35 protein-coding genes and 5 tRNA genes (1 of these 40 running past the window's edge) are annotated in these 56,240 nt (G+C 64.0%); 11 read left to right on the forward strand and 29 right to left on the reverse strand.

The window, feature by feature from the left end; genetic code table 11:
- Together lplT and thiD are read left to right on the forward strand one after the other, a co-directional pair.
- Positions 1 to 509, forward strand: the 3' portion of a protein-coding gene (lplT, locus tag PQQ96_RS00965) for a lysophospholipid transporter LplT (protein WP_408287535.1). 799 nt of this gene lie to the left of the window's left edge; only the last 509 of its 1,308 coding nucleotides appear in the window; its start codon lies beyond the left edge, outside the window; it ends in the stop codon at positions 507 to 509.
- A 68-nt stretch (positions 510 to 577) separates the two neighbouring features.
- Positions 578 to 1,384, forward strand: coding sequence for a bifunctional hydroxymethylpyrimidine kinase/phosphomethylpyrimidine kinase (thiD, locus tag PQQ96_RS00970; protein ID WP_408287537.1), 807 nt, complete (start codon positions 578 to 580; stop codon positions 1,382 to 1,384).
- Positions 1,385 to 1,529: 145 nt separating this feature from the next.
- Here thiD and PQQ96_RS00975 read toward each other — a convergent pair whose 3' ends face one another.
- The 4 genes from PQQ96_RS00975 to tsaB are packed head-to-tail and all read right to left on the reverse strand — an operon-like array spanning position 1,530 to position 5,050.
- The gene (locus tag PQQ96_RS00975) at positions 1,530 to 2,579 is read right to left on the reverse strand and encodes a DUF1853 family protein (RefSeq protein WP_408287540.1); all 1,050 of its coding nucleotides are present in this window, start codon (positions 2,577 to 2,579) and stop codon (positions 1,530 to 1,532) included.
- Positions 2,576 to 3,748, reverse strand: coding sequence for a uracil-DNA glycosylase (locus PQQ96_RS00980; protein ID WP_408287542.1), 1,173 nt, complete (start codon positions 3,746 to 3,748; stop codon positions 2,576 to 2,578). The genes PQQ96_RS00975 and PQQ96_RS00980 overlap by 4 nt, the downstream gene beginning before the upstream one ends.
- Positions 3,735 to 4,229, reverse strand: coding sequence for a ribosomal protein S18-alanine N-acetyltransferase (gene rimI / locus PQQ96_RS00985; protein ID WP_063496558.1), 495 nt, complete (start codon positions 4,227 to 4,229; stop codon positions 3,735 to 3,737). Before rimI ends, PQQ96_RS00980 begins: the two co-directional genes overlap by 14 nt.
- Positions 4,226 to 5,050 (reverse strand): tRNA (adenosine(37)-N6)-threonylcarbamoyltransferase complex dimerization subunit type 1 TsaB, encoded by an 825-nt coding sequence (tsaB, locus tag PQQ96_RS00990; RefSeq protein ID WP_408287545.1) that lies wholly within the window; start codon positions 5,048 to 5,050, stop codon positions 4,226 to 4,228. The genes rimI and tsaB overlap by 4 nt, the downstream gene beginning before the upstream one ends.
- A 162-nt stretch (positions 5,051 to 5,212) precedes the next feature.
- On the opposite strand from tsaB, the gene PQQ96_RS00995 reads away from it, so the two are divergent.
- The 3 genes from PQQ96_RS00995 (at position 5,213) to aceA (ending at position 9,490) form a co-directional block, all read left to right on the forward strand.
- Positions 5,213 to 5,482 carry an acyl-CoA-binding protein gene (locus PQQ96_RS00995; protein ID WP_408287631.1) on the forward strand — a complete coding sequence of 90 codons (270 nt, stop codon included), beginning with the start codon at positions 5,213 to 5,215 and terminating at the stop codon, positions 5,480 to 5,482.
- 554 nt (positions 5,483 to 6,036) lie between these two features.
- Positions 6,037 to 7,683, forward strand: a complete 1,647-nt coding sequence (locus tag PQQ96_RS01000) for a DEAD/DEAH box helicase (protein ID WP_408287547.1) — start codon at positions 6,037 to 6,039, stop codon at positions 7,681 to 7,683.
- A gap of 502 nt (positions 7,684 to 8,185) precedes the next feature.
- Positions 8,186 to 9,490 carry an isocitrate lyase gene (gene aceA / locus PQQ96_RS01005; protein ID WP_408287549.1) on the forward strand — a complete coding sequence of 435 codons (1,305 nt, stop codon included), beginning with the start codon at positions 8,186 to 8,188 and terminating at the stop codon, positions 9,488 to 9,490.
- 297 nt (positions 9,491 to 9,787) lie between these two features.
- Here the strand turns inward: aceA and PQQ96_RS01010 are convergent, their stop codons facing one another.
- A complete protein-coding gene (locus PQQ96_RS01010; RefSeq protein WP_063496563.1) occupies positions 9,788 to 10,222 on the reverse strand; it encodes a universal stress protein in 435 nt (144 codons plus the stop codon).
- A 226-nt stretch (positions 10,223 to 10,448) separates the two neighbouring features.
- Positions 10,449 to 11,351, reverse strand: coding sequence for a LysR family transcriptional regulator (locus PQQ96_RS01015; protein ID WP_408287552.1), 903 nt, complete (start codon positions 11,349 to 11,351; stop codon positions 10,449 to 10,451).
- A 178-nt stretch (positions 11,352 to 11,529) separates the two neighbouring features.
- Between PQQ96_RS01015 and PQQ96_RS01020 the strand changes: the two genes are divergently transcribed.
- Both PQQ96_RS01020 and aceB read left to right on the forward strand, forming a co-directional pair.
- On the forward strand, positions 11,530 to 12,381 hold the full coding sequence (locus tag PQQ96_RS01020; RefSeq protein ID WP_408287555.1) for a (S)-2-haloacid dehalogenase: 852 nt from the start codon (positions 11,530 to 11,532) through the stop codon (positions 12,379 to 12,381).
- A gap of 83 nt (positions 12,382 to 12,464) precedes the next feature.
- On the forward strand, positions 12,465 to 14,075 hold the full coding sequence (gene aceB / locus PQQ96_RS01025; protein WP_408287557.1) for a malate synthase A: 1,611 nt from the start codon (positions 12,465 to 12,467) through the stop codon (positions 14,073 to 14,075).
- 270 nt (positions 14,076 to 14,345) lie between these two features.
- On the opposite strand, the gene PQQ96_RS01030 is transcribed toward aceB, so the two are convergent.
- Both PQQ96_RS01030 and rraA read right to left on the reverse strand, forming a co-directional pair.
- Entirely contained in the window at positions 14,346 to 14,747 is a 402-nt protein-coding gene (locus tag PQQ96_RS01030; protein WP_408287560.1) for a gamma-glutamylcyclotransferase family protein, read from the reverse strand.
- Positions 14,748 to 14,802: 55 nt separating this feature from the next.
- The gene (gene rraA, locus PQQ96_RS01035; protein WP_408287563.1) at positions 14,803 to 15,297 is read right to left on the reverse strand and encodes a ribonuclease E activity regulator RraA; all 495 of its coding nucleotides are present in this window, start codon (positions 15,295 to 15,297) and stop codon (positions 14,803 to 14,805) included.
- A gap of 277 nt (positions 15,298 to 15,574) precedes the next feature.
- Between rraA and PQQ96_RS01040 the strand changes: the two genes are divergently transcribed.
- Complete coding sequence (locus PQQ96_RS01040) at positions 15,575 to 16,444, forward strand: AraC family transcriptional regulator (protein ID WP_408287566.1); 870 nt, start codon at positions 15,575 to 15,577, stop codon at positions 16,442 to 16,444.
- Between the two features lie 47 nt (positions 16,445 to 16,491).
- Here PQQ96_RS01040 and PQQ96_RS01045 read toward each other — a convergent pair whose 3' ends face one another.
- The 7 genes from PQQ96_RS01045 to gltX all read right to left on the reverse strand — a co-directional run bounded on the left by PQQ96_RS01045 (position 16,492) and on the right by gltX (position 19,414).
- Positions 16,492 to 16,956, reverse strand: coding sequence for a GNAT family N-acetyltransferase (locus PQQ96_RS01045; protein WP_408287568.1), 465 nt, complete (start codon positions 16,954 to 16,956; stop codon positions 16,492 to 16,494).
- Between the two features lie 154 nt (positions 16,957 to 17,110).
- Positions 17,111 to 17,187 (reverse strand) — tRNA-Asp (locus PQQ96_RS01050).
- A gap of 82 nt (positions 17,188 to 17,269) precedes the next feature.
- Positions 17,270 to 17,345, reverse strand: a tRNA-Glu gene (locus PQQ96_RS01055).
- Between the two features lie 61 nt (positions 17,346 to 17,406).
- Positions 17,407 to 17,483, reverse strand: a tRNA-Asp gene (locus PQQ96_RS01060).
- 82 nt (positions 17,484 to 17,565) lie between these two features.
- Positions 17,566 to 17,641: transfer RNA gene (locus tag PQQ96_RS01065), tRNA-Glu, on the reverse strand.
- Positions 17,642 to 17,806: 165 nt separating this feature from the next.
- A tRNA-Ala gene (locus tag PQQ96_RS01070) sits at positions 17,807 to 17,882 on the reverse strand.
- A 122-nt stretch (positions 17,883 to 18,004) separates the two neighbouring features.
- Positions 18,005 to 19,414 (reverse strand): glutamate--tRNA ligase, encoded by a 1,410-nt coding sequence (gene gltX / locus PQQ96_RS01075; RefSeq protein ID WP_408287571.1) that lies wholly within the window; start codon positions 19,412 to 19,414, stop codon positions 18,005 to 18,007.
- A 390-nt stretch (positions 19,415 to 19,804) separates the two neighbouring features.
- On the opposite strand from gltX, the gene PQQ96_RS01080 reads away from it, so the two are divergent.
- Positions 19,805 to 20,791 (forward strand): patatin-like phospholipase family protein, encoded by a 987-nt coding sequence (locus tag PQQ96_RS01080; RefSeq protein ID WP_408287633.1) that lies wholly within the window; start codon positions 19,805 to 19,807, stop codon positions 20,789 to 20,791.
- A 183-nt stretch (positions 20,792 to 20,974) separates the two neighbouring features.
- Here PQQ96_RS01080 and PQQ96_RS01085 read toward each other — a convergent pair whose 3' ends face one another.
- The 5 genes from PQQ96_RS01085 to PQQ96_RS01105 all read right to left on the reverse strand — a co-directional run bounded on the left by PQQ96_RS01085 (position 20,975) and on the right by PQQ96_RS01105 (position 27,550).
- Entirely contained in the window at positions 20,975 to 21,640 is a 666-nt protein-coding gene (locus tag PQQ96_RS01085; protein ID WP_408209915.1) for a C40 family peptidase, read from the reverse strand.
- A 137-nt stretch (positions 21,641 to 21,777) separates the two neighbouring features.
- Positions 21,778 to 23,412: an ABC transporter ATP-binding protein gene (locus PQQ96_RS01090; RefSeq protein WP_408287574.1), complete on the reverse strand. Its 1,635-nt coding sequence runs from the start codon at positions 23,410 to 23,412 to the stop codon at positions 21,778 to 21,780.
- Positions 23,409 to 24,515 carry an ABC transporter permease gene (locus tag PQQ96_RS01095; RefSeq protein ID WP_408287576.1) on the reverse strand — a complete coding sequence of 369 codons (1,107 nt, stop codon included), beginning with the start codon at positions 24,513 to 24,515 and terminating at the stop codon, positions 23,409 to 23,411. Before PQQ96_RS01095 ends, PQQ96_RS01090 begins: the two co-directional genes overlap by 4 nt.
- The gene (locus PQQ96_RS01100; protein ID WP_408287579.1) at positions 24,515 to 25,552 is read right to left on the reverse strand and encodes a microcin C ABC transporter permease YejB; all 1,038 of its coding nucleotides are present in this window, start codon (positions 25,550 to 25,552) and stop codon (positions 24,515 to 24,517) included. Before PQQ96_RS01100 ends, PQQ96_RS01095 begins: the two co-directional genes overlap by 1 nt.
- A gap of 42 nt (positions 25,553 to 25,594) precedes the next feature.
- The gene (locus tag PQQ96_RS01105; protein WP_408287582.1) at positions 25,595 to 27,550 is read right to left on the reverse strand and encodes an extracellular solute-binding protein; all 1,956 of its coding nucleotides are present in this window, start codon (positions 27,548 to 27,550) and stop codon (positions 25,595 to 25,597) included.
- 32 nt (positions 27,551 to 27,582) lie between these two features.
- Here PQQ96_RS01105 and PQQ96_RS01110 point away from each other — a divergent pair, with 32 nt between their 5' ends.
- Complete coding sequence (locus PQQ96_RS01110; protein ID WP_408287584.1) at positions 27,583 to 27,807, forward strand: SDR family oxidoreductase; 225 nt, start codon at positions 27,583 to 27,585, stop codon at positions 27,805 to 27,807.
- A 128-nt stretch (positions 27,808 to 27,935) separates the two neighbouring features.
- Here PQQ96_RS01110 and PQQ96_RS01115 read toward each other — a convergent pair whose 3' ends face one another.
- From PQQ96_RS01115 to PQQ96_RS01145, 7 genes are all read right to left on the reverse strand, one after another.
- Positions 27,936 to 28,283 carry a hypothetical protein gene (locus PQQ96_RS01115; RefSeq protein ID WP_408287585.1) on the reverse strand — a complete coding sequence of 116 codons (348 nt, stop codon included), beginning with the start codon at positions 28,281 to 28,283 and terminating at the stop codon, positions 27,936 to 27,938.
- 329 nt (positions 28,284 to 28,612) lie between these two features.
- Entirely contained in the window at positions 28,613 to 30,712 is a 2,100-nt protein-coding gene (gene fhuB / locus PQQ96_RS01120) for a Fe(3+)-hydroxamate ABC transporter permease FhuB (RefSeq protein WP_408287588.1), read from the reverse strand.
- Positions 30,702 to 31,664, reverse strand: a complete 963-nt coding sequence (locus tag PQQ96_RS01125) for an ABC transporter substrate-binding protein (protein ID WP_408287590.1) — start codon at positions 31,662 to 31,664, stop codon at positions 30,702 to 30,704. The genes fhuB and PQQ96_RS01125 overlap by 11 nt, the downstream gene beginning before the upstream one ends.
- The gene (locus tag PQQ96_RS01130; RefSeq protein WP_408287592.1) at positions 31,661 to 32,473 is read right to left on the reverse strand and encodes an ABC transporter ATP-binding protein; all 813 of its coding nucleotides are present in this window, start codon (positions 32,471 to 32,473) and stop codon (positions 31,661 to 31,663) included. The genes PQQ96_RS01125 and PQQ96_RS01130 overlap by 4 nt, the downstream gene beginning before the upstream one ends.
- A 52-nt stretch (positions 32,474 to 32,525) precedes the next feature.
- Complete coding sequence (locus PQQ96_RS01135; protein ID WP_408287594.1) at positions 32,526 to 34,214, reverse strand: cyclic peptide export ABC transporter; 1,689 nt, start codon at positions 34,212 to 34,214, stop codon at positions 32,526 to 32,528.
- A gap of 33 nt (positions 34,215 to 34,247) precedes the next feature.
- Entirely contained in the window at positions 34,248 to 36,725 is a 2,478-nt protein-coding gene (locus PQQ96_RS01140; RefSeq protein ID WP_459252135.1) for a penicillin acylase family protein, read from the reverse strand.
- A gap of 98 nt (positions 36,726 to 36,823) precedes the next feature.
- Entirely contained in the window at positions 36,824 to 38,971 is a 2,148-nt protein-coding gene (locus PQQ96_RS01145) for a TonB-dependent siderophore receptor (protein WP_408287599.1), read from the reverse strand.
- Positions 38,972 to 39,194: 223 nt separating this feature from the next.
- Between PQQ96_RS01145 and PQQ96_RS01150 the strand changes: the two genes are divergently transcribed.
- The gene (locus PQQ96_RS01150) at positions 39,195 to 39,980 is read left to right on the forward strand and encodes an AraC family transcriptional regulator (protein ID WP_408287601.1); all 786 of its coding nucleotides are present in this window, start codon (positions 39,195 to 39,197) and stop codon (positions 39,978 to 39,980) included.
- Positions 39,981 to 40,051: 71 nt separating this feature from the next.
- Here the strand turns inward: PQQ96_RS01150 and PQQ96_RS01155 are convergent, their stop codons facing one another.
- Positions 40,052 to 45,937, reverse strand: a complete 5,886-nt coding sequence (locus tag PQQ96_RS01155; protein WP_408287603.1) for a non-ribosomal peptide synthetase — start codon at positions 45,935 to 45,937, stop codon at positions 40,052 to 40,054.
- Positions 45,938 to 45,964: 27 nt separating this feature from the next.
- The coding region (locus tag PQQ96_RS01160) for a non-ribosomal peptide synthetase (protein ID WP_408287605.1) at positions 45,965 to 56,240 on the reverse strand (10,276 nt) is incomplete at its 5' end.

The raw sequence follows: 56,240 nt of genomic DNA on the forward strand, positions 1-56,240 counted from the left end.
CAGTTGGCGTGGCGGCCGGCGCGATTTTCGCCGCCTCGCGCGTGCCATTGAAGAAGTCGCTGACGGTCCTTCCGGTCGGCATCATGATGGGCATCGCCGTGATGCTGATGGCCTTTTACACACGCAGCCTGTTCCCCACGCATTGGGGCATCTATTTCGGCCGCTTGCATGTGCCGGGCTATCTGATCGTTGCGTATATCTTCCTGATGATCGTCGGCGGCCTGTCGGGCTTTTTCGTCGTACCGATGAATGCGCTGCTCCAGCATCGCGGCCACGTGCTGCTGTCGGCCGGTCACTCCATTGCTGTGCAAAACTTCAACGAAAACCTCTCAGTGCTCGTGATGCTGTGCCTGTACGCTGTGCTGGTCTGGCTCGACGTGCCGGTCACCGCGGTGATCGTGCTGTTCGGCACCTTCGTCTGCGTGATGATGTGGTTCGTGATGCGACGCCACCAGGCAAATCAGCGCGCGTTCGACTCGGTCGCGCTGATCGGCGAAGTCAAGCACTGACCCTCGGCGGGCACTGCGCTTAGTTCCCACGCTTACTGCCCGCGCCTTCCCCCTTTCCTCGCTTTGCCATGACTCAACCCATTCCCAATGTGCTGACGATCGCCGGTTCCGATTCCGGCGGCGGCGCCGGCATTCAGGCCGATCTGAAGGCCTTCTCGGCGCTCGGCGCTTATGGCGCAAGCGTGATCACGGCGCTTACCGCGCAGAACACGCGCGGCGTCACGGCAATTCATGCGCCGGAGCCCGCCTTCATTACCGCGCAACTCGATGCGGTGTTCGACGACATCCGTATCGACGCCGTGAAGATTGGCATGCTGGCCAATGCGTCAATCGCGCGCGCGGTCGCCGATGCGCTGCGGCGGTACAAGCCGAAGCACATCGTGCTCGACACGGTGATGATTTCGAAGAGCAATCACGCTCTGCTGCTGCCCGATGCGGTCGCGGCCGTCCGTGACGAATTGCTGCCGCTGGCCGATCTGCTGACGCCGAATTTGCCGGAAGCGGCGGCCTTGCTAGGCGTGCAGGCTGCCACCGATGAAGCCGGCATGGTCGAACAAGGCGAAGCGCTGCGCGCGCTTGGCGCGCGGGCGGTGCTGATGAAAGGTGGCCATTTGAGCGCGGCGGACAGTCCCGACTGGCTGGTGCAGGACAGCGGCACGCTGCGCCTGGGCGGCCCGCGCGTACCGGTGAAGAATACGCATGGGACGGGCTGCACGCTGTCATCGGCGATTGCGGCGCTGATTCCGCAGCGCGACGATCTGGCGAGCGCCGTCGCCGACGCCAAGCTGTATCTGACCGGTGCGTTGCAAGCGAGCGATCGGCTGGATGTTGGCAGCGGCGTCGGGCCGGTGCATCATTTTTACCGGTGGTGGTGAGGGGCTGAGACAGAGGCGCGCATGGCTATGCCACGCGGTGCCGCAGGCCATTCGATTCAGCCGCCGGGTTCAACGTCAATCTGGCCGGAAGTCAGCGGCCACACATTGGGTAGCCCAGCGCCGACCTCGCCCACCACACATCCTGCTACTGCCGCGCGTAGATCTGCGCCTGTTCTGGCCAATCGTCCGGCACGATGAAGCCGCGCGAAAGTTCTACAAAATTGCCCACGCCGTCACTAGCGAACGCCGCGACCATCGTTGGTCCACGCTGATGTGAGGTTTGTTCAGCAAGCATCCGCTGATCGACGAAAGCAAACCCGGCGGCTTCCGCTTCACCCTTTTGATGCCGCCTCGGCGCAAGCCATTCCAACCGGGGCAGCACGCGCCACATTTGCGCATGCGCCGCGGCAAAGTCAGGCCACTCGCTGCGGGTCACCCACCAGCCAAGTCCATGCGACGGATCGAGCTCGACAGGATCGGCAGGCGTCTCGCCCGCGCGATAGAACAACCAGCCTTTGATAAACATCTGCGGCGTCCACGGTCCGGCATAGCCGACCGTTGCGAACTCCTCGCGCGCGCTCAACGGCAGTTGATGATTCAGCACATGCGCCAGCTTCAGATCGAAGCGGTCTTTCAGATTCGGGCCGACGTAATCAGCCAACTGCGCCGCCAAGCGCGCCGCCGGCTGCGTGGCCGACTGCGTGGCCGACTGCGCGCGACTTTCGCCCGCATGCAGATAACACTTCACCGCCAGCTCCCAATGAAGGCGCGCGCCCTGCTGCGTCTGCACGAGAAAATCGCATTCACCGAGCGTCACGCCCGCGCGCCGCAAGGGCACGCCGGCCGCAACCAGCCGCGCCGCCGGTCCATGTTGCAGGAACCATCCGAGCAGCCGTTCAGCGTAGCGGCCAAGACGCGTGATACGCGTTGCGGTGAGATCGCGCTGCAAGTCGGCCGGATCAGCGTCCAGCGCGCGTAACCAGTCGACGGTTGCATCCGCTTCCTGCGGCGAATCGAAAGGACTGGCGAGCGCGCCCACCGGTGATTGCGCGCGCAACAAATTGGCGCTCAGCAGCATCCACGCGAGATCTCGCACGGCTGGTTCATGCAATGTGTCGAGCAGCGTCTCGAGGACCGCGGCGGATGTGCCGGGCGCAACGACGAGGCGCGCCGCCGGCCCACTTGCGCCGGTCACTTTGCCGCGTTGGACGGCATGCCGCCCGCCGCGAGCCACGTGTCGCGCGCGAGACACAGGTCTGCCCAGGCCTTCGCCTTGTCCGGCAGGCTGCGCAGCAGATACGCCGGGTGATAGGTGACGATGACCGGTACCCCTTCGTATTCATGCACGCGGCCGCGCAGCGACGAAATGCTCGCGTCGGTCTTGAGCAGGCTTTGCGCGGCGAAGCGGCCCAGCGCGACGATCAGCTTCGGCTTGACCAGCGCGACCTGCCGTTGCAGATAAGGCTCGCAACGCGCGACTTCGTCCGGCTCAGGATTGCGGTTGCCTGGCGGGCGGCACTTGATCACGTTCGCGATATAGACGTTGCTGTCGCGCGCGAGCGTCAGCGAACGCAGCATATTGTCGAGCAGCTTGCCGGCCTGGCCGACGAATGGCTCGCCCAGGCGGTCTTCGTTCTCGCCCGGTGCTTCACCGATCAGCATCCAGTCGGCGTTGCGATCGCCGACGCCAAATACCGTGTTCGTGCGCTTCTCGCACAGCCGGCAGCGTTCGCAGGCGGCGACTCGCTCGCTCAACGCGTCCCAGTCGAGGGTCTGGATCGATGAGGGCTCCGGGGCCTCGCCGCGCGCTTCGGTGGGCGCGTGGATCGGCTGATCGTCGAACCATGCGAAATCGTCGTCGGGCGGTGCATCGAACGCCGGCGGCTCAGGGGCGCGCGACTGCTGGGAAGGCGCGCGCGCTTCAACCGGCACTTGCATCCGTCCCTGCTGCCCCTGCAGTTGCGCTGGCGGCGCACGCAGGTCGCCCTGTTCATGCTCCTGTATGGACCGCGACGAATCGTTCGCACGCGCCGGGGACTCGCGATCAAACCGATCACGCGCCTCGGTCGGCGACGCCTGATCCGCGCGAACCGGCGCGCGTTGCTCGTCTTTTGCTTGCGCGGAATCGGCTTGCTGGGCTTCGCTGGCGCGCATCGCAGGCCGACGAGCGTCCTGGGCCAGCGCGGACGGCGACGGCTCACGCGCCGCTACACGCGGATCGTCAAGACGCGCCTCCTGATTCGCTAACCCACCAGCGCCCTGCTCGGCCGCGGCTTCGCCTGCCGACTCCTGCGCCGCCATCCCGCGACGCACCCAAAGCGGCGCAAGCCCGAACTCTTCCAGTACCGATTCATGCAGCGCCATCTGCGCCCTCCGTGGCAAACGAGAAACGCATCACGATGGCGTCCTCCCGGCTGCGATGCCGCGCCGGATAATAGTTTTTGCGCCGGCCAATCGACGCAAAGCCGAAGCGCTCGTAAAGCCGGATAGCCCGATGATTCGACGGCCGCACTTCGAGCAGCAGGCCTTCGAGTTTTTCGGCGCGCGTAATGCGCACCGCTTCACGCAGCAGCGCGAGCCCGGCACCGGCGCCTTGCGCGGCGGGCGTCACGCACAAATTGAGCAGATGCATTTCATCGACCACCGGCATCAGCACGCAATAACCAATCAGCGCGCCCGTTACGTGCCGCATGCAAATGCCGAAATAGCCGTTGCGCAGCGAGTCGCCGAAATTGCCGCGGCTCCAGGGGAATTCATAGGCGATCTTTTCGATCGCCGCGACCTCGTCCAGATCGGCTTCGGTCATCGGCGACATATAGCGGTCCGCCAGCAACACCCCGCTCATTGCCGGCCCTCGCCTTGATGCGCGTCTTGCGCCAATCTGGAGGCAGCTTGTTCGGCCTTGGCGGCTTTTTCAGCTTTCTCGGCTACCCGCTCGGCCGTGGTCTGCGCGACCTTGTCGCGAATGTATTCCGGCGCGGCCTGATCGGCGGGTACGGTGCGGCCGGCGCGAAACGCGCGCAGCGCCGCGTGCGCGAGCGGCACCGCATGCGGCAGCGCTTCGCCGTCGACGGTTCGCGCTGCCGCGACGGCGGGCAGCCGCGCGCCAAAAGCGGCAGCAGCATTGCCGGCCAGCGTGAAGGGGACGTCGGGCAAAACGAGCCGCTCCGGTGCGTCGAGCGATGCCGGCTGAAGCGTGCGCCATTCGCCCACGGCGGCGTCCCATGCGTAGTCGGCCCAGTAGATCTCGTCCATCCGGGCGTCAAGCGCGGCGAGCACACGAGTCGCCGACGGATCGCGCAGCCGTGCGCTTTCCGCGCAGGCCAGCAGCGTGCTGACCGGCACGACCGGCAGGTCGAGCCCGAACGCGAGGCCTTGAGCGACACCCGTTGCCGTGCGAAGACCGGTAAATGATCCGGGACCGGACCCGAAGGCGATGGCGTGGCAGTCCGCCAGTGTCAGGCCGGCTTCGTCGAACAGTTCGCGAATCGCGGGCAGCAGGCGCGTGCTGGAGACTGCGCCGGTTTGCTCGTGGCGTATCCAGATCCGGGGTTCAGCGTCGCCTGGGTTCGCTGTCTGGCTCGCCGCGCCGCCGACGGCGGACAGGAGCGCTACCGAGCAGAATTCGGTCGAGGTATCGAGGGCAAGAAGCACAGTTTGAGTCATGAACCGTATTGTAATCGGCACGGCGCATGCGGATGCGGTTTTGGGTTTGCCCGCCGGGCGGCAATGATTGTTTGGAATAAGCCCTCGGCCCCGCGGCAGCATGCAGTTGTTATGATCGTCAGCCCAGCCAGAACCAACCCCGCCAGCCGGGCAAAAACCACCATGACAGACATCAACGCGCAATTCATCCAGGCCCAGGAAGATGCAAAGCAACTGCCCGAGCGTCCGGGCAACCTTACCCTGCTGCGCCTCTACGCCCTCTACAAGCAGGCCGTCGACGGCGACGTCCACGGCGACAAACCCGGCTTCACCGATATCGTCGGCAAATACAAGTACGATGCATGGGCCGCGCTCAAAGGCACCGCTCAGGACGCCGCGAAGCAGCAATACGTCGAATTGATCGAAGCCCTCAAGAGCGGCGCCGCTGCCTGAATCTGACCCCGTAGCGAAATCCGTCGTCGAAACGGCAGGCCGGGAACCTCGGCCTGGCTTGGCCGCGGCAAGGCAGTTTGCTCAGGTAGCCCACCAGGCGGCCCTTTGGGGAGCCACATGGCCACCCCCGTGGGGAAGCGCCTTAAGCCCATTCCGGCAGCCGAATGAAAGTTTTCCGCCAGGAAACTTCTTAACGGTGGCGCAGTGCAACAAAACCCTATACAATGCTGCCTGCGCTTCACTGCTTTGCCCGGCTTTCCTCTAGCGGCCTTTGCGGCGCAGCGCCTCGTAGCGTTTAGCTCCAATCCAGTTTAGAACCTGTCCCCTCCTGCCTAGCCCCCTACGGGCGATCATGTCCCAGGCTGGCGGCACGCCGTTTTGGCATGTCGCATCCGATACAGCTTCTAACGAAAAGCTCGCCTTCATTGTCGCGAGCTGCCCCCGTTTTTCGATTTGCTCGCTGCTTCTTTGCTCGCTGAATCCGACGACTTGGGTATGCCGATTGGCGCCGACGTTTTAATTCCGTGTGTACCAAGGATTTACCAAGGATTCTCATGACTTCGAGCAATACCCCCAGCAGCCCGTTGAACGCCATCGCCGATCAAGCCCTCGGTTTCGCCGACGCTCCCGCACAAGCCGCAGCCATCGCTGCCGCTCCGGAAGCTGTCGCCGCAGAAGCCGCAGCGCCGACCGGCCCGTCGTTCGCGTCGCTCGGTCTGTCCGCGGATGTCGTCTCCGCCCTGACCGCAGCTGGTTATCAAAACCCGACTCCGGTTCAGCAACGCGCAATCCCGGCTGGCATCGCCGGCCGCGATCTGATGGTGTCGAGCCCGACCGGTTCGGGCAAGACCGCCGCGTTCATGCTGCCCGCGATCGAACGTTTCTCGCAACTGCAAAAAGCACAAGCCAGCCAGCCGCGTGAGCCGCGTCCGGCTGACGGTGCCCGCACGCGCCGTCCGCAACCGGTTGCCCGTCCGACCATGCTGGTTCTGACGCCGACCCGCGAACTCGCGATGCAGGTCACCACCGCCGCTGCCACGTATGGCAAGCACCTCAAGCGTCTGCGCACCGTCAGCATTCTGGGCGGCGTCGCTTATGGTCAACAACTGATGCTGCTGGCAAAGAACCCGGAAATCCTGGTTGCTACGCCGGGCCGTCTGATCGATCACCTGGAACGCGGCCGTATCGATCTGTCGCAACTGCAGATCCTCGTGCTCGACGAAGCCGACCGCATGCTCGACATGGGCTTCATCGAAGACATCGAAACGATCGTCGCTGCTACGCCGGCTACGCGTCAAACGATGCTGTTCTCGGCCACGCTCGACGGCAAGATCGGTTCGCTGACCGGCCGCCTGCTGAAGGATCCGGAACGCATCGAGATCGTTCAACGCCTCGAACAACGCACCAACATCGCGCAAACCGTCCACTATGTTGACGACCGCGATCACAAGGATCGTCTGCTCGACCATCTGCTGCGCGACGAAGGCCTCGATCAGGCTATCGTCTTCACGGCAACCAAGATGGACGCTGACCAACTGGCTGGCCGTCTGGCCGACGCCGGTTTCGAATCGGCTGCTCTGCACGGCGATCTGCCGCAAGGCGCGCGTAACCGCACGATCAAGGCCCTGCGCGAGCGTCGTGTGCGCGTGCTGGTCGCGACGGACGTCGCCGCTCGCGGTATCGACATCCCGGGCATCACGCACGTGTTCAACTACGATCTGCCGAAGTTCGCTGAAGACTACGTGCACCGTATCGGCCGTACCGGCCGTGCTGGCCGCTCGGGTATCGCAGTGAGCCTCGTGCACCACGCTGAACAAGGCGCGCTCAAGCGTATCGAGCGTTTCGTGCGCACGCCGCTGCCGGTCAACGTCGTCGCAGGCTTCGAGCCGCGCAAGTCGGCTCCGTCGGGCAACGGCGGCCGTCCTGGCTTTGGCGGCCGTGGCCGTCCGGGCGGTGGCAATGGCGGCGGTGGCCGTCGCTTCGGTAGCGGCAGCGGTGCTGGCAAGCCGGCCGGTAACGGCGGCGGCGCTCGCAGCGGTAGCGGCAATGGCGGCTGGGCCGGCAAGTCAGCTGGCGGCGGTTCGCGTGAAGGTGGCTTCGGCGGTGGTTCGCGTGAAGGCGGTTTCGGCGGCGGTTCGCGTGACGGCGGCTACGGCGCACGCCGCAGCGACGGCCCGCGTACGGCGCGTCGCGGCAGCTAAGCAAGCGACTGCAGTCCTCAGGCAAACGCTATTTACGTGGCTCGTTCAGTACGTAAGGCGGCCTGAAAAGACCCGGACGGCCTTGGCGCCGTTCGTCAGTCAAAAGAAACCGGTGCTCAGGCGCCGGTTTTTTTTCGTCCGTGCTTTGGGCGCCGCTCGAATTCCATAATGTGAAAAAATTTTCTGCGTCGTAAAAAATCGTGCTGCGCGGCACAAGATACTCTATTGCAAGATGGAAAAAATCGTTTCTTAATGTGGAATGTTAATCACAAACAATTGATTTTAAACGTAAATTTATATTTCAAAAACGCTTCTTCGTGACTGTTGCGCCGCCATCGACTTGCCTAGACTCTTATACAAGACTTCACGAGACGAAACGCCTAAAAGCGCCAGCCGCTTCGACGAAGACGGCAAGTTTCTTGTATGAGACCAGAGTCAGTGCTTTGCACCCACGCTGGTCGACAGAGTCAACTATCCATGACAGGCAACCAGGGAGCACATCATGTCGCGCGAACAACAAGCCAGGCAACTCCAGCAACAATGGGAAACCGATCCGCGCTGGAAGGGCGTGAAGCGTACGTACACCGCTGAAGACGTGATCCGTCTGCGCGGCTCGGTGCAAGTGGAGCACACGCTCGCCAAGCGCGGCGCGGAAAAGCTGTGGGAAAGCGTGAACAACGAGCCGTTCGTCAACTCGCTCGGCGCGCTGACCGGCAACCAGGCGATGCAACAGGTGAAGGCCGGCCTGAAGGCGATCTACCTGTCGGGCTGGCAAGTGGCGGGCGATGCGAACGTCGCCGGCGAAATGTATCCGGACCAGTCGCTGTATCCGGCGAACTCTGTGCCGCTGGTGGTGAAGCGCATCAACAACACGCTGACCCGCGCTGACCAGATCCAATGGTCGGAAGGCAAGAATCCGGGCGACGAAGGCTATATCGACTACTTCGCACCGATCGTGGCCGACGCGGAAGCCGGTTTCGGCGGCGTGCTGAACGCGTTCGAACTGATGAAGGCGATGATCGAAGCCGGCGCGGCAGGCGTGCACTTCGAAGACCAACTCGCTTCGGTGAAGAAGTGCGGCCACATGGGCGGCAAGGTGCTCGTGCCGACCCGCGAAAACATCGCCAAGCTGACCGCCGCGCGTCTGGCCGCCGACGTCTCCGGCACGTCGACCGTGCTGCTGGCTCGCACCGATGCTGAGGCCGCCGACCTGATCACCTCGGACGTGGATGACAACGACAAGCCGTTCCTGACGGGCGAACGCACGGTGGAAGGTTTCTACCGTACGAAGCCGGGTCTGCAGCAAGCGATCTCGCGTGGCCTCGCCTACGCGCCGTACGCCGACATGATCTGGTGCGAAACCGGCAAGCCGGACCTCGAGTTCGCGAAGCAATTCGCCGACGCGATCCACAAGGAATTCCCGGACCAACTGCTGTCGTACAACTGCTCGCCGTCGTTCAACTGGAAGAAGAACCTGGACGACGCAACCATCGCCAAGTTCCAGCGCGAACTCGGCGCAATGGGCTACAAGTTCCAGTTCATCACGCTGGCTGGCTTCCACGCGCTGAACTACTCGATGTTCAACCTGGCGCACGGCTATGCCCGCAACCAGATGACCGCCTTCGTCGAAATGCAGCAGGCTGAATTCGCGGCGGCTGAAAAGGGCTTTACCGCGGTCAAGCACCAGCGCGAAGTCGGCACCGGTTACTTCGACGCCGTGACGCAAACGGTCGAGCGTGACGCTTCGACGACCGCGCTGCACGGTTCGACGGAAGACGAACAGTTTTTCGACAAGAAGGTTGCTTAAGTCATCCGTCATCCCGCGGTCTGATCGCGAGAACGGCAAGGCAGACGAGAAAGCGGCCCCGTTCGAGGGCCGCCGTCAGGGAGGAGCAAAGCCATCAGGGTTGAAGTACGCCGGTCAGCCCTGATGGCTGGAGTCTGGGAGCGTGCGCAGCAGCAACCATCTTGCATGGGACCTGAGTCAGTGCGGACAAAGCCAGCACAACGCATTGTGCGGCGAGCATAGGACGCGCCGGCCTCATCGCCGGTGCGTTTTTTTATATGCCGTACCTGCCCGCGATGGGCATCGCGAGCATGCACTTCAGCGATACACGATCACCGGGATCTTCGTATGCGTCAGGACCCGCTGCGTCTCGCTGCCGATCAGCAGGCTGCCGAGACCGCGCCGTCCATGCGACGCCATGAAAATCACGTCGCAGCCGCCCTGCTCGGCCGCTTCGATGATGCCGAGATACGGCGCCGGATGCACGCTGGTGCGGCTGTCGAACGCGACACCGACACGGCGCGCGGCCAGCTCCACCTCCCGCAGATGCACGTGCGCTTCACGCTCGCTGCGCTGCAGAAACTCGACCGGTGGTTCGATCACCACGTCGGAGAACGGCGAGTACGGATATTGCGGCAGACACGCGTAAGCGGTGACGCGAGCGCCGACGGCCTGCGCGAGATCGATGGCGCCGTCTATTGCTTTGCGTGACAGGTCTGAACCATCGGTCGGAACCAGGATGTGCCTGAACATGGTGCCCTCCGTCGCCGGCTGCGCGCAGCGCGGCACCAGCGTCCCACAATCGGCCAAGAAGCCGCTTCAATCGATTGTAGTTCGCAGAAAAGCGCTCAAGCCCGTCGTGCGGGTCTGTCCGCATATCGGAAACCCGCTGCATGGAGCTTCGCGACGGCCGCGCAAGGCGGCATAAAGACCATCGCGCCAGGTCGCTGCGCCTCCTCAAGCCGCACCTCCGCCACGCTCAGCCCCAGTAGTCAGGATGGCCGTACGTATGTTTGAGAAAGTCCAGAAACAGCCGAACGCGCAGCGGCAAATGCCGCCGCTGCGGAAAAACCGCATGGATGCCGATCGGCGGCGCGGCGAAGTCGTCGAGCACGCTGACCAGCCGGCCAGCCGCGATATCCGAGCCGACCTCCCACCACGAGCGCCACGCGAGCCCATAACCTTCGAGGCACCACTCGTGCAGCACGGCGCCGTCCGAGCATTCCATGGTGCCGGACACCTTGATCGACACGACCTTGTCGCCCTGCTGGAACACCCAGCCGCGCTGCTGATTGGCGCTCGCGCCGAGCGCGAGACAGTTGTGGTGCGCGAGATCGGCCAGCGAGTGCGGCGAGCCTCGCCGGCTCAGATACGACGGCGACGCCACGCACACGCGGCGGTTCTCACCCAGCTTGAGCGACACCAGCGACGAATCCGGCAATTCGCCCAGGCGCACAGCGCAGTCGAACCCCTCGTTGACGAGGTCGACCAGCCGGTCAGACAAGTCGAGCGTAATGGACACATCCGGATGCGCGACGGTAAAGGCCGGCACCAGCGGCGCAACATGCCGGCGTCCGAACCCGGCCGGCGCCGACAGCCGCAAATGGCCGCTCGCCTTCACACCGCCCGCCGATACGCTGGCCTCGGCGTTCTGCATGTCGTGGATGACGCGCTGGCAATCTTCGAGAAACGCCGAGCCTTCGAAGGTCAACGTGATCTTGCGCGTGGTGCGCACCAGCAATTTGACGCCGAGGCGCTCTTCGAGGGCGTCGATACGGCGGCCGATGATGGCGGGCGCGACGCCTTCGGCGAGCGCTGCGGCGGACAGGCTGCCTTTGGCCGCGACGGTAACAAAAGTCTCGATCTGCTTGAAACGGTCCATGAGCTGGCGGAACCGCGGCGCCCCTAAGGAAGTCCCCTTCGAGGGTTACGCGGGAAAGTGGTCGGTGCGCGTCAGATTAGGTGGATGAAAGTAAAAGATCAAGTGATGTTTAGCCTCTTTTTTAGCGTAGAGCATCACTAATACAATTCGTCCTGACCTCTGATAGGAGTGCACGGCAATGTCGGCCACAACGACACCCTTCCCTAAAGCAGTGATTTTCGACGCATACGGCACGCTTTTCGACGTGCATTCGGTGATCGCTGCTGCGGAGCAGATGTTCCCCGGCCACGGTGACGCGCTCTCGCAGTTGTGGCGTCAAAAACAGATCGAATACACACAGCTGCGTACGCTCGCAGCGCCGGCCAGCGCGCCCGGCGCGCATTACCGGCCGTTCTGGGACATCACCCTCGACGCCTTGCGCTTCGCCGCCAGGAAACTGCACCTCACGCTGGACCGTGCGGCAGAGAAGCGTCTGATGGACGAATATGCCTGCCTGTCCGCTTTTCCCGATGCCGTGCCCGCGCTACGCCAGTTGCGCGACGTGCCTTCGGCCTCGTCTGCTTCCGCTTCTGCGTCTGCATCCGCGAGCGGCAAACCCGGCTCACGGCCCGGTCTTGCGATCCTCTCGAACGGTAATCCGCAAATGCTCGACGTCGCCGTGAAAAGCGCCGGCATGACGGGCCTGTTCGACCATGTTCTATCCGTCGACACAGTACGCGCCTACAAACCCTCGCCCGCGGCCTACGCGCTCGGCACGCACGCCTTCAAGGCCGAGCCGCGCGAGATCGTCTTCGTGTCGTCGAACGGCTGGGACGTGGCAGGCGCGAGCTGGTTCGGCTTCACGACTTTCTGGCTTAACCGGCAAAACGCACCAGCCGAAGAACTGGGCGTCACGCCGCATAGTACGGGCGGAGGCATGAACGATCTGCTCGCTTTTCTGAAGTCCCTCGCGTCGCCTGACCGCACTAGCGGCACGGGCAGCACCGGCAATCCCGGTGGCAACCGCACGCGCCACAGCCCTGGCGCATGACCGCTACCACCGGAATCCCATGACGCAATTCAACTTCATTTCAACATTTGCACCTTTGCAATCTGACCGACCAAGGAGAAACCATGGCCAATCCGCTGTCATCGCAATCATCGTTGTCGCTGCCGCAAGGCATGGAAATCACGGCTGAGATCAAGCCGGGCTATGAAGCGATTCTCACCCGCGAAGCGCTCGAGCTCGTCGCCGCGCTGCATCGCACGTTCGAACCGCGCCGTCAGCAACTGTTGCAGGCTCGGGCGGAACGCACGAAACGGCTCGACGCCGGCGAGCGTCCCGACTTCCTCGCTGAAACGAAAAGCGTGCGCGAAGGCGACTGGAAGATCGCGCCGCTGCCGCAGGATCTGCAGTGCCGCCGCGTGGAAATCACCGGCCCGGTCGAGCGCAAGATGATCATCAACGCGCTGAATTCGGGCGCGGATTCGTACATGACCGATTTCGAAGATTCGAATGCGCCAAGCTGGGACAACCAGATTACCGGCCACATCAATCTGAAGGACGCGGTACGCCGCACGATTTCGCTCGAACAGAACGGCAAGTCGTACACGCTGAACGACAAGATCGCCACGCTGATCGTGCGTCCGCGCGGCTGGCATCTGGACGAAAAGCATGTGACGGTGGACGGCAAGCGGGTCTGCGGCGGTATCTTCGACTTCGCGCTCTTCATGGTTCACAACGCGAAGGAACAGGTCGCGCGCGGCACGGCGCCCTACTTCTATCTGCCGAAGATGGAGAGCCATCTGGAAGCGCGCCTGTGGAACGAGATCTTCGTCGCCGCACAGGAAGCCGTCGGCGTGCCGCGCGGCACGATTCGCGCGACGGTGTTGATCGAAACGATCGTCGCCGCGTTCGAAATGGACGAGATCCTGTACGAGCTGCGCGAACACAGTTCAGGTCTGAACGCCGGCCGCTGGGACTACATCTTCTCGGCCATCAAGAAGTTCAAGAACGACCGCGATTTCTGCCTCGCCGACCGCTCGCAGATCACGATGACCTCGCCGTTCATGCGTGCCTACGCGCTGCTGTTGCTGAAGACCTGCCATCGCCGCAACGCGCCGGCAATCGGCGGCATGAGCGCACTGATCCCAATCAAGAACGATCCGGCGGCGAACGACAAAGCAATGGGCGGTGTGCGCTCCGACAAGGCACGCGATGCGGGCGATGGTTACGATGGTGGCTGGGTCGCGCATCCGGGCCTCGTGCCGATCGCGATGGAAGAATTCGTCAAGGTGCTCGGCGACAAACCGAATCAGATCGCTAAGCAGCGCGACGACGTGCTCGTCACCGCGGCCGACCTGATGGACTTCCGCCCGGAAGCGTCGATCACCGAAGCCGGCTTGCGCAACAACATCAACGTCGGTATTCACTACCTGGGTTCGTGGCTTGCGGGCAACGGCTGTGTGCCGATTCACAACCTGATGGAAGACGCCGCCACCGCGGAGATCTCGCGCTCGCAAGTGTGGCAATGGCTGCGCTCGCCGAAGGGCAAGCTCGACGACGGTCGCAAGGTCACGGAGGAGCTGGTGCGCGAGATGTCGGCGCAAGAGCTCGACAAGGTGAAGCAGGCAGTTGGCGGCGATACGAAGCCGTACGATCGCGCCGCACAAATCTTCGAAGACATGTCGACGTCGGAGCAGTTCACCGACTTCCTGACGCTGCCGCTGTACGAAGAAATCTGAGGCATCTGAACGGCCTCAGGCATCAGCCTCATGTGGCGGCCTCATGTAGCAGCCTCATGTAACAGCAATAACGACGTCGTACCAGGTCCGCTTTCACCAGCCACGCAAGATGAAAGAGCGGCCTGGGTCGCAAGGCTGACCGACCGGACGGCCCGACAGGCGCATGCCTGCCGGGCCGTTTTTTTGTGCTAGCGATGTGCTCGTGCCGCGTTCGTTATGCTCGCGTCAGTGCTGGCAGTCCGCTTCGCCGTGAGCGAGCTATGCCGCCCCTCAGCGCGTGCTGCGATACTCGACCCAATCGCCCGATCTGATTTCCGGGAGGCCCCTCACCGCATTGGGCGCGACGGGATAGAAACGGCAGTTCACGACGTTGCCGTCTACCTTCACCATCACTTCTCGAGCGAGGAAACGATCTTCGACACCGGGATACACCGCTTCGATTTCGTCGAGCACCGCAACCAGTTCATCGTCGATTTCGTAGACGTCGCCCGTGACGTCCACGCCTGCTTCGTCGACCACCAGGCCCGGATACAAGCCGAAGTCGAATAGATGGCCACGCACCGTGGCCGTGCCCAGCAGATTCGGCGCGGCGATCTCGTTGCGCGCCGCAGCATCTCTGAGGTCGTTCACTTCACCGGCACGCAACGTGCCGTAGACAAAGACGGTCTGCATCGTTGTTCGCTCTCCTTGAGTGTGGGTCTGGCTTGCCTCGGCTGATGCCGGGGGTTCAGTTTAGCGACGCGCTCGCCACCAGCACGCCGTCGATGTCCGCATAGATCCATTCACCTGGCCGTATCAGCGCGCCCGGCAATTGCACCGGCACGTCGCGCTCGCCCGTGCCGAGCTTCTGGCCACGCCGTGGACAGGTCGCCAGCGCCGCCACACCGACGTTGACTTCATTGAGCTCCAGCGTATCGCGCACGCAGCCGTGCAGCACGATGCCCGCCCAGCCATTCTGTTCGGCGATTTGCGCGAGGTTGCCGCCCACCAGCGCGCAGCGCAGACTGCCACCGCCATCGACCACCAGCACCCGGCCCGCGCCCTTCTCCTCGAGCGTGGCGCGCACGAGTGCGTTGTCTTCGAACACCTTTAGCGTGACCGCCTCGCCGCTGAAACACTCGGCGCGACTGAAGAGATGAAACACCGGCTCGAGCACCCGCAGCGTGCCGAGCGCCAGTTGGTCCTCGTGTGCATCGCACAAATCAGCGGTTGCAAAGCTCATGGGGTTCTCCTCGGGATCCGTGCAATCTGGACATTATGCAACGTTGACTCCGACGTAACACCTACAATGAGAAGCCCGCGGTGGTTTTGGGTCCGGGCCTTCGAGTTTGCGCCTGCGGGTCTGTGCCTGCGGGTCTGCGCCTTCGAGTCCGTGCCTGCAGATCCGCGCTCTCGGGGTCCGCGCTTGAGCGCTCGATGTTTGAGCGCCCCGTGCTCGTGAGTTCCGTGTTCACAGGCTCCGCGTTTTTTGAGCTCCATCCATTGGATCGATCTTCAACATGAATTCGTCCACCGACCCCGTCCTGGCGAGCCATGTCCACTTCGCAGACATCCCGCCGGAATTCCAGCCGACGCAAACGCATCCCATCCGCGTGCGCTCGCGGCCAATGCCTTCGGGCTGGCGTATCGCGCGACACACGCACGCGTGGGCACAGGTAGCCTATGCATCGCGCGGCGTGCTGCGGGTTGCGACGGCCGGCACGACGTGGATGGTGCCGCCATCCCGCGCGATCTGGGTACCACCGCACGTTACGCACGAAGTCGTCGCGGTCGAAGATGCGTTTCTGCGCACGCTCTACATTACCGAAAGCACCGTCCCGGCCGGACTGGATACACCGCGCGTGGTCGAAGTATCGGATCTGCTGCGCGAAGTTATCGCCGCGCTCGATACGCCAGGCATCTCAGCGACACGCGAACAACTGCTGGGCGCCCTCGCGCTCGACGAACTGACGCGTTCGGAGCCACTGCCGCTGTCCGTGCCGATGCCCAACGAGAAGCGCTTGCGTGCGCTGTGCGAGGCCGTGATCGCGGACCCGACGCACGGCGATTCGCTTGAACAATGGGCATCGAGCGTAGGTGCGAGTACGCGCACGATTGCGCGGCTGTTTCGTCAGGAGTTGGGCGTGAGTTTTTCGCAATGGCGTCAGCAGGCCATTCTCGCGCGCGCGATTCCGCTGCTAAGCCAGGGGCGGCCGCTTTCACATGTCGCGCAGGAGTTGGGTTATCAGAGCCAGAGTGCGTTCTCGGCGATGTTCAGGCGTGCATTTGGCGAAAGTCCACGCGCGTTCATCGAGCGTGGCTCTGAACATCGCGTGGCGAGCGGGGATCGCGGCAATGCAGAGACTGACGAAGAGACCGCGCAAAAGTGACGACGTAACGGTGACGGCATAACGCACACGCGCTAGCCTGCGACGCGTCAGACGCGCCGCGCCAGATGACGGATCGCGCCGAGTTGCGCCAGACGCGGCCCGGTCAGCTTGTATCCCTTGCGCTGATACAGCCGCGCGGCAGGATTGTCGACGAACACGCGCAACTGCAACTCGCGCAGCCCGCGCTCACGCGCCCACTGATGCGACATATCGAGCAGATACGTGCCGGCGCCGAGCCGCCGATGCCCTTCGGCAATCTGCACATCGCGGATATGCAGCGAATCGCCTTCTTGCGTGATGCGCAGCACACCGATCGGCTCGCCGTCCACTTCGAGAATGAAATTCTCCGACTCGCGCCAACTGCCGAGAAACAGATCGCCACGCCAGACCAGATGGTGCCGGCGATAGTAGCCACCCATGTTATTGCGAGTCAGCGCCTCAGCGAACTCGAAATCGTCCATGCTGGCGCTGCGCAGATAAAACGGTGACGGTGCTTCGGTTGGATCGAACATGGTGGAACGACGAAGATGAATCGGGTCAACGGTAAAACAGGCCGCGCACGCTGGCAATGGCTGTTTGTCCCGAGCATACCCGGACGATACCCGGGCAGACCCGGCTGCAGAAATAAAAAAAGCCCACTTCTTTCGAAGTGGGCTTCTTAAAATCTGGCGGAGCGGACGGGACTCGAACCCGCGACCCCCGGCGTGACAGGCCGGTATTCTAACCAACTGAACTACCGCTCCAGATTTTTCCAACGTGGCTTGTGAGCTTTGCTCATTCGCCTACTGCACCGCTCATATTTCTTACCGAGCGACGCCGATGTTCTGGCGTCCCCTAGGGGATTCGAACCCCTGTACTCACCGTGAAAGGGTGATGTCCTAGGCCTCTAGACGAAGGGGACAACGTACTGCTTACACCTTTAACGAAAAAGCCCGTTCAGGTTTGTATGAACGGGCTTTGTCTGGCGGAGTGGACGGGACTCGAACCCGCGACCCCCGGCGTGACAGGCCGGTATTCTAACCAACTGAACTACCACTCCAGTTTGCCTATCATGACTTGCGAGCGTTGGTTTTTTCTCTGCAAGCTGCGCTGCCTTACTACTTCCAAGCGACGCTGATATTTGGCGTCCCCTAGGGGATTCGAACCCCTGTACTCACCGTGAAAGGGTGATGTCCTAGGCCTCTAGACGAAGGGGACATAATCTTTTCAGATCTGTCTTTATCTTGCTGCTAACTTGCCTCAACTTCAGGCTAACTTCGCTTCGTCAGCAGCAAAGACCAATATTCTAACTACGTTACAACCGTTTGTGAAGTCTTTTTTGCTACAAGCTCCAGACTTCGGAACCACTTCACTCTGCTCTGATGGTGGAGGTAAGCGGGATCGAACCGCTGACCTCTTGCATGCCATGCAAGCGCTCTCCCAGCTGAGCTATACCCCCCTTGCAGAACAGAAACGAGATTCTAGAGGCCAATTTGCGCTTTGTAAATACCCTTTGAGCAATTGCATGCGACTTTTTTCGCAAGTCGCATGCAAACCCTCTCAAGGCGAGCGCGAATGCGCTCAGGCCAACGCTTTTTCGATACGGCTCACGACGACATCGCGCCCGAACAGCATCAGCACGCTGTCAATCGACGGCGTATGCGTGGTGCCCGCCACCAACAGGCGAACCGGCATGGCCAGTTGCGGCATCTTCAGCTTGTGCGCCCCGAGCGTGGCCTTCAAGGCTGCAGCGATCGCTTCCTTGGTCCACTCCACCGTCTTGAGCGTTGCGCCCAGATCGGCAAGCGCCGGACGTACGACATCCGTGACGTGCTGTGCGAGCGCATCGGCTTCCGGTGCCGGCACGCGATAGAACATCGCCGCGTTTTCGGCGATTTCCTTCACCGTCGACGCACGGTCCTTCAGCAAGCCCACCACCGACGCCAGATCAGCGCCTTGCGCAATCGCGGCTTCGTCGATATCCAACTCAGCGAAGAACGGCTTTGCAAGCTCCGCGAGGCGCGCGTTGTCCGCTTCCTTGATGTAGTGCGCGTTGAGCCAGTTCAGCTTGTCGTGATCGTACTGAGCCGGCGACTTGCCCAGATGCTCCAGATCGAACCATTCGACGAACTGCTCACGCGTGAAGATTTCCGCGTCGCCATGCGACCAGCCCAGACGCGCCAGATAGTTGACCACTGCTTCCGGCAGAAAGCCGGCGTCGCGATAACCCATCACGCTCATCGCGCCGTGACGCTTGCTCATCTTCTCGCCCTGCTCGTTCAGCACGGTCGGCAAATGGGCATACACCGGCGGCTCGGCGCCGAGCGCACGCAGAATGTTGATCTGACGCGGCGTGTTGTTCACGTGATCGTCGCCGCGAATCACGTGCGTGATGCGCATGTCGAGATCGTCCACGACGACACAGAAGTTGTAGGTCGGCGTGCCATCCGGGCGCGCGATCACGAGGTCGTCGAGTTCTTCGTTCGAGATTTCGATGCGGCCTTTCACGGCGTCGTCCCATGCGACCAAACCGGAGAGCGGATTGCGGAAGCGCAGCACGGGCTGCACGCCGGCCGGCGGCTCCGGCAAGACCTTGCCGGTTTCCGGACGCCACGTGCCGTCATAGCGCGGCTTTTCGCCGGCCTCGCGTTGGCGTTCGCGCAGTGCGTCCAGCTCTTCCGTCGACATGTAGCACGGGTACACGAGCCCCGCGTCCTGCATCTGCTTGAGCACTTCGCGATAACGGTCCATGCGCTGCATCTGGTAGAACGGGCCTTCGTCGATATCGAGGCCGAGCCATTCCATGCCTTCGAGAATGGCATCTACAGATTCGGTACTGGAACGCTCGACGTCGGTGTCCTCGATCCGCAGCACGAAGGTCCCTTTCATCTTGCGCGCGAACGCCCACGGATAAAGCGCGGAGCGAATGTTGCCGAGGTGGATGAAGCCGGTGGGACTCGGTGCGAAACGGGTACGGACAGAGGTGGTCATTAGCGATTACTCGGAAGACAGGCGCCGGCGCCGTGGCAGACATCGCCAGTGAAGCGCGGCAGCGGACCGCGCCCGTGAGGCAGAAAACGCCTTGCACGAACACGAAGGAAATAAATGCGAGAGCCGAATTATACCTTCCGAACCCGTCTTGCCTGCCCTCGTCCAGATGGCCAATGGCAGCACGCAAGACACTCGCGAAGCGCGCTCCAGGACGCCCCATGGTTTCGTCTGCAACGTTTCATTACCGGGCCGGCGCGCGTCCGGCGCTTTGATTTATGATGTGCGCGCGCTGCGGGTCGGGATAGAACCACAGCGCATGGAATCGCCACCGGCGGTTCTGTCCGTTTGACTATCCGCCTGATCGCGGCACAGGTTGCGCCGCTTGTACCGATTACGCCGATTGCGCCGCCCCTGCCGTTGCTGGAGAACCCGTTGAAACCGTCATCCCCTCGCCTCGCCCGTCGCAACTTCTCATTGGCGGCCGCCTCCGCGGTGCTGGCCGCCTGCACCACGACCGGCGCCAGCAAGCCCGATAGCACACCGGTTGCTGCCACGCCCACCACGCCACCGCTCGACAAACCGCAGCGCTCGATCCGCGTCGGGCTCGCGCTAGGCGGCGGCGCCGCTCGCGGCTTCGCGCATATTGGCGTGATCAAGGCGCTCGAGGCGCGCAATATCCAGGTCGACCTGGTGGCCGGCACCAGCGCCGGTTCGGTCGTCGGTGCGCTGTACGCCTCGGGGATGAACGGTTTTGCGTTGAACAAGCTCGCGCTGAACATGGACGAAGCGTCCATCAGCGACTGGGCCATGCCGTTTCGCACGCGCGGCTTTCTGCAGGGCGTCGCGCTGCAAAACTACCTGAATACGACGCTCAACAACCGTCCGATCGAGAAGATGGCCAAGCCGCTCGGCGTGGTCGCCACCGATCTGCGGACCGGCCAGCCGATCCTGTTCCAGCGCGGCAATACCGGCATTGCGGTGCGCGCGTCATGCAGCGTGCCGTCGATTTTCGAGCCGGTGAAGATGGGCGGGCACGAATATGTGGACGGCGGCCTGGTGAGTCCGGTGCCCGCCTCGTTTGCGCGCAAGATGGGCGCGGATTTCGTGATCGCGGTGGACATCTCGCAGCGCCCGGAAAGCGGCCTCACGGCCAGCTCGTTCGACGTACTGATGCAGACTTTCACGATCATGGGCCAGACGATCAAGACCTATGAGCTCGACAAATACGCCGACGTCGTGATCCGGCCGAATCTGGCCGCCATGAGCGGCAGCGATTTCTCGCAGCGCAACGCAGCGATCCTGGCCGGAGAGGAAGCGGTGGCGAAAATGATGCCGGAGTTGCAACGCAAGCTGGCCGCAAGCCGCGCTGCGGTTTAACCCGCCTGGGTCGCGCCGGTTATACCGACCGGCGCGCTTCAGTTGCCGTCACACCGCGCCTACACAGCCCACGGCACGGCGCGGAAGATTTACCGACAATCGGCACGCGCCCCAACGCAAAAAGCCCGCTTCGGACGAAGCAGGCTTTTTTCACACCCAAACCGCGGGTGCGGGCCGAATCAGTTACTGATTACCGCCGATCGAGGCATTCACGCGCTTGCGCAGATCGTCACCTTCCTGATAGGACGTCTCGATCCGGCGTGCACCCGTGAACCGCTTTTCCCAATAGCCGCTATCCAGATCGTCGACGCGGATCGTGCTGCCCGTGGAAGGCGAATGCACGAACTTGTTGTCGCCAATGTAGATACCGACGTGCGAGAACGTACGGCGCATGGTGTTGAAGAACACCAGATCGCCCGGCTTCAGGTCGCTGACGCGAACCTTCTCGCCCACGCGGCTCATTTCCTCAGCGCGGCGCGGCAGCGCCATACCGAGCGTGTCCTGGAACACGTAGCGCACAAAGCCGCTGCAATCGAGCCCCGAATCGGGCGTATTACCACCCCAACGGTAACGAACGCCGATCATGTTCAGCGCGCCGACCACCACGTCGCCCGCTTTTCCGGCCATGCCGGAAAGGAACGATTTGGCGCCGCCGTCGCTGTCGGGAGCGGCCGATTGCGAATTGAGGGGGGACAAAGAATTCGACCCGCTGGGGGTCGAATATGAGGCATTCTGATTAAAACTGCTTACTTCGTCGGCGAACGCGCCGGGAGCTGCTGCCATCAAGACGCCAATGAACATCCCGGCGACGACGCGCGTGCAAGCCTGGGTTAGGTTTCTGTGCTGCATTGGTCGGTATTTTTTGCCTAAAAATCAGTGGGCTACGGAAAAAAGTTTGGTCGATACTAGCCAGTAAGTATTCACGTGTCAAAACAAATAGAAAAATACAATCGAGACAGGCACCCAATTGGTGAAAGAGTGCAAAATCAGTGGTCAAGCGCCGCTTTCAGCAGCTTTCGAGTGTAAGGGTGCGCCGGTGTCGCAAAAATCTGCTCAACGTCGCCGCTTTCGACGATTGAACCGTTTTGCATGACCGCGACACGATGCGCCATCGCCCCGATCACGGCCAGATCGTGGCTGATGAACACGAAGCCGAGGTTGTACTTCTGTTGCAACCCGGCGAGCAGTTTCAGCACCTGCTGCTGGATCGACACGTCGAGCGCGCTGGTCGGTTCGTCGAGGATCAGGATGCGTGGCTCCAGCACCAGGGCACGCGCAATCGCAATCCGCTGACGCTGGCCGCCGGAGAACTCGTGCGGATAGCGATACAGCACCGTGCGGTCGAGACCCACTTCGCGCAGCACCGACACCACCTTGTCGCGCCGCGCCTCCGGGCTCATTTGCGGCCGATGCAGCGCGAGCCCTTCGCCGACGATCCGCTCGATGGTTTGGCGCGGCGAAAGCGAACTGAACGGATCCTGAAAGACGACTTGCATATTCGAGCGTAAGGCGGTCTGCTCAGCGCCGCGATAGCTGCCGAGCGCCCTGCCCTGAAACTCGATCTCGCCGTGCGCGGTGCGTTGCAGACCGAGCAAGGCCATCGCGAGCGTCGATTTGCCCGACCCCGATTCGCCGACGATCCCGAGCGTCTCACCCTGACGCACCGACACGCTTGCATCCGCCACCGCGTGGAAGCGCCCCGAGCGAAACCAGCCGCTCAGGCCCGGCAGTTTTGTTTTGAAATCGACCGAGACATCGCGCGCCTCGAGCAGCACCGGTGAGATCGGCAATACCGGGACCACGGTGCGCTGCGGGCGGCTCGCCAGCAGACGCTGCGTGTAAGGATGCTGCGGCGACTCGAACACCTGCTCGACCGGGCCGCTTTCCACCAGCACGCCCTGCTCCATCACCGCGATACGTTGCGCAAAGTGCCGCACCAGATTCAGGTCGTGCGTGATCAGCAGCACTGCCATGCCGCGTTTCTCGGCTTCGTCGCGTTGCAGTTCCAGCAGCAGATCGACGATCTGCGCGCGGATCGTCACATCGAGCGCCGTGGTCGGCTCATCGGCCAGCAACAGGCGTGGGCGGCACGCAAGCGCCATCGCGATCATCGCGCGTTGCCGCTGACCGCCGGAGAGCTGATGCGGATAACTGTTCACGCGTTTGCCGGGCTCGGCAATGCCCGTGCGCCCCAGCAACGCCACCGCGCGCTTACGCGCCTCGTTCGCCGTGACGCCGTCATGCACGACGATCGTCTCCGCAATCTGGTCACCGACCGTATAGAGCGGATTGAGGGCCGTCATCGGCTCCTGGAAGATCATCGCGATGTCGGAGCCGCGCATGCCGCGCATCTCACGCTCGCTTTTAGCGAGCAGATCCTGGCCGTCGAAACGGACCGAGCCACTGACCTGCGCGTCGCTCAACAGACGCAGGATCGACAGTGCGGTCACGCTCTTGCCCGAGCCCGATTCGCCGACCAGCGCGACCCGCTCGCCGCGTTGAATCGCGAGCGTCACGTCGTTCACCGCGACCGTATCGCCGAAGGTCACGTGCAGACGATCGAGTTCCAGCAGCGGCGGCGCCACACCCTGTTTTGCGTCGTTCTCCACGATGGCGCTCACTGGTTGCCTCCCGCGCGCATGGCATCGGAGATGCGGGTGTCCAGCGCGTTGCGCAGCGCATCGCCCATGAACGTCAGCAGTAACAGCATCGCGACCAGCACGCCGAAAGTGGACAACGAAATCCACCATGCGTCGAGATTGGCTTTACCTTGCGCCAGCAATTCGCCGAGGCTTGGTGTTGGTGATGGCACGCCGAGGCCCAGAAAGTCGAGGCTGGTAAGCGCGAGAATCGCGCCGCTCATGCGAAACGGCAGAAACGTGATCACGGGCGTCAGACTGTTGGGCAACACGTGCCGCCACATGATCTGCCAGTTCGATAGCCCCATTGCCCGCGCCGCACGCACATAGTCCTGGTGACGGTTGCGCAGAAACTCCGCGCGCACGTAATCGGACAAGCCGATCCAGCCGAACAGCGAGAGCAGCACGATCAGCAGAATGAACCCCGGCTCGAAGATCGACGAAAATATGATCAGGAGGTAAAGCTCCGGCATGGCACTCCAGATTTCGATCAGGCGCTGCCCGATGATATCGATGCGCCCTCCGAAGTAACCCTGCACCGCGCCCGCGGCAATCCCAAGCACGGTGCCAATCAGGGTCAGCACCAGCCCGAACTCCACTGACACGCGAAAACCGTATAAAAGACGCGCAAACAGATCGCGACCACGGTCGTCGGTGCCGAGCCAGTTATCGCGCGACGGCGGCGCCGGGTTCGGCTCCTTCGAGAAATAATTCAGCGTGTCGTAGTAGTAATGGTTCGGCGGATACACCGCGAAGTTACCCGGCGTGTCGAAACGATGCTTGACATACGGGTCGAGATAATCGGCGGGCGTCGGGAAGTCGCCGCCGAAGGTAGTCTCCGCGTAGGTCTTGAACATCGGAAAATACAACTGCCCTTCGTAGCGCACCACGAGCGGCTTGTCGTTCGACCACAGCGGCCCGGCGAGGCTCGCCGCAAACGCGACGACAAAGATGATCAGACTCCAGTAGCCAAGGCGCTGCTGGCGAAAACGCTGCCAGACGCGACGCGCAGGCGTTGGCGAGACGAACGCGCGAACCGGTTCGGTGCGCGCCGCCGCATCGGCTGAAAGGCGGGCTCGATTCATCAACGCTCCAGTTGTTCGAATTGGATGCGGGGATCGACCCACACATAGCAAAGATCGGAAATCAGCTTCGTCGCAAGACCGATCAGCGTGAACAGATACAGCGTGCCGAGCACGACGGGGTAGTCGCGCCGCACCACCGATTCGTACGACAGCAGGCCGAGTCCGTCGAGCGAAAACAGCGTCTCGATCAGCAGGCTGCCGGTGAAGAACGCACCGATGAACGCCGCCGGAAAACCGACGATCAACGGCAGCAATGCGTTGCGAAACACGTGTTTCCACAGCACGCGCCTTTCCGACAAACCTTTGGCGCGCGCGGTCAGCACGTATTGCTTGCGGATTTCGTCGAGGAAGGCGTTCTTCGTCAGCATTGTGACGACAGCGAAACTGCCCACTACCGAGGCCGTGATCGGCAACGTGATATGCCACAGGTAGTCGACGATCTTACCGCCGAGACTCAACTGCGCCCAGTTGTCCGAGGTGAGATTACGGAGCGGGAAGAGTTGCAGGAAACTGCCGCCGCCAAACAGGACCAGCAACAGCACGCCCAGCACAAAGCCCGGAATCGCGTAGCCAATCAACACGACGAGGCTCGTCGCGATATCGAAGCGCGAGCCGTTACGCACCGCTTTGGCTATGCCCAGAGGCACCGATATCAGGTAGGTCAGAAAGAACGTCCATAAGCCGATGCTGATCGACACCGGCAACTTCGAAACGATCAGCGACCACACGCTTTGATGGCGGAAATAGCTTTGACCCAGGTCGAACGTCGAGAAGCGTTTTAGCATCAGGACGTAGCGTTCGAGCGGCGGTTTGTCGAAGCCATACAGCACTTTCAGTTGCGCGATCTGCTGCGCGTCGACGCCGTTATGCGCGCGCAGACCGAACGGCGCGCCGTTCTCCGCGCCTTTGCGCAGTTCGTGCTGCATCTGTTCGACCGGGCCACCCGGGACGAACTGGATCACGACGAAGGTCAGCGTCAACACGCCGAGCAAGGTCGGGATCATCAACAGCAGGCGTTTGAGGATGTAGCTCCACATGGCGTCGTTTCCGGTGCGAAGGCGTTGAGTGAATGGACGCGTTTAGTGCGACTGTGCTGGCGGCTGTTGCGGCTCGGCATACCACCACATCGACGTGATCCAGCCTTCCGCGCCATAGTACAGAGGCAAGGTCTTCGGCCACGCAAGGCCGCGTTTGAACGCCACCCGGTGCGTCGCGCTGTACCAGTGCGGTACCACATAGTAGCCATGCATCAGCAAGCGGTCGAGTGCGTGCGTCGCGTCCACCAGTTGCTCGCGCGTCTGCGCTTGCACGAGCGCGCGCAGCACCGCGTCGACCACGGGCGACTTCAGCCCGATCACGTTGTCGGAACCCTGCGTATCGGCGGCTTTACTACCGAAGCGGTCGATCTGTTCGGTGCCCGGCACCTGCACATCGGGCATGCGGATCGTCGTGGTGTCGAAATCGAAATTGTCGAGGCGCTTTTGATACACCGCGAAATCGGACACACGAAACGTCGCCTTGATGCCCAGCTTTTGCAGATTGCGGATGTACGTCGCGACGATCGGCGACATCGCTGCTTCGGAACTGGAGTCGTCGAGAATTTCGAATTCGAACGGCTCGCCCTTGGCGTTACGCAACGCGTTGTCGCGATAGGTCCACCCGTCCTGCTGCAACAAGGCGCGCGCCTGCAGCAGATTGGCTCGCAGCGAATCCGGCGGATCCGTGTCCGGCTGCTTTGGCGGCGGACCGAATACAGCCGGATCGAGTTGTGCGCGCCATGGATTGAGCAGCGCAAGCTCACCAGGCGATGGCAGGCCCTTCGCCTGCAAATCCGTATTGGCGAAGAAACTGTCGATGCGCGTGTACTGATTGAAGAACAACTGACGGTTCAACCACTGAAAATCGAGCGCGAGATCGAGCGCCTTGCGCACTCGCACGTCCTGGAACAACGGCCGGCGCAGGTTGAGCATGAAGCCCTGCATGCCCGTGCCGTTATGCTGCGGAAATTCGCGCTTGATCAACTCCCCACTATCGAACTTCTTGCCGACGTCACGCCGCACCCAATTACGCGCGACGTATTCGACCATCGCATCGTATTCGCCGGCCTTGAACGCCTCCAGCCGCGCGACGTTATCCGAATACAGCTTGTAGACAATGCGATCGAAGTTATTCGTACCGACGCGCACCGGCAACGCCGCGCCCCAGTAATTCGGATCGCGCCGATAGGTGATTGTGCGGCCGTTGTCGTACTGATCGATCAGATAGGGTCCGCTGGCGATCGGCTTTTCGAATGCCAACTGGTCGAACGGAATGCGGCTGCCGTCCGGCTTCATCCCCCACTTGTGCGAGAACACAGGCATGCTGCCCACGAGCAGCGGCAACTCGCGATTGCGTTGATGAAACTCGAAACGGATCGTTTGCGGATCGACCACCACCGCGCGCGTGATCTCGCCGAAGATCGACGCGAATTGCGGCGCGGCTTGCGGGCTTTTCAGCGTGTCGAGCGAGAACTTGACGTCGTCCGCGGTGACCCGGTCGCCGTTCGAAAAGCGTGCACGCGGATTGATGTGGAAGGTCGTCGACAGCCCGTCCGGGGCGATATTGATGTCGTCGGCGAGCAGGCCATAGGCGGACGCCACTTCGTCGCTGCTGCCGATGGTCAGGCTTTCGAACATCAGGTCGACGCCCGGCGCGGGGTTACCGCGCAATGTGAACGGATTGAATTTATCGAAACTGGTGAGCCGGCTCGGATTGGCCAGCACCAGCGTGCCGCCTTTGGGCGCATCCGGGTTGACGTAGTCGAAGTACTTGAAATCGGGCGGATATTTCGGCTCGCCGTATTGGGCGATCGCATAGACCGCATGGGCCTCGGGTGCCGCGAGCAAGCCGGCCAGGGCGGACACACCGCACAGCGCGACAGCGCACACTGACCGCCTGGAGCGCGGCACAACTGGTAGACCGACACGCGATAGCCTGTGAATCACGCCGCACCAAAGTTCACGAGGCGTTTGAACCCATCGCGAGCCAGTTGTCATAGGGGCCTTATTGGTCAGTGGGCAATGTCAATGTGGGGGAATTCTACCCAATAAACCCGCGCAATCCATGCTCACGCCACAATCTCGAATTCGCCGAAAACGACGCGCCGCTCAGGCGCAATGCGACGATCGAACCGGTCGGCAATGCCGCAGCGTTTCTGCCGTCGGATCTGACAGCCGGCGTAACAGCGAAAATCGTGCACGGGGATAGCGGCGCTAATGCCGTGGTCGGCGGTATGGCTGCTATCGCCGGGTGACGATGCGTGCTGCGTTGACTCGGCGCCTTCGGCACAGTCTGCCGGTTTCGTACAGGCAATAAAAAACCGCCCTCTTTCGGGCGGTTTGTTTCAACACGGCGACTGCATCAGCCGCGCTTCTTAACGGCTTAGTGCCAGCCGCGCTGATTGTCGTAGTGATTACGGCCGTAGTCGTAGCGGCCCGGGGGATGATGGCGATACCAGTCATCACGCCCCCAATAGCGGCGGCCGTCCCAGTAACGGTCGCCATGCCAGCCGATCACGATCGCCGGGCCGCCGTAATACACGGGAGCCGGTTGATAGACGACAGGCGGCGGGGGCGGCGGCGGCGGTGCATAGACCGGAGCCGGAGCCACGTAGACCGGCGCGGGGATGCCGATGTTGACGCCAACGCTGAGCCCACCGGCCATTGCAGCACCCGACGCAGCCAACCCGAGAACCCCGATCAGAAGTGGAACAATACGTGCGGACTTCATTGAATCACCCTTTTGAAGAATGTGTTGTTGGGCGAAATATAGCGCAAGGCCGCCATCCGCGTATTTCAACTTTGTAATAACTGATGCATAACATCGCACTGTTGGCCGCCTGGTTACGTCTCGTTACATTGGACAAAGGTTTGGTGAAAAAGTAGTGGTGGTCTAGCGAGCTAGCTCGTTGTTGGTCGCCTATCGAACTGATGATGCGTGCCTCGCACGACGCGCAGCGCGAATGCGCTCTCTACCGTCGGCCGTTCCTCGTGCCCCGCTCAGGCGGCAGCACGCGTTTTGGGGGTCAAGAAAACGCCGCAGGCTTCCCAACACAGTTGTCATGCCGCGCGTGGCGCCGCTTTTAACAACGACCACAGCAGATAAGGTCCGCCGATCAACGCGGCCATCAAGCCCGCCGGCATTTCGTTGGGAAACAGCAGCAGGTTGCCGCACCACTGCGCGAGCACCATCAGTACTACGCCTATCGCCGCCGAGGCGAGCAATTGTTCCCGCGCGCGGCACACCCCGAATGATCGTGCGATATGCGGCGCCATCAGACCGACGAATGACAACGGTCCGACGATCAACGTCGAGGTGGCCGTGAGTAGCGCGGTCAGCAGCAGCACGGCAAGGCGAGCGACGTCAACCCGCACGCCGAGCGAGCGGCTCGTGCCTTCGCCGAGCGACAGCAGTTCGAGCCAGCGGGACAGCAAGGGCGCCGCACCCAGACCCACCAGCGCGACCACCACCGCAACGGCAGCCGCAATCGGCTGTACGTAATAGGTCGAGCCGACAACGAAGTTCAGCAGGAGCGCAGCGCGAGCATCGCCGCTCGCGGTCACCGTCCCGCTGACCGCCTGAAACAGCGCACCAATGGCGACGCCGATCAGCAACAATCGCTCCGGCGCGTACATAGCGCGACGTCCGAACCACAGCAGGAACAGCAGTGTAGCGATCGAGCCGGCAAGACACGACGCGAACAGCTCGAGCGGTCCCGGCGCGGCAAACAGGAACACGGCGGCAACGATGCCAAGCGCCCCACCCGAGCTCACGCCGATCAGGTCGGGACTCGCGATCGGATTGCCTGTCATGCGCTGCACCAGCGTTCCCGCAAGGCCAAGCATCACGCCCGCGGCAATGGCGGCGGCAGTATGCGGCACATGCCAGAATGCCAGCGCCTCGATTTGGGCGACGCTGACGATCCGCCAGCCGTCGAGCCCGCGCCCGATCACCATCGACAGGACGACAGCGAGCGCGGCGAGCAAGGCCAATCCCGCGATCAATCGCGCCGGCCGGTTGTGTCTGATCAGTGCCACGCTGTCACGCACGTCCGACCTCAGGTCGGGGCGCGACTTGAGTTGCCGCAGCAGCCACAACAGCATCGGTGCGCCGATCAGCGAGGTGACGGCACCCGTCGGAATAAGTTGCGAGCCGAATACCCCGCTGATGGCAACCACCTGCACCATTGCGTCGGTCAGCCACAACAGTGCGGCACCCAGAACAGGCGCCCAGAAGAGACGCTGCTGGAAGCGCCGCGCGCCGGCGAGCCGTGCCAGCGTCGGCGCGGCGAGGCCAATGAAACCGATCACGCCGACCGCGCTGACGACGCACGCCGTCAGGGCAACGGCGAGACCCAATGCGAGAAAGCGTGTACGCATCAGCGAGACGCCGAGGGCACGCGCCGTGCTTTCGCCGGCTTCGAAGAGGCTCAGCGGACGGCGTAGCAGGAAAACCGCCGCCCCCGCGACCACCAGGCGCACGAACAGCGCGGCGCTGGCGTGCCAGCCTTGCTGGTCCAGTGCGCCGCCGCCCCAGATCATGAGTCCCGCCAGCAACTGGAAGTGCGAGATCGCGAGCGCGAGGGTCAGCGAGCCGCAATAGAAACTGACAATCATGCCGGACAGGATCACCGCAAGCGAGGCGAGTCGTTGCCGCCATGCCAATGCGAAGACCAGCAGCATCGCCAGCGTTCCGCCCACGAGCGCGATCAGCTCGCGCTGCGCGGCGATCCACGCCGGCGCCCAGAGGGTCGCGATCGTGAGCGCCAGATAGGCACCGGGAAAGATGCCGAGCGTCATCGGTTCGGCAAGCGGATTACGCAGCACCTGTTGCGCAATCGCGCCCGCGAGGGCCAGCGCGGCGCCACAGATCAAGGTCATCGCGATGCGTGGCAACGCGCTGTCTTGCACGATCAGTTGACTAAGGTTGCCCGGTTCGGGCGCCATGATCGCGGACCAGAGACTGGAACCGGCGAGCTGCGTTTGCAGGACCCAGACGGTCAGCGCGATGGCCGCGAGAACGACGAGCGAGGTCACCGGCACGAGAACATTGCGGGGTGCCGCAGCCTGTGCGGCAGGTGCGGGCTGGCCGATTCGCGTATCTAGCGCATCGGGGCGGCTATCTTGCTGGCCTGAAGGCGGCAGGTGTTTAGATGACATGGCTGCTTTGCATGGCGTTGGCGACAGCGCGTGCAAAACGCTGGACAGAGATCAACGCACCCGTCGCCGAGATGACCGGCAGGGTCGCGGTTCTTCCGGGCTGCGAGAACGGCAACTGCCGCCACACCGGATTGCGTTGCAGGCCGGCCATATTGCCGGGCGCCCCCGAATCGACCCACAGGATGCGCGCATCGGGCGCCGCTGCGAGACGGTCCAGTTCGACGATATAGGCAGATCCGCCCATCCCGGACCCGTTGTGCCCACGCTCCAACGCGGTCAAGGCGGCGTTACGAAGACCTAGCGTCTGCAGGATCTCGTTGAACATGCTGCCGGTGCCGAAAACACGCAGATGGCGATCGTCGACCAGTTGCGCGACATAGACGTCCGGATAACCGCCCGCGGGCGTCGCCGCATCGAGGGCCGCACGCGACTGCGCGAGCAAACGGGTCGTCGCGTTCAGCAGCGCTTCCGCCTTTGCTTCGACGCCGAGGCGGCGGGCGAGCGTCACCGCTTCAGCCCGCATCGCACGATACGGTTGAGGATCCATCGTGTAGGCGCCGAGCGTCAGCGTCGGCGCGATCCGTTCGAACGAAGCCTGCACGCTGGCGTGCGCGGGCGTGATCACCATCAGATCGGGCCGTAGTTCGTACAACAGATCGTAATTCGGCTGGAACAGCAGCCCCACATCGACCACACCCCGCGGCAGCGGCGGCTCAACGACACTGCTGACGTACCATGCGGGCGCCGGCACGCCGATGGGCGCAACGCCGAGCGAAAGCAGCATTTCGGTCAGATCCCAGTTCATCACAATGATCCGCCGCGGCGTGCCCTCCGCTGCGTTCAGCGCGGCGCCCTGCGCGGTGGCGGTCATGCCCAACGCAGCCGCTGCCAGCGCCCGCAGGCAGACGCGGCGCTTCTCTGACACGGGCGCAATCAAACCGTCGACGCTCATTGCGGAATGCCCACGACCCGGCCGCTGGGGTCCTGCAGCACATTCATCGGCACGCCGTAAATGGCCTGCAGATTCGGCCCGGTCATGATGTCGCGGGGCGTACCCTGCATCAGGATACGTCCATGCCGCAGCGCGACGATGTGATCGCAAAAGCGCGCGGCCATGTTGATGTCGTGCAACACGACGACAGCCGCGATACTGCGTTGCGCGCAGAGCGTGCGCACCAGATCCAGCACCTCGACCTGATGGGCAATGTCCAGTGCGGACGTCGGCTCATCGAGTAGCAGACAGCGGCTGTCCTGCGCGATCAGCATCGCCAGCCACACGCGTTGCCGTTCGCCGCCGGACAGGCTGTCCACGAGACGGTCCGCGTAATGCGTGACGTCGGTCATCCGCATCGCTTCGGCAACCTGCATGCGGTCGTCGTCGCCGAATACGCCGAGACTGCCGTGCCAGGGATAGCGGCCAAGCGCGACGAGTTCGCGCACCAACAGGCCGTCGGTAGACGGGGTGTATTGCGGCAGATGCGCGACCCGTTGTGCGAATTCGCGCGGCTTCCACGACGCGATCGGCTTGCCGTCGAAACGGATCGCGCCGGCACCCTGCGCATGATGACGAGCGAGCAGACGCATCAAGCTCGTTTTTCCCGAGCCGTTGTGACCGATGAGACCCGTCACGCACTCGCGCGAAATCGACAGATCGATATCATCCAGCAACGGCGTCCCGCCGATGTCGAACCGGACCTGGTCCAGTTCGAAAAGCGGAAGCGCGGATGCAGATTCAGTAGCGGACAAACTGGTATTGACCATGGAATTCTGGCTGTACCCGCAGCCGGCGGCCGCGGGAAAAAAAGTGGACGGTTCAGGCGCTCGCCGGAGCACGAGCAGGGAGCGGCTCAGTGGCATGAGCATCGGCATGGAAAGGATCGGCCTGATGAGCGCCGCCAGCGCCCTCTTCGATCACCTGCCCAAAATCGAGCTTGATATAACGGTCCGCGAGATGGAAATAGCGGTCGTCGTGCGTGATGACCACTACCGTCTTGCCTTTCGCCTTCAGCTCCGGCAACAAGCGCCGGTAGAACACGTCCTTGAACAGCGGGTCCTGATCCGCGGCCCACTCGTCGAACAGATAGAACGGCCGGTCCTCGAGATACGACACCAGCAGCGCGAGACGTTTGCGCTGGCCTTGCGACAGCTCTAGCGTCGAGAACACGCCGTTCTCGATCTTGACCTTGTGGGCGAGTTGCAGATCTTCGAGCAATGCATGCGCGGCGTCATCAACGTTGTCGAGCCGGATACCGAGCAGCGTGTCGAACAGAAAGAAATCGCTGAAGACTACAGAAAAATGCTGCCGGTACGCGTCACGCTGCGCTTCGCCGACTTCCTCGCCATTAAGCAGAATCCGTCCGCTTTCGGGCGTGTAGAGCCCAACGAGCATCTTCGCCAGCGTCGTCTTGCCGCTGCCGTTGCCCCCGATCAGATAGACGAGTTCGCCGGGACGGAAGCTCAGATTGACCGGCCCGAGCGTAAAGACGTCGTTCTCCTTCTCGCGGAAATACCGGTGCGTGACGCCCTCAAGAACAATGCTCTCGAACGCCGTGGCTTGCGGCGCGGCAACCGTTTGCTCGATGGGCAACTCCGCGTTCACCTGCTCGACGCGTTCGAGCGCCACACGCGCCGTGCTGAGATTCGGAATCGCGGAAAGCAGGCCTTCGATCGGCATGATCATGTACAGGAAGATCATCGCGTAGCCGGACATCACATGCGGCGTGACGGGCAGATAGCGCGTCAAAACGAACAGCACACAGCCGATGAACGCGAAGAAGATGAAGCTGCCCCAGCTCGCCGCGGCCGCATACAGCACATAGCCGCGGGTGCGCTGCACACGCACTGCCTCGACGTTCGTCGCCAGCGTGTCGTCGATAAACTCGCGCATCCGCGCCCGATGGAGCTTCAATTCCTTGGCGCCGTCGAACAACGCACGGAAATGACGCACCAGCGCATCTTCCCGGCGACGCGAACTGCGCAGATGGAACATGCCGCGCGTGTTGGCCAGATGAAAACCCGCCGAGCCGATCAGCACCGTGACGGCGGCGAACACCAGCACCTGCCACGACAGCAAACCCAGATAGACGAGGCACCCGGCGATCACCGCGCCGTTCATCACGAGTCCGGGCAATCCGACGAACAGCACGACGATCGCATCCAGATCCTGCGTCAGCACGCCCAGCGAACGCGCCGACCCCTGGCGTTCAACATAGGTAAAAGGCGCGGCCGCAATGCGGTTGATGGTCTTCATACGCAGACTCGCCTTGGCGTTCTGCCCGAGGCTCATGAAGAGCGTCTGCGAAGCTGTCCGCGTGATGAGCACGACGACACCGATCATGAGAAAACGCAAGCCGAGTTCGACCAGCTGTTCGCGCGACGCGGACAGCGCCTGGTTGATAAGCGCGACCATCGCCGCGTTTCCGAACCCGCTGACAAGGCTCATACCGATTGCCAGCAGCAACCGTTGACGTGAACCTTTAACCAGAAACCAGAGAGTGTGCATAGTGATCGAATGGAGCCTTTTCTAGGGACGTCGTTAGTTTTTCGGCATCGGCACGCTCAGCGTGACACGCTGCGATTTCACTTCTTCGCGTTCGACATCGGCTGCGTCGAACGGTGCATTGCGCCAGGTCTTCTGCGCATAGTCGAGTGTGCCTTCGGCGCTGGACGGCGACGCAGGGTCGTCGGATTCCGAGGGCGCGAGCAAGGTTTTCGCGATCACGCGCGCATGCGGGCCGAAGCTGACGATCTGCATATAGGTGTTGCCGATTGCCGCGCCATCCATCGAGGCATGAACGCTGTCACCCGTGCCCACGCGTTCAATCGGACAGGCCGACACAAAGTAGCCGCTTTCGCTGCAGCCGCCGAACAGGGCGACGCGTTTGCCATTGCGAGACGTGTAGAGTGCCGCGCCAGTCGGCGCATCGACGGCGAGGCCTGCGTGCTGCAACGCCAGCACCGATGCGCCCAACGCCTGAGCGACACGCGGGTCGTCCGCACGCAGTCCGTCAGGCGTCGACAGCGGCGCTGACATTGAGAACGGCACGGCATAGCGCTGATCGACCGGAATCGCTTCGATACGCGACCAGAACGCCTCCCACAAAACCGCACCGTGCGAGTCTGTTTCGGCATTCATGGGCCAGGCTCGCAGCGTCTTGCACGCCGCGGCCAGATGGACCGTCTGCGGCGTTGCGAACGCGGCCCCGTCGGTTCGATCCTTGTCGACACGCACGACGGGATCCGGACTGGCACACAGGCTTTGCATGACCTGCGGCAGAAAACGTTCGGCGGTTAGCGTACGCGTATCGAGCACACGCGTGCCCAGGGCCGCGAGCGTGCGCTGGCCGGCCGGCAAGGCCATCCATGAACGCGCAATCTCGTGTCCGAGTTGCGCGCGCAGCGACAGGGCCGCGCGCGGGTCGCCTGCGACACGCGGATAACCGGAAAGCGGCTGCTGCGGATTGGCCAGACCGTAGCTGTTGTTCATGTTCGCCACGTAGTCGGTGCGCAGCAACGACGGCATCTCGTCAACCGGCAACACACCCGCGCGCACCGCGCCGTGGCTCGTCGGCCACTGGCATGCCGAGCGCGAACCGTCCAGGAACGGCACGCCCGGCATTCTGGCGTCGAACGCCGCACCGAGCGGCTTTGCCGTGCAGGTCGCGGCGAACGCGTCGTCGACGTTGGGCATCGAACCGATGTCGGCGAACCACACGCGCGGGTCATCGCGCCCGATCGCTACGGTATTGACCCATGGCGTCGCGGCCAGCCGCTTTTGCGTGGCGATGAATTCATCGAGCGAGGACGCCTGCCCCCAGCGAAGAAAGTTTTCGAAGATCGCGTAGTTGTCCGCGTTCGAATCGCGAACCGCGAACGCCTGGGTGTCGTTCCAGGCGAGTGCCGGCGACATCGCGTGCAGATCGACCACAGGACCGAAGCGTGACCGATAGAAAGTACGCGTGACAGGCTTCGATGTGCCGTCGGCCTGCCTTGCATCGACGGTGATCTGCTGTTGCGTCATCGGCTCTTCACGCCCATCGATCTGATAGACGGTCGGCTTGCCCGGCACGAGCGACAACTGGAACAGCCCAAAACGGCGCGCACTGGACACCGTATGCGTCCAAGCCACGTTACGGTTGTAGCCGATCATCACGACGGGCACGCCCAGAAATGAAACGCCGCTCACGTCGAGCTGACCGGGCAGCGTGAGCTGGGCCTGATAGAAGCGGTCGGGTCCTTGCCAGAACCAGTGCGGATTGCCGAACAGCACGCTTTGCCCGCTGCCCGTCACACCCGCGCCGAAGGCGAGCGCATTGCTGCCGGCATCGCGCACACCACCCGCCTGCAGATACGTATTACCGAGCTCGGCGCCAAGGCTCGCATCGCGTTGCGGCGCCGTCTGTCCGAGCTGGATACCGGGCGGATGAGAATTGGCGAGCGCTTCGATGAAGCCCGTATAGCCGCCCACGAAGTTCGCGGCGGCAAGACGTCGATAGATGTCAGTCTCGGAGATGTCGCGCACCCAGCGTTCATTCCGGCACGCCGCGTGGGCTTGCGTGTCCGGTGCGGCGCGCAACGTCGCCAGATAGCGGTTGTAACCTTGTGCGAAGCCGGCGATAAGCTGTCGCACATTGTCCGGCTGGTGGGCGCGATAGGCGTCGGTCTGCTCGCGTCCGTCGAGCAGGCGAAAGAAGAAGTCCGCATCGATATTGCGTGGCAAACCGAACGTCGCGCGCGTCGGCGGCTTCGCGTCCGCACCAAAAAACGCCGAACGCTCGCCACGATACGTGACGAACGCATCGGCGAGCGTGCAGAGATTGTCCTGCGCCTGCGCATAGCCATACCCGTAGCCAAGCGCGGTCCATGACTTTGCTTCGATGTGCGGTACGCCGTCCGCCGTTCGACGGATCACGACCTGCGCGGCCGTGTCCTCACCCGCCGACGCGCGCGGCGGCGTCGGCTTCTGCGCGAGGCAGCCGGCAAGCACCGCGGGGACCACCAGCGCGCACATCATCCGCTTGATGAGCTGGCGGGACCGCGCGGTCGCTTTCGTGGCGGCATTAAACCGCGACGCACCGGGGCGAAATGCCCCGGTGGCCTGCAACATGAGCCTTACCATTGATACCTGACTGTTCCAATCACTGAGCGGTCCGAACCGTAGTAGCACTGCGTTCCGCTATTGCAATAAGCGATGTATTGACGGTTGAACAGGTTGTTCGCATTGATCGCGAAATGCCAGTTGCGCACGTCGTAATGCACCATCGCGTCGACGAGGAAGTGACTCGGCACCTGGAAGGTATTGGCCGTGTCTCCATATGATGCGCCGATGTAGCGGGCCCCGGCACCGAACCCGAGACCACGGTAGTCGCCGCCATGCAGCGTGTAGTCGAGCCACAACGAAGCCATATTGGTCGGACTGCCGTTCGGCACCGCCTTGCCGAGGGAAGGATCGTCAGGCGCCGCGGAGGTGACCCGCTGGTTCAGGAATGCATACGAAGCGATGACGTTCAGGCTGTCGGTCAGACTGACGCGCGCTTCAGCTTCGAAACCACGCGATCGGATCTCGCCTGTTTGCGCCGTGAAGCCCGGATGCGCATCATCATTCGTTTCGACATTCTGCTGACGCAGGTCGAACGCCGCGATCGTGAACAGCGCGTTGTAGCCCTTCGGCTGGTACTTCACGCCCACTTCATATTGCTTGCCGCGCGTCGGCTGGAACGGTGTGCCGTTGAACGTCGTGCCGGCATAGGGCTGGAACGAAGTCGTGTAACTCGCGTAAGGCGCGATCCCCGAGTCGAACTGATAGTTCAGGCCCGCGCGCCACGTGAACGCATGCTGCTGGTTCTCTGACCCAACGCCGTCGGTCGTATTCGAATTGCGCGCCCAATCCTGGCGGCCGCCGATCGTCAGCGTCCACTTCTTGTAGCGCAGTTGGTCCTGCGCGTAGATACCGTATTGCGTCTGCCCGATGAATTGCTTCGTGTTATCCGGCACGTAAGCGATATCGCTGTAGTCCGGCGCGAAGATATCGATCGTACCGATCGAATAGCCGCGGCTGACGCGGTTTATCACACGCTGCACGTCAAATCCGAACAGCACGGTCTGATTGACCGGGCCGGTATCGAATTTGGCCTCGGCCTGCGTATCGACGGTGAAATTCGTCAGGTGCTCGTCGTTGTTGTTGGTGAAGAGACCTGCCGTGCGCTGATCGGGGGCGAGCGAGCCGAAGATCGAGTTCTGGTAATACTGGATGTCCTGATGCAGATAGCGGACGTTCTGACGGACTTTCCACGTATCGTTGAATGCATGCTCGAACAGATAGCCGATCGAGAACTGCTCGCGCTTGAGGCGGTCGGTGTTCGGATTGCCGAGATAGTCGTGCGACGAGATCGTGCCATTGACGTTCGGCAGGATCGTGCCCGCTGCGGGGACCGGATTGAACAGGCCGCCTTGCGGGTCGTACTGGTAACTGCCGAGCACCGTGAAGGTCGTGTTCTTGTCCGGCCGGAACGTGACGGACGGCGCAATCGCCACACGCTGTTCCTTGATGTGGTCGGTCTGGGAGTCGGCGTCGCGTGCGAGGCCCGTCACGCGATACAGGATCGTGCCATTCTGGTCGACCGGGCCGCTCAGATCGAACATGCCCTGATAGCGGTTGTCGCTGCCGATCTGCGCCTGCACTTCGTGGAACGGATAGCTTGTCGGCAGCTTGCTGGTCAACAGCAAGGCGCCGCCAGGGCTCCCCTGCCCGTAGAGCACCGAGACCGGTCCGCGTACGACATCGATGCGATCGAGAAAATACGGATCGATCCGTGGCGTCGCATACCAGGTCGTGCGCATCAGACGCATCCCGTCGAGGTACGTAGCGTCGTCGAGATCGAAACCGCGCACGGTGACCTGATCGAAGCGGGTGTCGTTATCCTGTGTTGTCACACCGGGCACGTAGCGGATCGCGGCATCGATCGTCTGGGCGGCCTGCGCGTCCATCTGATCGCGGGTCACCACCGACACCGACTGCGGCGTCTCGGTCAGCGGCGTGTCCGTCTTCGATCCGGCGACGCTACGCTTCGCGACAAAGCCGGTTGTTCCGCTATCGTCCCCAGCGGGTGCGGATACGACAACAGCCGGCAACGTGTTCGAGTTGGTGGCATCGCCAGCTGTGCCGCCCGATGTTGCGGCCGGCTCCCCTGTGGTCTGCGCGTGAGCCGCTGCTGCGGCGGTCATCCATACCGCGGCCATCGCCCATTGCATCCGCGTCATCCGATTCGTTCCCCGATCGCACATCTCCAAAGCCCTTTCTATCTAGTGTGGTTAAGTTAATCGATAATCGTAATGCTAATGCGACTCGTTCTTATTTTAGTTCGCATGTATTTGCCAATCCGGAGGAGACGTGGAATGATACCGACGGTGGAAGCACGCTGTCTTGCCACCGAATGTCGCGAAACGGACATTTTTTGGCAGTTTGAACAACCCGGGAACTCACATGGATCCGATCTGGAGAGAGCAATTCGGCTTCGAATATCGGCGGCAACCCCGCCCGGTGATGGCGCGCGGCTCGAAGTACCCGAACGGCCATCGCGAGATCTGGCATTCGCACGAGCAGGCGCAGTTGTTCTACGCAATGGAAGGCGCAGCGCGGGTCCTGACGCCGATGGGCAGCTGGATGTTGCCGCCCATGCGCGCCATCTGGCTGCCGCCCGGCGTCGATCACGAGTTGCACGCGATCGGCGAGGTCAATTCCTATAGCGTGTATCTGGAGCCGGATGCGGCGCCGTGGCTGTGGCCGACGTGCCGCGTCGTGCTGGTCACGCCGCTGATGCACGAACTCACCATCGGCCTCGCGGAGCAGCCGAACGACTATGGTCCGGACAGTCTGGGTGCGCATATTGCACCGCTGCTGCTTGCGGTACTTCGCGATGCTCAGGCGACGATGCAAGGCGGCCTGCCGCTGCCGAGCGACCGCAGATTGAGGGCGATCTGCAGCGCACTGCTCACGGCCCCCGCGAACGACGACACGCTCGAGCAATGGAGTGCGACGGTGGGTGCCAGCGCGCGCACGCTGGCGCGGCTGTTCCGCCAGGAGACGGGCCTGACTTTCGGACAATGGCGTCAGCAGTTGCGCCTCGTCGAGGCGATGGCGCGGCTGGCCGTCGGCGACCCGGTTTCGAAGGTCGCCGACGAACTCGGCTATCAGAGCAGCAGTAGTTTCATTGCGATGTTCCGCAGGGAGATCGGCGAAACGCCGAATCGCTTGCTGCGACGTCCGTGAGGCGGCCTACGCCACCTGCGCCTGGGAACCGGTGCTGAGTCCTGAGCACGCATTCGGCGTTTCGTGTGGCGCTAGCGGCGTGCTTCGAACCAGTTGCGCAGGTCGTCATGCAGCACGGTCTGCCGCAAAATATTCGAATGCGATGCATCCAGCCGCGTTTCGCGATAACCGCCCGCCGTGTGATGCGCCCAGTCGAGTCGACGCTCCGGACCCTCCTCGCTTTGCGACGCGCGCCACATCGTGATCGGTGAGGCAATGCGCGGCAACGTGTGAGCGCGGATCAGATCGACGTGATGCGCATCGACGCGCATCGCGAGTTGCAACGCGCGATCGAAACCACCGGTTGCCTCAGCTGCTGAATCCGCCTCTGCGGACTGCCCGGCGTGAGCACCGTTGCGAGACCCTCGCGCTGGCGGCGGCAATGTGAAGTGCGATGCCGTGTCGCCGAGGCCGACGAGATCGGCCGATTCGCCTTGCGACTCGAGATACGCCGCCATCGCGACGGCGACACGTCCACCAAATGACCACCCCAGCAATCGATACGGTCCGTGCGGCTGAACCGCACGCATCCGCTCGGCATAGTTGGCTGCGAGCGCTTCGAAGCTCGGCGCGGTCCATTCGCTGTCGGAAAACATCGGCGACTGGATTGCGTAGACGGTCGCCACACCGTTCAGTGCTTGCGCAAGGTGGCAATACTCGGCGACGAATCCGTAGCCGGGATGGATGCAGAACAGCCGCGCAGGCGCGCGCAGGCTGTTAAGCGCAAGCATGCCCGCGGGCAACGGCACGCCATTCTGAGCCGTACGCATCGTGCGCGCCGCGTGTATCGCCGACTCGGCGTTCAGGCGCTGCGCCCAGATGCCCGACTCGTCGTCGTTGCTGGCCGGGTAGCGCATCGAGAAGAGCGTCGACGTGGCGCGCGCTGGGGGTTCGTCAGCGTTCGATAGATGGCCGTGAGTGCTGGCTGCATCGATCATGTCGCGTAGTTGTTGCGCGAAGTTCGTGGCGCACGCTTCGATGTCCTGTTGCGAGAGTTGGTCTGTGCGGTAGCGCCAGCTCACCTGCAGCGCGCCGTCCGCCACCAGCGCGTCAAGTTGCAGCGCCTTTGCCTGCGCATCGTGCAGTCCTGTCTGTACCGAGTCGCCGCCCCGCTCTTCCGCGAACGCGAAGCGTGCCGACTCCGGCAGGCTCGCATCGAACTGGCCGAGATAGTTGAAGCCTACCGTCGCCTGCGGCAGTCCCGCGAGCGCTTCGCGCACCGTTGCATCGCGCGACGCACGCGCCTGCAGCAGACCCCAGTGCAGACCGCGCTGCGGCACTTCGCCCAGTGCGGTGCGCACTGTGTGCAGGGCGTGATGGGCATCGCCCTGCGCTTCCAGCACTACCGGATAGCGTGTTGTGAACCATCCAACCGTACGCGTCAGGTCGATGTCATCGAAGATGTCCTCGCGGCCGTGCCCTTCGAGTTCCACCAGCACACGCGGCTGCGCGCTGCGCTGCGCCAGCGTACGCGTGAGCGCGGCCAGCAGCAGGACTTCGGGTGTGAGGGCAGTGCGGCCTGTTCCGTGCGCGCCGTTGTAGAGCAGCGCCGAGGTGGTCTGCGGGTCGAGGCGGATTGTATGGGTGGCGGTTGGTGTGCCGGTCGATTCGTTCATCGATTCGTTCATCGATTTGGCTGTCGATTCCCTTGTCGATGTGCCTGTCGATTCGCTTGTCGATTTACTTCTCAATCCGGCTTTTGCCTGCGCATCCACTGCCGGCCACGCCACCACGCCCGTGAGCCGTTGCTGCCACCACCCCAGTTCGGCGAGCCGCTCGGCCTGCATCCCGTACTCGTGCTGACGCATGCTCCACACACTGAACGGCGTGCTGCGCGTTCCCAACGCGATCGCCTCGCCACGCTCCGCCTGGGCATACGCCTGCTGCAACTCTTCCAGCAGGATGCGCCACGACACCCCGTCCACCGCCAGGTGGTGGATCGCCAGCAGCACGCGCTGGCCGTGTTGTCCTAAGTCCAGATACGCCGCCTTCAGCAACGGACCACGCCGCAGGTCCAGTTGCCGCTGCACCCGCGTGCATGCATCGTGCAGCGCCTGCTCCCAGTTCGGGCCGTCGCCGATTGCGATCTGATCGACCAGTGGTTCCTGTTGCTGGATCTGCAGCGGTTCTACCCGCTGTGTCCACACGCGTGTCTCGATCTCGCTGTCTTCGACTGCGATCTGTCCGACCAGTGGTTCCTGCTGCCGGGTCTGTCGCTGTGCCCAGCCGCGTGTCGGTGTTTCCGCTGCGTCCTGCGCTCGTGTTACGGCAGGCTCTTTTGCCGTGTCACGCGCATCTGCTGCACGTTGCTCTTGTGCCGCGCCCTGCTCTTCTGCGCCCGCATGCTCTGTGTCATCCGCCCACATGAACCGCAACCGCAGCGCATCGTGCTGCGCCACCAGCGCCTGCACCGCACGCTCCAGCAGCGCCACCTCCAGCCCCCCGCGCACCCGCAGCAGCACCGCCTGGTTCCAGTGCGACGGCGCCTCCACAAACCGTTCGAAGAAGCTCCCCTGGATCGGCGTCAGCGGCACCACGTCATGTATCTCTGCCTGCCCGGCCTGCTCCGCACCGCCCCCGCCCAGCTCCACCGCCACGCGCGCCTGCGCCTCGATCGTCGGATGGTCGAACACCTGCTTCGGCGTGAGCTTCAACCCCGCCTGACGCGCCTTCGCAATCAGCTGCAGGCTCACGATCGAATCGCCCCCCGCCTCGAAGAAGTTCTGCGTCACCCCCAGCTGCGCCTCGCGCCCCAGCACCGACGCCCAGATCGCCCGCATCTGCGTCTCGCGCGCCGTGCGCGGCGCCACCGCCTGCCACGCCTCGTCTTCCTGTGGCGCCGGCAGCGCGCCCCGGTCCAGCTTGCCGTTGGCCATCACCGGCAGCCGCGCGAGCTTCATCCACCCGCCCGGCACCATGTATCCCGGCAACCTCGACTGCAGCGCCGCCTGCAACTGCGATGCCTGCGCCTCACCCACCCAGTACGCCACCAGCCGCCGACGCTCGCCCTCCCCGCGCAGCACCACCACCGCCTGCTCCACGCCCGCGCACCCGCGCAGCTGCACCTCGATCTCTCCCAGCTCGATCCGGTACCCGCGCAGCTTCACCTGCTGGTCCAGCCGGCCCAGGTACTCGATGCAGCCATCCGCGCGCAGCCGGCACAGGTCCCCGCTGCGGTACAGCCGTTCTCCGTCGTTGTACGGCGACGGCACGAAGCGCTCCGCCGTCAGCCCCGGGCGCCCGAGGTACCCCCGCGCCAGCGACACCCCGCCGATGCACAGCTCGCCCAGCCCGCCCACCGGCACCTCGTTGCCGTACCCGTCCAGCACGCACACGCTGCGCCCCGGATACGCAATGCCAATCGGCGCGCTCACGTGCTGTGTATCCTCTGCCTGCGTGCGCCGGTACAGCGCCGCCACCGTCGTCTCGGTCGGCCCGTACAGGTTGTCCAGCCGCACGCCGGCCAGCGCACTGCGCTGCCAGCGCGCCAGCGCATCGCCCGGCAGACCTTCGCCGCCCACCGTGATCTGCCTCAATGCCGGCAGCGCCTCGCGTGACGGTGCCTCACTGAGCCATTGCTGCCACAGTGCCGTCGGGATCCGCGCGAACGTCACCTGGTGGGTGGCCAGCGCGCCGCTGAGCGCCTGCAGGTCCCATGCAGCGGCCCCACGCATGCACACCCGGCCGCCCATCAGCAGCGCCGGCAGCAGTTCGTGCAGCGCCACATCGAAGTTGATCGTCGACGACTGCAGCAGCGTGTCCCGCGCCGAGATTCCGTAGGTGCCGACGAAGTCGTCCAGATGCAGCGACAGCGCGCGCTGGCTCACTGCCACGCCCTTGGGCCGCCCGGTCGAGCCCGAGGTGTAGATCACGTACGCGAGCTGCTCCGGATGGATCGATGCGGTGCGTTTGCGCAGCCCGTGCAGGGCTGCAAGCCAGGCGTGTTCATCCGGCTGTCCAGCCTCATCCCCGATCCGCACCTGCACACAGCCTTCGAGCACCTCCGACAGACGCGCCGCGCTCGCCGCATCGACGATCACGCAACGCACGCCCGCATCCTCGATCATCTCGCGCAGCCGTGCTTCCGGATACGACGGATCCAGCGGCACCTGTGCCGCGCCCGCCTTCCAGATCCCCAGCAGCGCCGCGGCCATTCCCGCCGAGCGCTCGAGGCACACCCCCACCCGCTCCTCGTGCGCCACACCTGCACGCATCAGCGCGACACCCAGGCGGTCCGCCCACGCGTCGAGCTGCGCATAGCTGAGCCGCTCATCGCCGCAGACCACCGCCTGCGTTTCACCACAGGCCCGCGCGCGCGACTCGAAGCGCACCACGGTCGGCTCATACGCATACGACACGCGTTGCACCGCACTCGCGGCACCGGCGCCCGCCCCCATCGACAGCTCGCACAGCCGGCGCTCGCCCGACACGCACATCTGCTCCAGCAGTTCCACGTAGTGCCCGCTTACCCGCTCGATCGTCGATGCGTCGAACAGATCGACTGCGTAGTTGAACGTCAACCGCAGACCATCGCTGTCTTCAAGCACATTGAGAACGAGATCGAATCGGGCTGTCCGCGTCGAGGCGGCTTCCGCGCGAATCGACAGGCCCGCGAGTTTCGTGTCTTCCGTACGTCCAGCCACTTCGTAGTTGAACATCGTCTGGAACAGCGGCGAGTGCGAGCGCTCGCGTTGCGGCTGCAACGCTTCGACCACGCGCGCAAACGGCACCGCCTGGTGCGCCTGCGCCTCGGCCACGCGTTCGCCTAAGTGTGCGAATAGTTCGCCGATGCTCATCGACATCGACAGTTCAGCACGGATCACCAGCGTGTTGACGAAAAACCCCACGAGCCCATGCGTTTCCGCGCGCTCGCGGCCACTCACCGGCACGCCAACGCAGAAATCGTGCTGACCGCTGTATCGCGCGAGCAGCACGCAGTAGACCGCCAGCAACGCAGCAAACGGCGACACGCCGTTCGTGCGCGCAGTCCGCCGCAACGCATCGGCGGTTGCACGCGAAACCGCGACGACGCAACGCGCGCCCTCCATGCTGCGCTCGACCGTGCGAGGACGATCGAGCGGCAACGCCAGCAGGCTTCGTTCCCCACCCAGCCGGCCACGCCAGAAATCCAGTTCGGCATCGGCGCGACGGTCGCCGGCCCAGTCGCGCTGCCACTGAGCGAAGTCCGCGTAATGCAGCGATGGCAACGACGGCAACGCCAGCGGTTCGAGCATGGCATCCGCGCCGCGCACCCCGGCTTCGTACAGTTGAGCAAATTCGCGGCCGAGCAGACCCATCGACCACGCGTCCGTGACGATATGGTGCGCGGTGAACTGCAGCACATGCTCATCGGTGGCAACGCGCGTCAACACGACACGCATCACCGGACCGCGCTCCAGATCGAACGGCTCGCGCGCCTGGTCACCGAGGCGTTCCTGAAGTTGTGCGTGCCGTTGCACAGCGTCGCCTACCGTTGTTTCGCAAACCGAAATATCGTCAAAGCGCCACTCGAATACCGCTTCGTGACCCTCAGGCGCCGCCACCGCCAGCCCCGTTTGATACGGCACGCCGTTGTCCTCGCCGAATCGCGAACGCAAACTTTCATGACGCACGGCCAACTGCTCGAACGCACGGCGGACCGCATCCGCACGCAGTGCGCCCACCATGCGCACCGCGCGCGACACGTTATACGCCGAGCTCGACGGCTCCAGACGCCACAAAAACCACAGGCGCTCCTGCGCATGCGACAGCGGCGCGCGCGCAGGCCGCGGCGACAACGCGACGATCGGCAAACGGTCGACGGGCAGCCCCTTTTCGGCGGCGCGTAGCCGGAACACGGCGCGCTTGTCCGCCGGCAACGCCGCGTACTGTTTCGACAGGCCCAGCAATTCGTCCTGACGTCCTGAACTCACACTCATTGAATATCCCTTGATTTCCTGATCCGTTCAGTCATCGAGCATCGACAGCAGATCCTTGAGCTGGTCGGCCGAATCGTCTTCTTCAGCGCACGCTGCACGCCCCGTCTCTTCGTCGAGTGCGAGCGCAATGCGCCGGATCGTTGCCAGCCGGAACAGTTGCGCGACATCGACGGGACGGCCGAACGCCGCCGCCATGGCACTCACCATCCGCACCGCGAGCAGCGAGTGGCCGCCAAGCTCGAAGAAGTCGTCGTCGATACCAACGTCGACGACGTTGAGCGCACGGGCCCACAACCCGCACAACGTCTTTTCCGTCTCGGTGGAAGGCGGCGCAGCGTGCGTCGACGCGGCCTGCGTACCGACGCCGTTCGCCATCGTGCGCAGCACTTTGCGATCGAGCTTGCCGTTCGACGTGAGCGGCATCGCGTCGATCTGTTCGATCGCGGATGGCGTCATATGCACGGGCAGCACCTGCCCGAGTTCGTGACGCACACGCACGGCGTCGAACGGGTTGTCGCTCACCACGAATGCGACGAGACGCTGTGCTTCACCCTCGCCCGCCAGTGCAACCGCCGCATGCCGAACACCGGCGCTGCGCGCGAGCTGCGCCTCGATCTCGCCGATCTCGATCCGGTAGCCACGGAACTTGATCTGCTGATCGAGCCGGCCGAGGTAGTCGATTCCACCATCGATGCGCACTCTCGCCAGATCGCCGGTGCGGTACAGACGCGCACCCGGTTCGCCGAGCGCATCGGGCACGAAACGCTCGGCGCTCAAGCCGGCCTGCCCCACGTAGCCGCGCGCCAGATTGGCGCCGCCGATGCACAACTCGCCCACGCCTCCCACCGGCACGCAACGGCCGGCGCGGTCCACCACCCGCAACACGGTATGTCCCACCGCTTCGCCGAGCGTGATCGGCGAAGCAGCGGAAACGATGTGCGCGACGCTCGACCAGATCGTCGTCTCGGTCGGGCCGTACATGTTCCAGAGTTCGACGCCACGCGACAGCAATTGCGCGGCGAGGTCCGGTGCGAGCGCTTCGCCGCCGCACAGCGCGACAAAACGCCGGCCTTGCGCGCCACGCCAACCGCCCTCCAGCAGCACGCGCCAACCCATCGGCGTGGCCTGCATGATCGTCGCGCCGCTGTCGTCGAGCAGCGCGGCAAGGCGGCGTCCATCCGTCACGACTGCGCGCGGCGCGATCACCACCGTCGCGCCGGCCATCAGCGGCGCATACAGCTCCAGCGCAAAGATGTCGAACGACACCGTTGTCACGCTCACGAGCGTGTCGTCAGCCGACAAACCGGGGCGTTCGCCGATAGACGACAGCAGCCGCGCCAGTGCGTCATGCGTGACCGCCACGCCCTTCGGACGGCCGGTCGAACCCGATGTGTGAATCACATAGGCCAGCCGGTTTTCATCGAACGACGCTGCGGCATCGGGTAACGGTGCATCGCGCTCGTCGTCCACCTCGTCGATGCGAACCAGCACGCGATCGGCAAACAGCGTCGCGTGCATCTGCGCGCAAGCTGCGTCTGCGACCACGACGCTGACCTGCGCGTCGTCGAGCATCGCGGCGAGCCGTGCAGCCGGATACGATGCGTCGAGCGGCACGTACGCGGCGCCGCTCTTCAGCGTGCCGAGCAGGGCTGCAGCGAGTCCCACCGATCGATCGACACAAACGGCCACACAGGTATCGTCTTTCACGCCGAGCCGCCGCAAGCGTTGCGCGATGCGGTTCGACCACGCGTTGAGTTGCCCGAAGCTCAGCGTCGCGTCGCCGCTGACCACGGCCGTGCGAGCCGCAGCGGCGCCGCTCGCATGATCCGCAATGCGACGGTGCACCGGCGTGAACGAGGCCGTGTCCAATACCTCTCGCGCCGGTGACACGGCCACAACGTTGACAGGCGCAAGCGCAATCGACGCAAGCAGCGGGTCGGCCGGTTCGGTGAAGCGCGTCAACAGATCGACGAAATGACGGGCCACCGCCGCGACATTTGCCGGCGCGAAACGTGCCGCGCGCCATGCCCAATGCAACGTGATCGTGCCGCGCGGCACGATGGTCAGCGTCAACGGGTAGTGCGTGCGTTCGATCGAATCGAGCACATCGATGGTGAACAGATCATCGCTCGACGACAGCGCCTCGTCGACCGGATAGTTCTCGAAGACCAGCAGGCTGTCGAACAGGGCATCGCCGGTGCGTGCGGACCAGCGCTGAACCTGCGCGAGCGGCGTCTGTTCGTGCTCGCGCATTGCGCTGTTGATCTGCTGCAAGCCGGCGAGCCATGCGGACAGCCGCGCGCCGTCAGGAACGTCCGTCCACACCGGCAGCGTGTTGATGAAGAGACCAAGCATGTCCTGCGCACCGGCGAGATCGACTGGCCTCCCGGCGACCGTCACGCCAAACGCCGCTTGCCCGCGATTGCCGTAGCGCGACAGAAGCATCGCCCACGCACCCTGCATCAACGTGTTCAAGGTCACGTGGTAGCGCTGCGCGGTGGCACGAAGCCGCTCGCTCAGATCCGCGTCGAACGCCATGTCGCGCGTGCTGATGAGGTCAGCGGCCGGTTGTTCGTCGGCAGCAAACCCGGGCGCACCAAGACTCGCGGTGAGCAGCGCGGGTTCGTCGAGCAACGCGATTCGCTGCTGCCACCATGCGTGCGACTCGCTCTCGCGATCCGCCGAAGCGAGCCACTCAAGGTAGTTGCGATAACGCGTGGGCGCGGACCGTGCCGACGGCGAACCCTGCAGGCGCGCGCGATACTCGTCGACGATCTCACCCAGCAGGCGCGCGCCGCTCCATCCATCGACAAGCGCATGATGATGCGTGCGGATCAGATCATGCGCGCCGTCCGGACGACGGATCAGCGCAATGCGCATCAACGGCGGTGCTTCGATATCGAAACCACGCGCCACGTCCGCCTCGCGCCAGGCGGCAAGTTCGTCGTCGTACGTCACGGGGTCGAGCGAGGACCAGTCATGTTCGGCGAACGGCACCTCGACTTCGCGCTGCACGACCTGCAGCATGTCCGCTTCCGGCGAAACGACGAAGGCCGTGCGCAGGATTTCGTGCCGCGCGGCGGCGATCCGCCAGGCGTCGCGCAACGCGGCGACATCGAGCGGACCACGCAACGTCAGACGCAGCTGATTCACGTAGATGCCCGAGCGGGCGCCGAGCTGCGTGTGCAACAGCAGGCCTTGCTGCGCCTGCGTCGCCGGATAGATATCGACGACGGATTCCGGGTCCAGCTTCAATGCGTCCAGCGCCGGCTGTGAGAGGTGCGCGAGCGGGAAGTCCGACGCGTAAAGTCGCGTGGCCGGACGTTGTGCTGCATCGATCATGTCGTGCAGTTGCTGCGTGAAGTTCGTGGCGCACGCTTCGACGTCTGGCTGTGTGAGCTGGTCCGTGCGATAGCGCCAGCTCACCTGCAGCGCGCCGTCCGCCACCAGCGCATCGAGCTGCAGGGCCTTTGCCTGCGCATCGTGCAGTCCTGTCTGCACCGAGTCGCCGCCCCGCTCTTCCGCGAACGCGAAGCGCGCTGATTCAGGCAGGCTCGCGTCGAACTGGCCGAGGTAGTTGAAGCCCACCGTCGCCTGCGGCAGTCCCGCGAGCGCTTCGCGCACCGTTGCATCGCGCGACGCGCGCGCCTGCAGCAGGCCCCAGTGCAGACCGCGCTGTGGTACTTCGCCCAGTGCGGTGCGCACTGTGTGCAGGGTGTGCGTGGCATCGCCCAGCGCTTCCAGCACGACCGGATAGCGTGTCGTGAACCACCCGACCGTACGCGTCAGGTCGATGTCATCGAAGATGTCCTCGCGGCCGTGCCCTTCGAGTTCCACCAGCACACGCGGCTGCGCGCTGCGCTGCGCCAGCGTACGCGTGAGCGCGGCCAGCAGCAGGACTTCGGGTGTGAGGGCAGTGCGGCCTGTTCCGTGCGCGCCGTTGTAGAGCAGCGCCGAGGTGGTCTGCGGGTCGAGGCGGATTGTATGGGTGGCGGTTGGTGTGCCGGTCGATTCGTTCATCGATTCGTTCATCGATTTGGCTGTCGATTCCCTTGTCGATGTGCCTGTCGATTCGCTTGTCGATTTACTTCTCAATCCGGCTTTTGCCTGCGCATCCACTGCCGGCCACGCCACCACGCCCGTGAGCCGTTGCTGCCACCACCCCAGTTCGGCGAGCCGCTCGGCCTGCATCCCGTACTCGTGCTGACGCATGCTCCACACACTGAACGGCGTGCTGCGCGTTCCCAACGCGATCGCCTCGCCACGCTCCGCCTGGGCATACGCCTGCTGCAACTCTTCCAGCAGGATGCGCCACGACACCCCGTCCACCGCCAGGTGGTGGATCGCCAGCAGCACGCGCTGGCCGTGTTGTCCTAAGTCCAGATACGCCGCCTTCAGCAACGGACCACGCCGCAGGTCCAGTTGCCGCTGCACCCGCGTGCATGCATCGTGCAGCGCCTGCTCCCAGTTCGGGCCGTCGCCGATTGCGATCTGATCGACCAGTGGTTCCTGTTGCTGGATCTGCAGCGGTTCTACCCGCTGTGTCCACACGCGTGTCTCGATCTCGCTGTCTTCGACTGCGATCTGTCCGACCAGTGGTTCCTGCTGCCGGGTCTGTCGCTGTGCCCAGCCGCGTGTCGGTGTTTCCGCTGCGTCCTGCGCTCGTGTTACGGCAGGCTCTTTTGCCGTGTCACGCGCATCTGCTGCACGTTGCTCTTGTGCCGCGCCCTGCTCTTCTGCGCCCGCATGCTCTGTGTCATCCGCCCACATGAACCGCAACCGCAGCGCATCGTGCTGCGCCACCAGCGCCTGCACCGCACGCTCCAGCAGCGCCACCTCCAGCCCCCCGCGCACCCGCAGCAGCACCGCCTGGTTCCAGTGCGACGGCGCCTCCACAAACCGTTCGAAGAAGCTCCCCTGGATCGGCGTCAGCGGCACCACGTCATGTATCTCTGCCTGCCCGGCCTGCTCCGCACCGCCCCCGCCCAGCTCCACCGCCACGCGCGCCTGCGCCTCGATCGTCGGATGGTCGAACACCTGCTTCGGCGTGAGCTTCAACCCCGCCTGACGCGCCTTCGCAATCAGCTGCAGGCTCACGATCGAATCGCCCCCCGCCTCGAAGAAGTTCTGCGTCACCCCCAGCTGCGCCTCGCGCCCCAGCACCGACGCCCAGATCGCCCGCATCTGCGTCTCGCGCGCCGTGCGCGGCGCCACCGCCTGCCACGCCTCGTCTTCCTGTGGCGCCGGCAGCGCGCCCCGGTCCAGCTTGCCGTTGGCCATCACCGGCAGCCGCGCGAGCTTCATCCACCCGCCCGGCACCATGTATCCCGGCAACCTCGACTGCAGCGCCGCCTGCAACTGCGATGCCTGCGCCTCACCCACCCAGTACGCCACCAGCCGCCGACGCTCGCCCTCCCCGCGCAGCACCACCACCGCCTGCTCCACGCCCGCGCACCCGCGCAGCTGCACCTCGATCTCTCCCAGCTCGATCCGGTACCCGCGCAGCTTCACCTGCTGGTCCAGCCGGCCCAGGTACTCGATGCAGCCATCCGCGCGCAGCCGGCACAGGTCCCCGCTGCGGTACAGCCGTTCTCCGTCGTTGTACGGCGACGGCACGAAGCGCTCCGCCGTCAGCCCCGGGCGCCCGAGGTACCCCCGCGCCAGCGACACCCCGCCGATGCACAGCTCGCCCAGCCCGCCCACCGGCACCTCGTTGCCGTACCCGTCCAGCACGCACACGCTGCGCCCCGGATACGCAATGCCAATCGGCGCGCTCACGTGCTGTGTATCCTCTGCCTGCGTGCGCCGGTACAGCGCCGCCACCGTCGTCTCGGTCGGCCCGTACAGGTTGTCCAGCCGCACGCCGGCCAGCGCACTGCGCTGCCAGCGCGCCAGCGCATCGCCCGGCAGACCTTCGCCGCCCACCGTGATCTGCCTCAATGCCGGCAGCGCCTCGCGTGACGGTGCCTCACTGAGCCATTGCTGCCACAGTGCCGTCGGGATCCGCGCGAACGTCACCTGGTGGGTGGCCAGCGCGCCGCTGAGCGCCTGCAGGTCCCATGCAGCGGCCCCACGCATGCACACCCGGCCGCCCATCAGCAGCGCCGGCAGCAGTTCGTGCAGCGCCACATCGAAGTTGATCGTCGACGACTGCAGCAGCGTGTCCCGCGCCGAGATTCCGTAGGTGCCGACGAAGTCGTCCAGATGCAGCGACAGCGCGCGCTGGCTCACTGCCACGCCCTTGGGCCGCCCGGTCGAGCCCGAGGTGTAGATCACGTACGCGAGCTGCTCCGGATGGATCGATGCGGTGCGTTTGCGCAGCCCGTGCAGGGCTGCAAGCCAGGCGTGTTCATCCGGCTGTCCAGCCTCATCCCCGATCCGCACCTGCACACAGCCTTCGAGCACCTCCGACAGACGCGCCGCGCTCGCCGCATCGACGATCACGCAACGCACGCCCGCATCCTCGATCATCTCGCGCAGCCGTGCTTCCGGATACGACGGATCCAGCGGCACCTGTGCCGCGCCCGCCTTCCAGATCCCCAGCAGCGCTGCGGCCAGTCCCGCCGAGCGCTCCAGGCACACCCCCACCCGCTCTTCGTGCGCCACCCCCGCACGCATCAGCGCCACACCCAGGCGATCCGCCCACGCGTCGAGCTGCGCATAGCTGAGCCGTTCATCGCCGCAGACCACCGCCTGCGCTTCACCACAGTCCCGCGCGCGCGACTCGAAGCGCATCACCGTCGGGTCATACGTATACGACACGCGCTGCACCGCACTCGCGGCACCCGCGCCCGCCCCCATCGACAGCTCGCACAGCCGGCGCTCGCCCAACGCGCACATCTGTTCCAGCAGTTCCACGTAGTGTCCACTTACCCGCTCTATCGTCGATGCGTCGAACAACGCCGTATTCCACGACCATTCGATCTCGATGCCCTCGCGCGGCAGGATCGACAGTGTCAGCGGATAGTGCGTCGGGTCCACCGACTCCGTCGCGACGATGTCCAGCGCGCCGCGTTGATCGCGCGCGGCTTCGTCGATCGGATAGTTTTCGAACACGAGCAGCGAGTCGAACAGCGACTCACCCCCTTGTCCGGCCCACTGCTGGATGTGCGCAAGCGGCGTGTGTTCGTGCTGACGCAAGGCAACGTTATACGCCTGGATCGCACGCAGCCAGTCGGACACGTGCGCATCCGGCCGCGCGTCAATGCACAGCGGCAGGCTGTGAATGAAGAGTCCGAGCATCTGCTGCGAGCCGCGCAAAGCGGCCGGCCGTCCCGACACGGTCACGCCGAACGCCGCCTGTTGCCGGTTGCCGTAGCGCGTGAGCAGCAACGCCCAGGCGCCCTGCGTGATCGTGTTCAACGTCACGCCGAGCGTGCGGCTCGCCTGCTGCAACAACGCCGACTGTCGTGCATCGAGTGCGAAACGCCGTTGTGCGACACCGGGCTGCGGCGCCGCCGTGCGTCCGAGGCCAGACTGCAATGTCGCGGGCTCGTCGCGGCGCGCGAGCTGTTCGCGCCACCAGGCTTCACTGCCCGGTTGCGCCTGCAGCCAGCGCACATAATCGCGAAAACGCGGCGCGCTGGCCGGCGGCTTGCCTGCGTCGTCTTCGGCATGCGTCAGCGCGCGATACGTTTGTGCGATTTCGGACAGCAGTTGCGCGCTGCTCCAACCGTCCATCAACAGGTGATGATGCGTCCAGATCAGATCGTGCGCGCCATCTGGCCGCTCGAATAACGTCACCCGCATCAACGGCGCCGCATCAAAACTGAAGCCCTTTTGCTGATCGACCGCCCGCCACTGCGACAGACGCAGCGCATGCGTATCGAGGTCCTGCGCGCCCAAGGCGACGCGCTCGAACGGCAACTGCAATGCGCGTCTGACGACCTGCAAGGGCGCGCCGTCGTATTGCCAGAAAAACTGCGTGCGCAGAATGTCATGACGCGCAACGGCCTGCTGCCATGCGTTTTGCAGCGCGGCGACGTCGAGCGCGCCGGTCAGCGTCAGATGCAACTGGTTCGTGTAGCTCTGCTGCGCCTCGTCGATGAGGCTGTGATAGAGGATGCCCTGCTGCAGAGGTGTAGCCGGATAGAGATCGGCCACGTCGTCGGGCAGATGCGCGGCGACTTCGTCGAACTGCGCGCGCGTGAACGGCGCAAGGTCGAAATCGTGACGGGTCGGCACGGCCGGCATCGTTTCGCAATGCTCGATCAGGCGCAGCACGCGGGCCTCGAAATCGCCCGCAAGGCGCGCAATGGTCGCGTCGTCGATCACATCGGGGCTGTAACGCCACGTGAGCGACAGCCCTTCATTCGCAATCAAGCCGTTGACGTCAATCACGTACGGCAGCGGCGAGCGGGCCGCAAGCGGCGCGCCCCCTGCTTCGGCCGCAAAGCGGAACTGGCCACCCTGCTCGAGCGACGTATCGAAGCGGCCCAGGTAATTGAAGCTCACCTGCGCGCGCGGCAGGTCAGCAAGCGTCCCCGCACCGTGCGACGCGCACGCGGTGTCCGCCTGCGTGAGCCACATCCAGTGAATGCCGTCGAAACGCACATCGCGCACGCGATCTTTCACATGCAGCAGCGCGTCGGTCGGATTGTCGCGCGCATCGATCCACAACGGATAGCGCGTCGTGAACCATCCGATCGTGGCACTCAGATCGAGTTCGCCGACCGGATGCGTGCGGCCATGACTTTCGACGTCGATCAGCACACCGGACCGCGCACGCCAGGCGCTCAACGTCTGCGCAAGCGCCGTCAGCAGCAGTTCGTCCACGCGCAAGCGATAAGCGCGCGCGGCGTGGCTGGACAGCCTGCGCGTCGCGTCGGCGTCGAAGCGCACTTCACGGGTGCGGCTCGCACCGAACGTGGCGGTGGCGCAAGCCTCACAGGACACGGGCAACCACGGGTCCGCGCCGGCGAGCGCCGCGCGCCAGGAGGAAGCATCCGGCACAACGGCATCCGATGCGGCATGCTCGCGTTGCGCCGCAACCCACGCGCTCCACGGTGTCGATGCAGCGGCGATGGTGTCGACGTGAGCGTCGCCTGCTGCATTTTTATCGGCAACGGCTACCGCGTAGTCGCGCTCCAGTTCACGCAACAGGATGCGCCACGACACACCATCGACGCACAGGTGATGCACGACGATCAGCACGCGCTCGCCGTCATCCATTTTTGCGTGCAGCAGGTGGCACACCGGGCCGTGCTCGATGTCGAGACTGCGTTGTGCCGCCTCGCATGCATGGTCGAGACGGGCCGCCGCGTCCGGCAATGCGCGCAGATCAATGCACTCGATCGCTGAGCCGCCGTCGAATGGCAGCACACGCTGTTGCCAGCCGCCCGCCGCCCCACTGCTGTGTGCATCGGGCGAATCGATGCTATCGATCGCGTGACGTGCAAAACGCAGGCGCAACGCATCATGCCGCTTCTGGAGATGGCGCCATGCAGATTGCAGCGCACGCACGTCGAGCGCCACGTCGGAAGTCAACAGCACCGATTGATTCCAGTGCGATTCGCCGCGCGGATGAAGCTCGAAAAACCACGACTGGATCGGCGTCAACGGCATCGCGTCGTGATGCTCGATTGCCGTGCGCGAGCGTGGCTGATTGCGCTGTGCTTCGGCGACGACGGCGAGTCCTGCGACGGTTGGGTGTTCGAACAACTGGCGTGGGGTAATGTCCAGATGCGCTTCCTGCGCGCGTGCGACGACCTGCAAACTGAGGATCGAGTCGCCGCCGAGCCTGAAGAAATCATCCTGCACGCCCACGCGTTCGACGCCCAGCACGTCACACCAGATCTGCGCGAGTAGTGCTTCGGTCGGCGTGGCGGGTTCCACGTGTTCGTCTGCGGGTGTCGCATCCGGTGCCGGCAGCGCGGCACGGTCCAGCTTGCCGTTGTGCGTCAGCGGCAAGGCGTCGAGCAGCACATATGCGCCCGGCACCATATGCGCCGGCAGCGCCTGTGCAAGCGACTGTTCCAGTTGCGCGGCGTCACACCCCGTCTTCCCTTGCGGCACCACATAGGCGACGAGCCGCCGCCCTTCATGCGCCAGCACCCTCACCTCGCGCACCGCCGGCAGCGCCGCCAGTGCCGCCTCGATTTCCCCGAGTTCGATCCGGAAGCCACGGATCTTCACCTGCGCATCGTTGCGGCCGATATAGACGATTCCGCCATCGGCCTCGCGTCGCGCCAGGTCACCTGAGCGATACAGCCGCGCACCGTCCGTGCCCCACGGGTCCGGCACGAACCGCTCCGCGCTCAGCCCCGCACGGCCCAGGTATCCACGCGCGAGACCCGCGCCGCCT

It is taken from the genome of Paraburkholderia sediminicola (assembly GCF_046027825.1).
Taxonomy (GTDB): domain Bacteria; phylum Pseudomonadota; class Gammaproteobacteria; order Burkholderiales; family Burkholderiaceae; genus Paraburkholderia; species Paraburkholderia sediminicola_D.

Bases quoted from the DNA above. Each gene is read 5' to 3' on its own strand.
- thiD (WP_408287537.1), top strand. From the start codon at position 578: ATGACTCAACCCATTCCCAATGTGCTGACGATCGCCGGTTCCGATTCC.
- PQQ96_RS00980 (WP_408287542.1), bottom strand. From the start codon at position 3,748: ATGGCGCTGCATGAATCGGTACTGGAAGAGTTCGGGCTTGCGCCGCTT.
- rimI (WP_063496558.1), bottom strand. From the start codon at position 4,229: ATGAGCGGGGTGTTGCTGGCGGACCGCTATATGTCGCCGATGACCGAA.
- tsaB (WP_408287545.1), bottom strand. From the start codon at position 5,050: ATGACTCAAACTGTGCTTCTTGCCCTCGATACCTCGACCGAATTCTGC.
- PQQ96_RS00995 (WP_408287631.1), top strand. From the start codon at position 5,213: ATGACAGACATCAACGCGCAATTCATCCAGGCCCAGGAAGATGCAAAG.
- PQQ96_RS01000 (WP_408287547.1), top strand. From the start codon at position 6,037: ATGACTTCGAGCAATACCCCCAGCAGCCCGTTGAACGCCATCGCCGAT.
- aceA (WP_408287549.1), top strand. From the start codon at position 8,186: ATGTCGCGCGAACAACAAGCCAGGCAACTCCAGCAACAATGGGAAACC.
- PQQ96_RS01010 (WP_063496563.1), bottom strand. From the start codon at position 10,222: ATGTTCAGGCACATCCTGGTTCCGACCGATGGTTCAGACCTGTCACGC.
- PQQ96_RS01015 (WP_408287552.1), bottom strand. From the start codon at position 11,351: ATGGACCGTTTCAAGCAGATCGAGACTTTTGTTACCGTCGCGGCCAAA.
- PQQ96_RS01020 (WP_408287555.1), top strand. From the start codon at position 11,530: ATGTCGGCCACAACGACACCCTTCCCTAAAGCAGTGATTTTCGACGCA.
- aceB (WP_408287557.1), top strand. From the start codon at position 12,465: ATGGCCAATCCGCTGTCATCGCAATCATCGTTGTCGCTGCCGCAAGGC.
- PQQ96_RS01030 (WP_408287560.1), bottom strand. From the start codon at position 14,747: ATGCAGACCGTCTTTGTCTACGGCACGTTGCGTGCCGGTGAAGTGAAC.
- rraA (WP_408287563.1), bottom strand. From the start codon at position 15,297: ATGAGCTTTGCAACCGCTGATTTGTGCGATGCACACGAGGACCAACTG.
- PQQ96_RS01040 (WP_408287566.1), top strand. From the start codon at position 15,575: ATGAATTCGTCCACCGACCCCGTCCTGGCGAGCCATGTCCACTTCGCA.
- PQQ96_RS01045 (WP_408287568.1), bottom strand. From the start codon at position 16,956: ATGTTCGATCCAACCGAAGCACCGTCACCGTTTTATCTGCGCAGCGCC.
- gltX (WP_408287571.1), bottom strand. From the start codon at position 19,414: ATGACCACCTCTGTCCGTACCCGTTTCGCACCGAGTCCCACCGGCTTC.
- PQQ96_RS01085 (WP_408209915.1), bottom strand. From the start codon at position 21,640: ATGCAGCACAGAAACCTAACCCAGGCTTGCACGCGCGTCGTCGCCGGG.
- PQQ96_RS01095 (WP_408287576.1), bottom strand. From the start codon at position 24,515: ATGAATCGAGCCCGCCTTTCAGCCGATGCGGCGGCGCGCACCGAACCG.
- PQQ96_RS01100 (WP_408287579.1), bottom strand. From the start codon at position 25,552: ATGTGGAGCTACATCCTCAAACGCCTGCTGTTGATGATCCCGACCTTG.
- PQQ96_RS01105 (WP_408287582.1), bottom strand. From the start codon at position 27,550: ATGACAACTGGCTCGCGATGGGTTCAAACGCCTCGTGAACTTTGGTGC.
- PQQ96_RS01115 (WP_408287585.1), bottom strand. From the start codon at position 28,283: ATGAAGTCCGCACGTATTGTTCCACTTCTGATCGGGGTTCTCGGGTTG.
- fhuB (WP_408287588.1), bottom strand. From the start codon at position 30,712: ATGTCATCTAAACACCTGCCGCCTTCAGGCCAGCAAGATAGCCGCCCC.
- PQQ96_RS01125 (WP_408287590.1), bottom strand. From the start codon at position 31,664: ATGAGCGTCGACGGTTTGATTGCGCCCGTGTCAGAGAAGCGCCGCGTC.
- PQQ96_RS01130 (WP_408287592.1), bottom strand. From the start codon at position 32,473: ATGGTCAATACCAGTTTGTCCGCTACTGAATCTGCATCCGCGCTTCCG.
- PQQ96_RS01135 (WP_408287594.1), bottom strand. From the start codon at position 34,214: ATGCACACTCTCTGGTTTCTGGTTAAAGGTTCACGTCAACGGTTGCTG.
- PQQ96_RS01140 (WP_459252135.1), bottom strand. From the start codon at position 36,725: ATGATGTGCGCGCTGGTGGTCCCCGCGGTGCTTGCCGGCTGCCTCGCG.
- PQQ96_RS01145 (WP_408287599.1), bottom strand. From the start codon at position 38,971: ATGACGCGGATGCAATGGGCGATGGCCGCGGTATGGATGACCGCCGCA.
- PQQ96_RS01150 (WP_408287601.1), top strand. From the start codon at position 39,195: ATGGATCCGATCTGGAGAGAGCAATTCGGCTTCGAATATCGGCGGCAA.
- PQQ96_RS01155 (WP_408287603.1), bottom strand. From the start codon at position 45,937: ATGAGTGTGAGTTCAGGACGTCAGGACGAATTGCTGGGCCTGTCGAAA.